The organism is Brevibacterium jeotgali (assembly GCF_900169175.1).
Classification (GTDB): domain Bacteria; phylum Actinomycetota; class Actinomycetes; order Actinomycetales; family Brevibacteriaceae; genus Brevibacterium; species Brevibacterium jeotgali.
In genome coordinates this window covers 57151-114395 of sequence record NZ_FXZM01000012.1, presented here as the reverse complement: position 1 = coordinate 114395, position 57245 = coordinate 57151, and the positions used below count along the sequence as shown (strand labels likewise).

Genomic DNA, 57245 nt, shown 5'->3' with positions numbered 1-57245 from the left:
GGAGATGAGGTCCGCTCCCCCGCGCGGGATCAGCAGGTCCACATAGTCCCGTGCCTGCATGAGCACGGTCGTGCCGTCGCGGCCGAATTCGTCGATCCCGCTCACGCTCGCCGCGGGCAGCCCGACGGACTCCGCAGCCTTGCGGAGGAGTTCGATGAGGAGCGTGTTCGACGAACGGGCTGCGGACCCGCCCCTCAGGACCACCGCGTTGCCGGACTTGAGCGCGAGCGCCGCGATGTCGACCGTGACGTTCGGGCGCGCTTCGTAGATCGCACCGACGACTCCGACCGGTACGCGCTCCTGCGAGACGCGCATCCCATTGGGCATCGTCCTGCCGTGCTCCACCGTTCCCACCGGATCGGGCAGTCGAATGACTTCGCGGACAGCGCCTGCGATGTCCAGGATCCTTGCTTCCGACAGGCTCAGGCGGTCGATGAGCGGCTCGTCGATCCCGCGCTTGCGCGCAGTCTCGATGTCCTCTGCGTTCGCCGCCAGGATGTCCTCGACATTCTCTTCCAGACTCCGCGCGATCGCTTCGAGCGCTTCGTCCTTGAGACGCGTCGATGCCTGGGCAACACCGCTGGACGCCCCCTTCGCCGCCGCCACGACACGCGTGACCCCGCGGACCACCCGTGGGCTGATGTCAGTCGTCATTGTTCCCCTTGCTCGAAAACCGCGTCCGTGAGGACCATGTCGTTCCGGTGGATGACCTCTCTACGGTAGTCCGCCCCGAGAGTGTTGCCCAACTCCTCCGACGACTTCCCGAGCATCGCGGGGAGTTCGTCCTCGGCGAAGTTGACGATGCCGCGCGCCACGAGCGCGCTATCGGGACCGCGGACGTCCACGGGATCGCCCGCGTCGAAGCCGCCGTCCGCACCCGTCACACCGACGGCGAGGAGGGACCGGCCCCTCTCCGACACCGCTCGGGCCGCACCCTCGTCCACGTGCACGGTCCCGTGCTTCTGCGCGAGATGCGCCAACCACAGGAGACGCGTGGATCGTCGGCGGTGGGTCACGCCGAAGGCCGTTCCGACGTCGTCGCCCGCGACGGCCTCCGCCACGCGGTCTGCCGACGTGAGGATGGTGGCGATCCCGGAGTCGGCCGCCATCGTCGCGGCCTGGACCTTGGTCACCATTCCACCGGTCCCGGTCCCTGCCGCACCGGTGCCGCCGATGCTCAGCTCCTCCAGATGCTCGGGGCCCGATACGAACGGCACCCGCTCGCTGCCCGGAGTCCCCGGCGGCGCGGTGCACAGCGCATCGACGTCGGAGAGGAGGACGAGCGCCTCCGCATGGATGAGGTGGGCGACCAGTGCCGAGAGCCGGTCGTTGTCACCGAACCGCACGCCGTGGGAGACGACTGCGTCGTTCTCGTTCACGATGGGGAAGATCCCCAAAGACAGCATGCGCTCGACGGCGCGTTGGGCATTGCGGTACTTCGCGCGGTGGATGAGATCGTCGGCCGTGAGCAGCACCTGCGCGGGGACCAGTCGATGCGCGGCCAGCGCCTGGGTGTAGGCCGCCATCAGAAGACTCTGTCCCACTCCCGCGGCAGCCTGCTTCGTCGCCTGGTCCTTGGGGCGCCGGGAAATGCCCATCGGATCGAGTCCTGCGGCGACAGCTCCGGACGACACCAGGACGACCTCCCGGCCGGCGGCGCGTTCGGCGCCCAGGACGTCTGCGATCCGGCGCAGCCGGTCGTGGTCGAGCCCGTCCGCCATCGTCGTGAGCGACGACGAGCCGATCTTCACGACGATCCGCTTCGCCTCGCTCACCTGGGCCCTGGTCAGGGCCTCAGAGATCACGACCGCCCGTCCTCGCCGCCGTCCTCGTCACGCGCCTGTGCAGAGCGGGCAGCCTGCTCCGCACGAGCCTCGCGCTCCCTGGCCACGTTCTCCGCGACGCGCTCAGCCTCGAACTCCGCGCGGGTCGCCGCCTTCGCATCCATACGGTCGTGGAATGCTTCCTTGCGCTCGCGGCGCGTTGCACGCGTGCGATCCTCGAAGCGTGCGTCCGAACCACGGCCGCCGAGCAGTTCGGCACCTCCGACCATCGTGGGGTCCCAGTCGAAGACGACTCCGTCACCCGCACCGACGACGACCGTCGAACCGGGCACCGCACCGGCACGGAAGAGCTCCGGCTCGATTCCCAGACGATCGAGCCGGTCGCTCAGATAGCCGACAGCCTCGTCATTGGCGAAGTCCGTCTGCAGGATCCATCGCTCGGGCTTGTCGCCCAGGATCCGGTAGACGGGCTCATCATCGGCATGCTCGACGACGACGCGGAAGCCCTTGTCGTCGACCGCGCGAGGTCGCAGGACCACCCGCTCCGGCACTTCGGGATCAGCCTCGCGACGGGCGCGCTCGGCCTCCACGAGGCCAGCCATCGCGAACGACAGCTCGCGCAGGCCCTCGTGCGACACGGCGGAGATCTCGAAGACGCGGTAGCCCGCAGCCTCCAGATCGGGGCGCACCATATCGGCCATCTCCCGACCATCGGTCACGTCGATCTTGTTGAGGGCGACGAGGGTCGGCCGCTCGTCGAGCGGAAGCAGATCACCGCCGTGGGCGATGTCGACTGCGTAGTCGGAGAGCTCCGCCTCGATCGCCCGCAGGTCGTTCACGGGGTCCCGTTCGGGCTCCCACGTCGCGAGGTCGATCACGTGGACCAGGCCTGCACAGCGCTCGACGTGACGCAGGAACTCGAGCCCGAGTCCCCTGCCCTCTGCGGCACCCGGAATGAGGCCGGGGACATCAGCGACGGTGAAGCGGGTCCCGCCCGCCTCCACGACACCGAGGTTGGGCACCAGAGTCGTGAACGGATACTCCGCGATCTTGGGCCGTGCCGCTGACATCGCCGCGATGAGGCTGGACTTCCCCGCAGACGGGAATCCCACGAGGGCGATGTCCGCCACCGACTTGATCTCGAGGACGAGCGAGCGCTCCTCCCCCGGAATCCCGAGCAGAGCGAAGCCTGGAGCCTTGCGCTTCCTCGACGCGAGTGCGGCGTTGCCGAGACCGCCACGTCCGCCCGCAGCGGCGATGTAGCGCGTCCCGTGGCCCACCAGGTCCGCCAGCACCTCACCGGTCTTCGTCTTCACGACGGTGCCCTCTGGAACGGGGAGGACCAGCTCGCCTCCGTCGGCACCGTGGCGCAGATCGCCCTTGCCGATTCCACCGTGAGCTGCCCTGCGGTGCGGGGAGCGGTGGTAGGGCAGGAGCGTCGTGGTCTGCGAGTCGACCTCGAGCACGACGGTTCCTCCGTCGCCGCCGTTCGCACCGTCGGGGCCGCCCAGAGGCTTGAACTTCTCACGTCTGATGGAGACGCAGCCATTTCCGCCGTCGCCGCCTGCGATGTGCAGGGTGACGCGGTCGATGAACTCAGTGGCCATGGGTGCCTCACAGGGATGGAAGGGACGGGATGACGGAGGTGGGGCGCACCCACGATCCTACGGTGGTGGCCGATCCCACGCACCGTACGGGTCGGAGAACGCAGGAGCGGGGCGAGTCGTGATCGACTCGCCCCGCTCGTACTGCGGTTCGCAGAGGTGCTGGTATCAGCCCGCGAGGATGTTGACGACCTTGCGGCCGCCCTTCGCGCCGAACTCGACAGTGCCGGCCGACAGCGCGAACAGCGTGTCGTCCTTGCCGCGCCCCACATTCGCGCCGGGGTGGAAGGCAGTGCCGCGCTGGCGGACGAGGATCTCGCCCGCGCTGACGACCTGGCCGCCGAAGCGCTTCACGCCGAGGCGCTGGGCATTCGAGTCGCGGCCGTTCTTCGTGGAGCTTGCGCCCTTCTTTGTTGCCATGGGTATTCTCCTTCAGATGTCGCTGTCGCTCAGGCGATGCCGGTGATCTTGAGTCGGGTGAGGTCCTGGCGGTGGCCCTGACGCTTCTTGTAACCCGTCTTGTTCTTGTACTTCTGGATGACGATCTTGGGTCCGCGGAGTTCGTTCTGAACCTCTGCGGAGACCGAGATCTTCGACAGCGCATCTGCAGCCGTGGTGACGGTATCGCCATCCACGTGGAGGACTGCGGGGAGCTCGACGGAATCGCCGGCCTCCGCCTTGATCCGATTGACGGTGATGACGTCGCCGACGCTGACCTTCTCCTGATGGCCGCCGACGCGGACGATGGCGTAGACCATGTGCGTACCTCTCGCTTCACTCCTGCGCGCGGCCGTATGCCGCGCGGCTTCTCCATGTGCGGAGCGACCCCTCCTTGGATTCCGGCGCCGGTGGGGACCGGCTGATCCCGGAGGTCCCATTACGAGGGGGGATCTGCTCGTCGGTGCTCAGAGCACCGACGAGCAACCTTAGCGCACGGGTGGATCAGCGGTCAAAGCGAGGGCTCGCCCCCTGGGGCGTCTCCGCCGCCGGCCCCGCGGGCCTCGTCGGCGATCCGCTCGTGGTGGCGGATGACCTCTGCGACGATGAAGGCGAGGAACGTCTCCGCGAACTCAGGGTCGAGGTGCGCCTCCTCAGCGAGCGTCCGCAGCCGCGCCACCTGGCGGGCCTCGCGTCCCGGGTCCGCAGCCGGGAGCTCGTGCTCCGCCTTGAGCCGCCCCACCCGCTCCGTCAGCTTGAACCGCTCCGCCAGAACGTGGATGAGAACCGCATCGAGATTGTCGATGCTGTCGCGCAGAGAGGCGAGCTCTCGGGGGATATCGGCCATTCCGCCTCCTGTGTCCACGGTGTCACGGGTCGCCGTCGACGCCCCTGACGGGCGCCCGACGCTCCTCGAGCCCCCACGATACAGCGCTGCGCGCCCCGGCGTGTGCCGAGGCGCGCAGCGCGTCTGAGAGGAGACCTGATCAGTGACGCGGGTCAGGCATTGCCCTGCTCCTCCCTGATCCTCTGCAGGTGCGCATCGTCTTCGGCGCCCAGCTCGTGGAGCTTGCCGGACTTCCGATCGGCCAGGTACTCCTTCATCTCACGCTTGACGACCGGCATGAGGATGTAGAGGCCGAGGATGTTCACGAATGCACAGCAGAACAGTGCGGCATCGGCGAAGTTCACGATCTGCCCGAAGGAGGCGATGCAGCCGATGATGATGAAGGCGAGCAGGATGCAGCGGAACACGACGTCCGAGGACTTCCGGCGGCCGAAGAGGTAGTGCCACGCCTTCTGGCCGTAGTACGCCCACGTGATGAGGGTCGAGATCGCGAACAGCATGACCGCGAAGGCGAGGAACACCGGCCACCACGGCGAGATGGTCGCGAACCCGGCCGAGACGAGCGACACGCCGTCCGGGGAGAGCCCGGTCTCTGCGAACTCAGCCAGTGCACCGTCGTACGCCGCGCCCGCGGCGATGACGATCGTGAGTGCCGTCATGAGGCAGACGACGATCGTGTCGAGGAACGGCTCCAGGAGGGCGACGAAGCCCTCGGAGACCGGACGACGGGTCTTCACCGCCGAGTGCGCGATCGGCGCGGAGCCGATGCCGGCTTCATTGGAGAATGCCGCCCGCTGGAAGCCCACGACCATGGTGCCGAAGATGCCGCCGGCCACACTGTCCATGGAGAAGGCGCCCGAGACGATCGTGGCGAGTGCCGGGCCGACCTGGTCCAGGTTGCCGAAGATGACGATGAGGCAGGAGATCACGTAGAAGATGCCCATCGCCGGCACGAGCCGACTGGTGACCCTGCCGATCGACTTGATCCCGCCGAGGATCACGAGGCCGACCACGAACGCGATGAGGAGGCCGATGACCAGCCCACCCGTCGGCCCGGCGATGATGCTCTGCTCGCCGCCGGAGACCTCGCGAAGCTGCACATAGGTCTGATTGGCCTGGAACATGCCGCCGCCGGCCACACCGAAGACCAGGATGGCGATGGCGAAGAAGCCGGTCAGTGCGCTGGCCACGGCGCGGGGGAACTTCTTGAAGGCCACGGGGAGGTACTTGAAGGGGCCGCCGTTGACGACTCCGTCGGCGTCGATCTCGCGGTACTTCACGCCGAGGGTGCACTCCACGAACTTCGTGCACATGCCGAGCAGCCCGGCGATGATCATCCAGAACGCCGCGCCGGGGCCGCCCATGGCGAGCGCGGCCCCCACACCGGCGATGTTGCCCAGGCCGACGGTGCCCGAGACTGCCGACGTCAGAGCCTGGAAGTGCGTGACCTCACCGGGGTCGCTGGGGCTGGAGTACCTGCCGGAGACGACTTCGAGTCCGACTTTGAAGCCGCGGATCTGGATGAAGCCGAAGTAGATCGTGAAGACGACGGCGGCGACGATCAGCCAGATCACGACGATGGGGACGGGCCCCACGGCGAAGAAGACGACATTGCCGATGGCCGTGACGACAGGTTCGAGGACGCCGTTGACGGCCTCTTCGATCTTGACGACCTGCTCCTGTCCGGCAGGCTGCGCGCTCACGTGCGCCAGAGTCTGTGTGTTCATGGTCACAGACACTACAAGTGCACATGACTCACGTCACACTCCGGGCCGGACAACACGGCACTGTTTACCTGATTGTTACCTGTGCAGACATGAACAGATCACCGAAAAGGTAAGGACCCGGGCATCGCTGGCGCGATGCCCGGGTCCCTGCCGGACGGAGGATCAGCGGCGGATGCGGGTCAGTCGTCCATGCCGAGCATCAGGATGGGCGCGGCCGGAGCCTGTGACTCCGTCGTCGTGGCAGCCGCTGACTCCGACGCACCTGCGCCCGCCGGCTCGGTGCTGAGCGTCTCTGTGCTCGGAGAGTCCTCCGTCGTGCTCGGGGAGTCCTCCGTGACAGGTCCAGCCGTGGGCCGATCTGCCGTCTTCGCGACCTTCGTCTGCACCGTCGTCGTGGAGTCGGCGCCGATCATGAGCGGCATCGGGCCGGTCGACTCCGGGGCGGACGGTGCCTTCGGCTGAGTGTCCGCCGCGGCGGGTGAGTCCTGATGATCCGCCGCACCTTCTTCCGCGGGACTGCCGTCGGTGCGCTGCGAATCGGTGTTCTTCGCCGACGAGCGCGAACGGCCGCCTCGGCGGCGTGATCTCCGTCCCTCCGACTTCGAGTCATCCGACGTGCTCGGTGACGCGTCGGTCGCCGCTGCAGCCGCCTCCTGGCCGGTCTCCTCGTCGGACTTCTTGAGCGTGGCCTTCGCGATGGCAGCGACTGCAGAGCGCGACTGGCTCGTCTGCTCGTCCACGCCCCGCTCGTCGTCCTGTGCCGCAGGCTGCTCCTTCGACCCGCGCGACGACCCGCCCGAGCCACGTCCGCCGTCGGACCCGCGGCGTGAGTCCGAGCTGCGCGACGATCCTCCGTCGCCGCCCTTCCCCTGGCTGCGGCCGCGCTGGCCGCCGCGCTGTGATCCGCCCGCATCCTTCTCGTCGCTTCCCGGCAGCATGAGTCCGCGACCCGCCAGATCCTCGCCGGCCGCGGAGAGCGATTCCGCGAGGCCGGTGCCGATCCGTTTGCGGGTCATCTGCACGAGCCCCAGCGACGTGACCTCTGCGACCTGGTGACGGGTCCTGTCGCGTGCGAGGCACTCGACGAGCCTGCGTGTCACGAGGTCGCGGTTCGACTCGAGCACCATGTCGATGAAGTCGACGACGATGATCCCGCCGATGTCACGCAGACGCAGCTGTCGGATGACCTCGTCAGCGGCCTCGAGGTTGTTCTTCGTCACCGTCTCCTCGAGATTGCCCCCGGATCCGGTGAACTTCCCCGTGTTGACGTCGACCACGGTCATGGCCTCGGTCCGGTCGATGACCAGCGAACCGCCCGAAGGCAGGTTCACCTTCCGGCTGAGCGCCTTCTCGATCTGTTCGTTCACGCGGAAGTGGTCGAAGATGTCCGTGCCGGCGGCACCGGACTCCGCGGTGGGGGTCCCCTCCGCTCCGTAGCGGCTCACACGGTCCAGGAGATCGGGGGCCACTGCTTCGACGTACTCGTGGATCGTGTCCCATGCGCCCTCGCCGTCGACGACGAGCGCTTCGAAGTCCTCGTTGAACACGTCGCGGATGATGCGGACGATCATGTCGGGCTCGCTGTAGAGCAGCTTGGGTGCCGACGGCTTGGGCGCCTTCGACTTCTTCTGGATCGACTCCCACCGCTTCGTGAGACGGTCCACGTCTCGTCGCAGCTCCTCGTCCGACGCACCTTCGGACGCAGTGCGCACGATGACGCCGGCCTGCTCCGGAAGAATCTCCTTGAGCAGCTTCTTGAGACGTGCGCGCTCGTTGTCCGGCAGCTTCCGGCTGATCCCCGTCATGGAGTTGCCGGGAATGTAGACCAGGAAGCGGCCGGGCAGCGAGATCTGGCTGGTCAGCCGCGCACCCTTGTGGCCCACAGGGTCCTTCGTCACCTGGACGAGGACCGAGTCGCCGGAGCTCAGCGCCTGTTCGATGCGCTGCGGCTTGCCGTTCATGCCGAGGGCGTCCCAGTTCACCTCACCGGCGTAGAGCACCGCATTGCGGCCCTTGCCGATGTCGATGAACGCGGCCTCCATGCTGGGCAGGACGTTCTGGACGCGGCCCATGTAGACGTTCCCGATGAGGGAGGCCTGCGCCTTGTGCTCGCTGAGGTAGTGCTCGACGGTGACGCCGTCTTCGAGGACGACCAGCTGCGTGCGGTCGGTCTGCTCGCGGACGAGCATCGTCCGATCCACGGATTCGCGACGTGCCAGGAACTCCGCTTCGGTGAGCAGCGGACGCCGCCTGCCCGCCTCCCTGCCCTCACGACGGCGCTGGCGCTTCGCCTCGAGCCGCGTCGAGCCCTTGATCGAGGTGACCTGATCGTCGCCCGTCGATCCGGTGTCTCCCCCGCCGCCGTCGCGACGGGATGAGCGCCCACGACGGCGACGGCGACGGCGCGACGAACTGGAGTCGTCGTCGGAATCGTTCTGGGCGTCTCCCGAGTCGTCGGACGACCCGCCATGGCGCTGGTCCGACGAGTCTCCGGACTCACTGCCGCTGTCGCCTGATGACCGTCGACCGGACCGATCGCCGACCGCCTGGCCGCCGTCGGAACGACCGCTGCGAGACGCGTCGTCGTCGGACTCGCCGTGGGCGACCCGCTCGCCCGAGCCGCCGTCCCCGCCGGCACCGGAGTCCGCACCGCTGTCGCCATGCGCGTCGTCGCTGCCGGACGACGTGCGGCGGCGTCCGCGCCGGCTGCCGCGCCGACCGCCGTCCGCGTCTGACGTCGACCCGTCGTCACCACTGCGATCGGCTGCGCTGTGGCCGCCGTCCGACTCGTCGTCGGATCCGTCATCCGAGGAGCGGTCGCGACCGCGGGAGCGACGGCCCCTGCCCCCGCGGCGACGACGAGAACGGCCGCGTCCGTCCCCACCGTCGTCATCCGATCCGGTGCTGTCGCTGTCGGACGACGAGTCTGCGTCGTCGTCCGTGGACTCCTGATCGTCATAGCGGTCCTCGGAGTCGTACTCGTCGTCGGAGTCATCGTCCGTGTACCAGTCGGGGTCCGCCGGCTGTGCGAAGTCCTCCTGCGGCGGCTGGAAGAGCAGGCCGCCCCCGGCGGGCACCGCGGCCGGAGCGAAGGCACCGGTCGCGGCATCGGAGGAGTGGGAGAACGGATTGCGCGGATCCACCGACGGCGACGGTGACGCGCCGTCCGAGTCGTCTCGCGCTCCGGCGCCCGAAGGGGCACCGGAGCGGGAGACGCCCTCGGAACGAGCAGCGGAGGAGCTGTGGGAATCCTCGTCGTCGGAGTCCCGATCCGATGCGTACGACTCGAAGACCAGGCCGCTCGAAGCCCCCGCCGAGCGCTCTGAGCGGGCCGATCGCGCTCTGGACTCCTGGCCCGAGGCCGTCGTCGTCTGCGCCGTGCGGGCTGCGGGGGCGTCGCGGTCGCCGTCCCCGCCCTCAGCGTCGTCGGGGACCGCGTCGTCGTCCTCGTGTTCACGGAGTCGGGCGGCGGCCGCCGCGATCTCATCGAGTGCGGAGAGTCTGTCCGGGTCGGAGTCGGAGGAGTCGTCGGCTGCATCGCGCGAGGCGCGCAGTGATGCCAGATCGGCCAGGATGCCCTCGGTGGGGTCCAGGTCGTCGTCGTGGGTGTTGGACATGGGTCGGATCTCCTGCCCACGATCGGGGCGCCACACCTGCGTCCCGACCGCGGTCGGTCGTCAGCGCCCGGCGATCAGCGGCGGGCATGGAAACCTGCGGTGCGTCGTGTCCGGCTCGCGCGAATGCGCGCGGCGGCCTGACACGTGCCGCTTCTGCTTGGCGTACCGGCGCGAGGGTGCCGCACGACGAGGAATCCGTCGTGCGCTGCTCGGCTCGGTGGAAGCGGGCCTGGCCCGGGTGTGTACGGACCTGCACTTCGATCATTATGTCACAGGCAGACTGCGCATTCTCTGAAGACGGCGCCACAGATCCAGCGCGTATCCGACCGTGGACACCACGCGCACCCCGTCGCGCGCACGTTCCGGCCCGGCGGACGTATGGTCCGGCAGGCGTGTCGTGGACGGAGTACCGGGTGCGACGTCATCGATCGGCACCCACGCCGCGTACTCCGTGCTGCCACCCACTTCCAGTGTGCCGAGCGTGCCGCCGGTCACCACAGCTTCGAAGATGACCGCGGCGCTCTTGAACGGCCTCCCGTCCGGCTCCCCGCTCCCGCGCCGCTGCGGAGTGAACGTCCGAGCGCCGAGCACACCCAGGATCTCCGCGTCGTAGCCGGTCTCCTCCCTGACCTCCCGCAGGGCCGCGCCTTCAAAGCCCTCGTCGTACTCCACTCCCCCACCCGGCAGAGTCCACATGCTCCCCCACCGCGTCCGCTCGGCGCTGAGCATGCTGAGGAGGACGCAGTCGCGCCCGTCCTCCTGGGCGACGATGACGCAATAGGCAGCGAGCCTGGTGTCGTAGTCCCGGAACTCCATGCCAGCAGAGTACCGCCCGATGGAGTACCGTCCGATCGGCGCTGATCCGCCTGACAAGGACTCTCAGCCTTTGCGCACCCGGCCGCCCGCTGGCATCCTTTCGGAGTGAGCACTCTCGACGCGTCCCCCGCACCCGTACAGCCCCGCCGGTGGTTCACCGGGCAGCGCGGGATGGGCGCCTTCCTCATCCTCACCGGGGTCGTGGGACTCCTGTCGTCTTTCGCCCTCACCATCGACAAGCTCAGGCTCCTCGCGAACCCTGACGCTGTGCTCGCCTGCGATCTGAATCCGTTCTTCTCGTGCGGCAGCGTCATGGCCTACCCGCAGTCCGAGATCTTCGGGTTCCCCAATCAGCTCATCGGAGTCGTCGCCTTCGTCGTCCCGATCGTCCTGGGCGTGCTGCTCCTGACACGCGTCGATATTCCGCGCTGGGTCATGAACGGACTCTCAGTCGGCCTGCTGGGCGGGATCGTGCTGGTGACGTTCCTGCAGTACACCTCGATCTTCACGATCGGCGTCGGCTGCCCCTGGTGCATGATCGTGTGGGTCGTGACGATCATGCAGTTCTGCGTGGTCGTCGCTGCGAACGTTCTGCGCGGCACGTTCGGGCGGACCGCGCAGGATTCGACGGTCCTCCGCGTCCTCGCCTCGATGCCACTCCTCATCGCCGGAGTCTGGCTGCTGATCATCGCGACCACCATGGTCACGCAGTTCTGGACGTATTTCGGTTCACTCATCTGAGTTACCTGTTCTGAGTTCCCTCATGTGTGAGTTCGCTCGGCTCTGACTCCACCCAGCGCTCCGACTCCATACACCGCGAGGGCGGGACCGGTCGATGACCCGTCCCGCCCTCGCGGTTCACTCAGCACGGTGCCCTCAGGCGCCTGCGGTTCCCTCAGGCGTCCGCCGCCTGTCGGTGAGCAGCCGGCTCAGGCGCTCTCCGGAAACCAGATGCCGATCTCGCGCTCTGCGGACTCGACGGAATCCGAGCCGTGCACGATGTTCTTCTGGACCTTCTCGCCCCAGTCGCGGGCGAGATCGCCCCGCACGGTTCCGGGAGCGGCCTCCGTGGGGTCCGTGGTTCCCGCGAGCACGCGGAAGCCGCGGATGACGCCCTCACCGGACGCGATGACCGCGACGACGGGGCCGGACTTCATGAAGTCGACGAGGGGCTGGTAGAAGGGCTTGCCCTCGTGCTCCTCGTAGTGCGCGGCCAGCTGCGCGTCCGTCGGGTGCACGAGCTCGAGTCGGTCGAGGCGGTACCCCTTCCGCTCGATGCGGGCGAGCACGTCGCCCACGAGTCCGCGTTCGACGCCGTCGGGCTTCACTAGGATGAGCGTGCGCTCTGACATGGAGTCTCCGTTTCTGAGATGAGCAGCTTCTGGCTGGAGCATGTGGTGATCAGCGGGTCTTTCCGGTGGCCCAGTCTAACGGCGACGGACCTACGCCTCGCGTTCAGCCGCCTCGCGTTCAGCCGCTTCGCGGTCGATCCGGCGGCCCCAGTATGCTCCGACAGCCCACATCGAGCCGAAGATGGCGGCGATGAGGATCAGCGCCGGCATGATGATGCCCAGCGCGAGGATCAGCCCTTGGCCGGTCCAGCCGAGGAGCATGCCGGGACGCTTCTCGAACCTCCTGCGCGGCAGCAGTGCGGCGGCCGTGATGAGGACGAGGGCGGTGAACGTCAGCAGTCCGACGAACACTCCGTACGGGACGAGGTCCGGCCGCAGGCCGTACCCCGTGAGTCCCGCGAAGTAGAGCACCAGCACTTCACTCACGATCACGGTGCCGCACAGGAGCGGCAGCTTCGACTTCGCCTGGACGCTCATGCGATCCCGCCTCGCCCCAGGAGGACCCGCGCCTCCGCCGCCGTGAGGAGTGAACCCGTCACGGCGATCCCGGCGCGGGCACGTTCTCCGGCAGAGGCCTCGGCGGTGTCCGCCAGGTCCAGCGCGGTCATGAGCGCGTCCTTGACGCTGGGGCGGATCATCACATCGTCCTCGTCGAACCATTCCGCCGCCGCGGCCGCGAGCTCCTCGGGATCCATCGCGCGGTCGCTGAGCGTCTGCGTCACGATGACGCGGTCCGCGAAGCGATGCACGTGCTCGAGCACCCCGTGGGGGTCCTTGTCCGCGAACATCCCGAGGACGGCTGTCACGTCGGTGAGGTCGAACGTCTCGTCCATCGCCTCTGCGAGCGCCCGGGCACCATCGGGATTGTGCGCGCCGTCGACCAGGATGGTCGGCTCCGCCTTGAGGACCTCGAGACGGCCGGGGCTCGTCATCGCGGCGAATGCCTCTGTGATCGTGTCCTCGCCCAGGGGACGTTCGCCGCCGGTGAGGAATGCCTCTGTCAGCGCCACTGCGGTCGTCGCGTTGTGCGCCTGATGCGCACCGTGCAGCGGGAGGAACAGCTCCGGGTAGTCGCCGCCGATGCCGCGCAGCGACACCATCTGGCCGTCCACGGCCAGGGTGCGGTCGATCACGCCGTAGCCCTGCCCCTCGGTCCACGCACGGACCTCCCGGCGAGACGCCTCGTCTGCGAGCACGGCGAGCACGCCGTCAGCCGGCTGGTCAGCGATGATGGCGAGAGGCTCCGGCTCCGGAGTGGGATCGACGGAGCGATCCAGGATCCCCGCCTTCGTACGGGCGATCTCCTGCACCGTGTCTCCGAGGTAGGCCTGGTGATCGAGTCCCACAGCGGTGAAGCCGCAGACGCGTGCGTCGACGACATTCGTCGAATCCCATTCGCCGCCCATGCCCACCTCAAGCACCATGACATCGACCGGAGCATCCGCGAACACAGCCAGAGCGAGCACCGTGAGCGCCTCGAAGAACGTCAGTCCCGGTCGACCCTCGTCCGCGAGTGCCGCGTCGATCATCTGCAGGTACGGTTCGATCTCGTCGTAGACACGGGCGAACGTCGCAGCATGGATGTCATTCCCGTCGACGCCGATCCGTTCCGTCACGCGCGTGAGGTGCGGGCTCGTGAACCGACCCACGCGCAGGTTGTGCGCGCCCAGCAGCGTGTCGACCATCCGGACCGTCGACGTCTTCCCGTTCGTCCCGGTCACCATGATCGCCGGAGCCGCGGTGTGGATGTCGCCCAGCAGCTCGCACGCGCGCCGGGTCGCGTCGAGGCGGAGTTCGACCTGGGTCTCCCCCGCGCGTGCCAGCAGTGCCGCGTATACGCGGGCGAGCGCCGCAGTGTCCTCCGCGGTCTCGACCGGCGCGTCGAGGGCCTCCTCCTCCGGTGCTCCGGCCCCATCGGCGAGGGCGTCGCCGGAGTCATCGGCCGAGTCGGCCCAGAACGCGGACCCCGTCACGGCCTCGGCGTCGTCGTCCTCCGGCAGGATCGGCGCGAGCTCGTCGTCGTGGCCGGTCATGCCCGCACCACGCGCACGGAGACGCCCTCACCCAGTTCGCGGACGGTCGTCGCATCGGCTGCCGCTGCGTCCGATCCGGCGACGTCGAGGGCTTCGGCGAGCACTTCGCCGGCCACGAGGTCACGATGAGCGGTCAGTGCCGTCGCGACGGCCTCGGGTGCGTACAGAGTGACCCGGATGCGATCCGACACGTGAAGCGCCAACTGCTTGCGCACGCCCTGGATGGCACGGATCGCATCGCGCGCCGTGCCCTCCGCCTCGAGTTCGTCGTTCAGCGCGGTGTCGAGCGCGATGAAGCCGCCGTCCACCGGCGCGAGCGCCAGGGATTCCGACGCGGACTCCGCGTGCTCCTCGAGTGCGTACTCGCCGTCGACGAGTGCGAATCCGCCCGAGGTGACGACTCCGTCCTCGACCGACCAGTCACCCGTCTTCGACCCGCGTATCGCCTGCTGCACATCCCTGCCCAGGCGGGGACCTGCCGCACGGGCGTTCACGGTCAGCCTGCGTTCGAAGGAGAAGCCCGCATCGCGTGCCTCAGCGGTCCCGAGCACACGCACGGACTTGACGTTGAGCTCGTCCGCGATGATCGTCGTGAACTCCTCGCCCAGCGCAAGATCCGTGACGAGGACCAGGCCCGACAGCGGCAGGCGCACGCGGAGGTTGCGTGCCTTGCGCAGCGCGGAGCCCGCCGAGCACACCTCACGGGTGAAGTCCATCGCGTCGACGAGGTCCTGGTCCGCGGGGAACGCCTGGGCGTCCGGGTAGTCCGCGAGGTGGACCGAACGGCCGCCGGTGAGGCTCTTCCAGATCTCCTCCGTCGCGAACGGCAGGAGCGGGGCGATCGCGCGCAGCAGCGCCTCGAAGCTCGTGGCGAAGACGTCGAAGGTCGGGTGCGTCTCCTCCGTGCCGTCCCAGAAGCGTCGACGGGAACGGCGGACGTACCAGTTCGTCAGCATGTCGAGATGGCTGTCCGCCAGCCCGCATGCCGCCCAGATGTCGTACGCGTCCATCGCGGACTGGAACTCGTCGAGGAACTCCCGCGTCTTCGCAACGAGGTAGCGGTCGAGCACCTGGTCGGACTGCAGCGAGTCCTGCGCCTCGTAGCCGGAGGCGGGACCTGCCGGGCCGTCCGCCGTGTTCGCGTAGGTGGCGAAGAACTGCCAGGTGTTCCACAGCGGCAGCAGTACCTGTCGCACCCCATCGCGGATGCCCTGCTCGGTCACGACGAGGTTGCCGCCGCGCAGGATCGAGCTGGACATGAGGAACCAGCGCATCGCGTCGGAGCCGTCGCGGTCGAAGACCTCGCTGACGTCCGGGTAGTTGCGCAGGCTCTTCGACATCTTCTGCCCGTCGGATCCCAGGACGATCCCGTGGCAGATCACATCGCGGAACGCCGGCTTCTCGAACAGTGCCGCCGCCAGGATGTGCAGCGTGTAGAACCAGCCGCGCGTCTGGCCGATGTACTCGACGATGAAATCCGCCGGGTAGTGGTTCTCGAACCATTCGGCGTTCTCGAACGGGTAGTGCACCTGGCCGTACGGCATCGAGCCGGAGTCGAACCACACGTCGAGGACGTCCTCGACACGGCGCATCGTCGACCTCCCCGTCGGATCGTCGGGATTCGGGCGGGTGAGGTCGTCGACGTAGGGACGGTGGAGGTTCGGCTCCCCGTCGTCGCCCACGGGCAGCCGGCCGAAGTCGCGCTCGATCTCCGCGAACGAGCCGTAGACATCGAGGCGCGGGTACTCCGGATCGTCCGACCGCCAGACCGGGACGGGCGAGCCCCAGAACCGGTTGCGGGTGATCGACCAGTCGCGGGCGTTCTCCAGCCACCTGCCGAACTGCCCGTGCTTGACGTTGTCGGGGACCCAGGTGATCTCCTCATTCGTCGCGAGCATCGTCTCCTTGATCGCCGTGACGGACACGAACCAGGACGACACAGCGCGGTAGATCAGGGGGTTCCGGCAGCGCCAGCAGTGGGGGTACGAGTGGTCGTACGTCTCGTGGCGCAGGAGCAGCGCGGAGCGGCCCTCCATCGGTCCCGTGCGGTTCTTGAGGTCGCGGACGATGTCGCGGTTCGCGTCGAAGACCTGCTGCCCGCGGTAGTCCGGCACCTGGTGGTCGAATCGTCCCGCGTCGTCCACCGGGCGCACCGCCGTGATGCCGTACTCGTCGGTGAGGAGCTTGTCCTCCTCACCGAACGCCGGCGACTGGTGGACGATGCCCGTGCCGTCGTCCGTCGTGACGAAGTCGGCAGACAGGATCGTGTGCATCCGCTCGCCGTACTCGGACTGCTTGCCCTCGAAGTACGGGAAGGGCGGCTCGTAGGTGCGGCCCACGAGGTCGGCGCCCGTGTACTCGCGGATGACCTGAGGCGCCTCCCCCAGTTCGCGCGAGTGCGCGGCGAGGAGGGCGCGGGCGAGCACGAACGTCTTCCCGGCGAACTCCTCCGGCGCGTCCGCAGAGGCCCTGACCGCGACGTAGTCGGTGTCCGGGTGCACGGCGACTGCCTGGTTGCTGGGCACCGTCCACGGGGTCGTCGTCCAGATGAGGACCCATTCGTCATCGCCGTCCGCGCCCGGTTCACTCAGCTTGTAGCCGATCGTCACCGCCGGGTCCTGCCGCATCTTGTAGACGTCGTCGTCCATGCGCAGCTCGTGGTTGGACAACGGAGTCTCATCGGACCAGCAGTAGGGCAGGACGCGGTAGCCCTCGTAGATGAGGCCCTTGTCGAAGAGGGTCTTGAAGACCCACAGGACGGACTCCATGAAGGTGGGGTTGAGGGTCTTGTAGTCGTTCTCGAAATCGACCCAGCGGCCCATCCGATTGACGTATTCCTGCCACTCGTCCGTGTACTTGAGGACGGAGGCGCGCGCGGCCTCGTTGAACGTACCGACCCCCATCTCGAGGATCTCGTCCTTCGTCTTGAGGCCCAGCTGCTTCATCGCCTCGAGTTCGGCGGGCAGTCCGTGGGTGTCCCAGCCGAAGCGGCGCTCGACCTTCTTGCCGCGCATCGTCTGATAGCGGGGCACCACGTCCTTCACATAACTGGTGAGGAGGTGGCCGTAGTGCGGCAGGCCGTTCGCGAACGGCGGTCCGTCATAGAAGACGAACTCGTTCTCGCCGGCGGCTCCCGCATCCCGCGCCTCGACGCTCGCCCGGAACGTGTCGTCGGTGTCCCAGAAGTCGAGGATGCGCTTCTCGAGCGAGGGGAACGAGGGCGAGGCTGACAGGCCGAAGGCCGATCCCTGCTTGGGATAGATGCTTTCGCTCATGAGCGTCCTTTGGTGAGCGGGGCCGCGCACCCGGTGGCACCCGTCCCCTGTTTACGGTTCTTCCCGTGCGAGGACGACTGCACGCGCACGCGCTGCCGCGGTACCACCCCGCTTATCCGCATCCGCGTCCTGTCGGGGACGTACGAGCGGATCGCTCATTCGGCTGTGTCGGGCCGTCCCGTCCGGTTCTAGTGGGCGGCGCCGCTGGCGTCTGCCGTTCTTCCGGATGCTCCCCGGTGATGGCCGGATCGATGCACAGGCGAGTCTAGCGCACCCCGAGGCCTCCGCGCACAGTACGGCTGCATGCCGCTGAGTCCCGAGGAGGCGCCCCGCAGCAGAAGCGCCTCGCAGCAGCCTGAGACGGCACTCCAGCACAGAGCACGGGAGTCTGGCGTGCGCGCGTGACGTCTCGATGCGCTGGAGTGTCGGCTCGCAGCGATGCACGGGAGCGTCGGCTCGCAGCGATGCACTGGAGTGGTCGGCTCGCTGCGACATCGTGTGCGTCCGGGAGAGCCGCTCGTGCGGCGATCTGACTGGGGATTCGGTCCCGGAGATGCGCACATCTTCCCGTGGAGAAGCGGGTGCCCGTCCACAGGCGCCGTGACCACACATGCATCGGGCGCCGTCGCCGTACTGTCCGCTGCATGCCACAGCACTCGGACGAGCACACGATCATCTGGGCGCCGATTCTTGTCACCCAGGGCAACAGCGCGGAACTCGGGCTGCCGCGATCAGCAGCGATGACGAGGCCTCGCCGGAAGCCCATCGTTCCCGGCGTCCACCCTCACCCGTGGAATGTCGAGCCGATCGCCGTCCCCGGCTGGGTCGACGATCGGTGGACCGACATCCGTCAGAGAGCGGAGGCGCTCCAATTGTCACGACCGGACGCCGTCGTCTCACATTCGTCGGCCGCGATCCTTCACGGATGGCCCCTGCCGAACCGGCTCCGCACCGCAGACATCCACGTGACCAGCCGCCGCACGCGAGTTCGACGCCGCGGCTTCCGGGGACATGTCGCCGATCGATTGGGCTTCCTCCACCGATACCGCATCGCCGTCGCGGGTCACCACGACACCCTGCGGCAGCTGGCCGGAATGATGAGCGCCCGTGAACTCATCGACATTCTCGACACCATGTGCGGCTCGTGGCACGGTCCGGCACTCACCACTCCCGATGAGCTCCGAACCATCGCAGCCTCCTGGCCGCGCTTCCGCGGACGAACGGCACTGCAGCACGCATTGCGGATGGTGCGTGCCGGAGTGGGATCGCCGCAGGAGACCGCTCTGAGACTCTCGATCCTCCACGCAGGACTCCCCGAACCCGAGGTGACCGCGCCGATCACGATCGGCGGACGGACATACCGCCCCGATCTCTCCTACCCTCCTCTGCGGATCGCCATCGAGTACGAAGGCGCACACCACCTCACTCACAGGTGGCAGTGGACCAGCGATATCACGCGGGAACGCGACTTCAACGACCACGGGTGGATCTATATCCGCGTCACCGCAGACACCGACCCGGATGATCTCCTCACGTATCTGCGGCAGAGGCTCGTGGAGCGCGCAGGCGCAGGCAGCTGATCAGCCGAAGCTTCGGGTTCACCCGTCCGCCCAGGATCACACCGAGGCAGCAACCCAGCACACACGGCACGCTGGCACTCGCAGGGCAACTCAGCACACACGGCACGCCGGCACTCGCAGGGCAACTCAGCACACTGACTCGTCACTGGCGCACAGCAATCAGACAGATCGTGTGCACCACTGACCGTTCACCGACGAACACAGCGCGCTGGGTGCTGGGTGGTGGGTGGTGGGTGGTGGGTGCTGTGGTCAGGCTGGGTGCTGGGTGCCGTCACCCGCTCAGAGTCCCTGGTTGCGGGCGACCTTGTGCTGGGCCGCCTGCGCGATGGGGCGGATGACCATGAGGTCGACGTTGAAGTGGTGCGGCCGGGTGAGCGTCCACACCACGGCCTCAGCGCAGTCCGCGGCGGTCAGGGGCTTCTCGACGCCCGCGTACACCTTGTCGGCCGCGTCCTGCGAGCCCAGGCGCTTGCGGGAGAACTCCTCCGTGGCGACCATGCCCGGCGCGATCTCGATGACGCGGACGGGACGCCCTGCGAGCTCGAGCCGCAGGGTCGCCGCGACAGAATGCGCGCCGTGCTTCGACGCGACGTACCCGCCGCCGCCCTCATAGGCGATGTGGCCCGCAGTCGACGACATGACCACGATGTCGCCGCGGCCGGACTCCTCCAGCGCGGGCAGCAGCGACTTCACGCAGCGCACGACGCCCAGGACGTTGAGGTCGAACATCCCCGCCCAGTCATCGACGTCGGCGTCTGCCACCTGGTCCTGTCCGTAGGCGGCTCCGGCATTCGCGACCAGTGAGTTCACCGGGCCGCCCGCCAGCACCGTCTCAGCCATCGCGGCGACTGACTCATCACTCGTCATGTCCGCGACGACGACCTCGCAGCCCGTCTCCTGCGCCAGGTCTGCGAGCGCATCCTCCCGTCGAGCGACGGCCACGACGTCCCAGCCCTGTCCCCTCAGCTGTCGAACGGTCTCCCGGCCCATCCCCGAGCTTGCTCCCGTGACGACGGCTCGCAGTGCACTCATGTGTCTCTCCTCTTCGCAGAACGGTCTCTCCGCACGCTCCGCGGCGGTGCGGCAGCGGACTCCTCAGCCAGTCTAGTGAACCTGCTCAGGCGGGAGCAGGACGATCGCGGTCGTCCGGGTCACCTGCATCGGTCGCCTCAGGCGAGGGGACCTCGGGCACGGAGTCCGTCTCCGGCGGTGGAACGGCTGCGGCACCGGCCGGAATCTCACCGAAGGCGATCCGCACGACCGGGGTCCGCAGGGCTGCCTTGGTGACGACTGCGCAGATGAAGGCATAGACCAGCGGCAGCAGCAGGCCGTGCAGCAGGACCGCGCCGACCGTGTCCGGCACCCCGATCACGTCGCGCAGCGAGTACACGAGGAGCGGATGGAGGAGGAACACTCCGAACGAGTAGGGGAAGAGACGACGCAGGCCCATGTACCTGCGCGCATCGTTCGAGAAGAACCGGTGGAGGATGAGGTATCCGGTGAGGCTCATGACCACGACGGTCGGTGCCATGTACTCGTAGACGATCATCCACGGCTGCTCTCCGGGGCCGAAGCCCGCCCACAGCGCGGTGAAGACGATGGAGCCGACGAAGCCCACCCACGCCCACACGAGGCCGGCGCCGCGGACCAGGTAGTCGCGCATGATCCAGCCCAGCAGGTAGTACCCCATGAGCGGGAGGAACCGCGTGGCGATGTTCGGCTCCCCCACCCCCGCGAGCACTGCGGAGAAGTGGTCGATGATGCCGATGGCCAGCAGGACGAGCGCGGTGCCCCACTGGGCCCGCCGCGATCCGTGCACGGTCAGCTGCCGCATGAACGGGGTCAGCAGCGTGAGCAGAGCCAGCACGTAGAGGAAGTAGAGCTGGACGAACGGCGAACCCGTGAGGATCGCAGTCAGGGGGTCCCACCCGGTCTCCCGGCCGGACATCGCGAACAGTCGATAGGGCACGTAGACGGCGGTCCACACCACCAGTGGGACTCCGATGCGCCAGAAGCGCTTGGAGAGGAAGTCCCGGGGTCGGCCGCCCTTCGTCGGGTCCAGTGCGAGCGCGCCGGCGATCATGAGGAAGACCGGGACGGACCAGCGGCTCGCCGAGTCGATGCTGTTCGCGATCCACCAGGAGCCGCTGCCGTGATCGGTGAACCGCAGGCCGACCGTGTCTGCGATCGCGTGGATCGCGACGACGGCGAGGATCGCCAGCGAGCGGGTGGGGTTCATCCACTGGGTGGACCGCGGAGGCGGTCCGTTCTCATCCACTCGGTCGATCAGCGCCATGGGCAACATCATGGCAGGGAGGCGGGGCGGATCCCATCTCCGCCCCGTGCTCGACCGCCTCACCGCGGCAGACGACCGCCTCCACCAGGCAGGGGGCAGTCCCCCGTATGGAACAATCGCACGCATGACGACTTCCGACAGCACACATGACTCGGTGCACCTTCCGGACAAGCCGGCCCTCGAAGGCCTCAGGGACAAGTGGGACGCCGCATGGGGTGAGAGCGGGGTCTACGCGTTCGACCCGGACACCACCCGCGAGGACGTCTACTCGATCGATACGCCCCCGCCCACGGCCTCGGGCTCGCTCCACGTGGGACACGTGTTCTCCTACACGCAGACGGACGTCATCGCCCGCTACCAGCGGATGACGGGCAAGAACGTCTTCTATCCCCTGGGCTGGGACGACAACGGCCTGCCGACCGAACGCCGCGTGCAGAACTACTACGGCGTGACGTGCGATCCCTCACTCCCCTACGACGCGGACTTCACTCCCCCGGCGAAGGCTCCGCGCAGCGCACGGGACTACGTCAAGGTCTCCCGGCAGAACTTCATCGAGCTGTGCCTCACCCTCTCCGCCGAGGACGAGGCGGTCTTCGAGCACCTGTTCCGCTCGGTGGGCCTGTCGGTCGACTGGACGTACACGTACCGGACGATCGAGGACACGGCCCGCGCCGTCTCCCAGCGCGCGTTCCTCGCGGACCTCGCCACCGGGAACGCCTACTCTCAGGACGCCCCGACGATGTGGGACGTGACGTTCGGCACTGCCGTCGCGCAGGCCGAGCTCGAGGATCGTGAGAAGGACGGCGCCTACCACCGCGTCGCCTTCTATCCGACCGCCGCTGACGGCACCGCTGACACGTCTGCAGACCCCGTCGTCATCGTCACGTCGCGTCCGGAGCTCATTCCCGCAGTGGTCGCGCTCGTCGCGCATCCGGACGATGAGCGCTACCAGCCACTCTTCGGCAAGACCGTGGTGTCCCCGCTGTTCGGCGTCGAGGTGGACGTCCGCTCGCACCACCTGGCGAAGGCCGACAAGGGCACGGGCATCGCGATGGTCTGCACCTTCGGCGACCTCACCGACGTCACCTGGTGGCGCGAACTCGACCTCCCGACGCGCGCGGTCGTCGCGCGCGACGGCCGTCTGCAGCGCGAGACGCCCGATTGGATCACCGAATCCGCGACGGCGGGTGCCGCCGAGGCCTACCAGAAGATCGCGGGCAAGACGACGTTCACCGCTCGGAAGGACATCGCAGAGCTGCTCGCCGAGTCCGGCGACCTGCTCGAGGCTCCCGAGGCGATCACGCATCCGGTGCCCTTCTACGAGAAGGGCGACAAGCCGCTCGAGGTCGTCGCCTCGCGCCAGTGGTACATCCGCAACGGCGGCCGGTCCGCTGATCTGCGGGACGACCTCCTCGCCCGCGGCCGTGAGGTCGAGTGGTACCCGGGCTACATGCGCTCGCGGTACGAGAACTGGGTCGACGGGCTGAACGGCGACTGGCTGGTCTCGCGACAGCGCCACTTCGGTGTGGCGATCCCGCTGTGGTATCGACTCGATGCCGACGGCACCCCGGACTACGACACCCCGATCGTCCCCGACGACGCCCGGCTGCCGGTCGATCCGCTCGCATCCGCACCGGACGGCTTCAGTGAGGACCAGCGCGATGTGGCCGGGGGCTTCACGGCCGACCCGGACGTCCTCGACACGTGGGCCACCTCATCGCTCACCCCGCAGCTGGTGAGCGGCTGGTCCCGCGACGAGGAGCTGTTCGCGAACGTGTTCCCGATGGATCTGCGTCCGCAGGGCCACGACATCATCCGCACCTGGCTCTTCTCGACGGTCGTCCGTGCGAACTCGCTCAACGACTCCGTGCCGTGGCGCCGCACCGCGCTGTCCGGGTGGATCCTCGACCCGGACCGGAAGAAGATGTCGAAGTCGAAGGGGAATGTCGTCGTTCCCAGCGACATCCTCGCGGAGCAGAAGCCCGGCTTCGGCCCCGACGCGGTCCGCTACTGGGCCGCCAGCGCCAAGTTCGGCGCGGACACCGCATATGACACCCAGCAGATGCAGATCGGCCGTCGTCTGTCGATGAAGCTGCTGAATGCCTCGAAGTTCGCTCTGGCGCAGGGCGTGCACGCCGACCTCATCGGTCGCGAGGACCTCATCACCCATGAGCTGGACCGGTCCGTGGCCGCAGCACTGCGCACGGTCGTCGCCGACGCGGGCCGCCACATGGCCGCGTACGACAACGCGCAGGCCCTGCGCATCGTCGAGTCGTTCTTCTGGGACTTCACGGACGACTACGTGGAGCTGGTGAAGGATCGGTCGTACGGGGCACAGGGCGCGGAGGCGCAGCAGTCCGCGCACGCGACGCTCGCGACCTCACTCGACACGCTCCTGCGACTGTTCGCACCGTTCCTCCCCTTCGTGACGGAAGAGGTCTGGTCGTGGTGGCGCGAGGGGTCCATCCACCGAGCGGCATGGCCGACCGCAGAGCCGGCGCAGGTCCCCACCGACATGCTCGGGAAGGTGGCATCCGCGCTGTCGAAGCTCCGCCAGACGAAGACGGAGGCGAAGGTCTCGCAGAAGACCCGCATCACCAGCGCGGTCCTCCACGCGCCGACCGACGTCCTCACCGCCGTGACTGCGGCGCGTGGCGACCTGCTCGCCGCCAGCCGGGTCGACGACCTGGACGTGCGGACGAGCTCCCTCACCGCGGCCGAGGTCCCGGCCGGTGCAGAAGGCGCCGACGTCGAGGCGTCCGTCAGCGTCTCGGACGTCGTCTTCGCCGAGTCTCCGGCCTGATCCGCGAGGGATGGTGCTGATCTGCACCATCCCTCGCCGCGTCTCCACGACGCGAGCGCATTACTGTGGGGCGGGGCACCTGCATCGGGTGCCCCGCCCCACAGTCGTTCGTCCGTACCCACGGACGCAGGAAGAACAGGTGAGCCATGAGGTCAGAGCTCTTCGACAAGCGGAATGCGGAGATCCAGTCGACGGAGCGGTGGACGATGCAGTCGCAGAAGATGCTGCGCACGCTCGTCACGCCGCAGTCCCCCATCGTCGCCACCAAGGGGGCCATGGTCGCGTATCAGGGCAGCGTCCAGTTCAAGCACCAGGGATCCGGCTCTGTCGGGAACTTCCTCAAGAAGCAGGTCACGGGCGAGGACACGCCGATGATGCGCGCAGAGGGCACCGGCGAGGTCTTCTTCGCTCGCAATGCGGCGAACATCTTCATGATGCAGCTCGAGGGACCCAACGATGCCCTGAGCGTGAACTCCGCATCCCTGCTCGCATACGACCCGACCCTGAACGAGGACATCCGGCGGGTCAAGGGCCTCGGCTCGATGGCCTCAGGCGCCGGCCTCTTCAACGTGGTCCTGTCCGGCCAGGGCATGGCTGCGCTCGCGTGCCAGGGAGACCCGCTGGTCCTCGACTGCTCGCAGCAGCCCACCTTCGTCGACCCGCAGGCGGCTGTGTGCTGGTCTGCCAACCTGTCGCCGGACATCCACACCGACGTCTCGATCGGATCATTCGTGGGCCGCGGTTCGGGAGAATCAGTCCAGATGAAGTTCCACGGTCCCGGCTTCGTCGTCGTGCAGCCGTCGGAGATGTGAGGCGCACTCCCACCCGCCGTTCTGCCTCCTGCAGCGACTGAGGGGCTCCCTCTCACACAGAGGGAGCCCCTCAGTCGTCGTGGTCGGCGCGTGTCAGGGTGCGGGGATCTCGAACTCCGCCTCGAAGGGATCGATCACCTCGTCCGAGCCGATCACCTCCGCACCTGCGCGGGTGTAGCTCATGTGGTACGAGTCCGCCCGCTCGTCTGCGAAGAATGCGATCCAACCGGTGTGCTCTCCCCCGTCCCGCCGAGGCACGTCTTCGAAGACCGGGTGGTCGGCCGCCTCCAGCTCCTCCTCGACCATCCGCGTCTTGTTGTTCCAGAAGTCCGCACCGTCGTCCCACGAGATCTCGAAGTTGCCCATCGACACGAGACCGCCGTACTCCTCGCCGGGCCTGACCGACACCTCGAGCAGGACGACTTCCCCGCCGTCCGCGATCAGATCGGCCTGCTCCTCGGACGGGAAGTCCCGTACGGCCGCGAGCACCTCGATCGTGTCGCCCATGTCCGGGTCTTCGAGCGTCTCCCCGATCTCCACCTGGGTCGCTTCCCCGGCCGCTCCCGCGGAATCGTCGGAGTCAGACCCTTCGGCGGGATCCTCTGCCCCATCGTCCGCGTCGCCGACCGCATCGAGTTCGTCGTCCGACCCGGCCTCGTCCCCCGACCCGGCCTCGTCGCCCGAGCCCTCGTCAGCATCTCCAGCAGACGCGTCCTGCTGGGACTCCATCGCCGTGTCGTCCGCCGCGCTTCCACCGCCTCCGCACCCACTGGCGGTCAATGCGATGCCGCATGCGGCGGCTGCGGCGAATAAAGGGCGGAGGGTCTTTCCACGGGCGTTCGTCTTCATGATGTCCTCACAGTGCTTCAGGTACGCGCGGGCGATGTCGCCATGATGGAGGCGAACCTCCCGGGGCGATGCCCTTCGGATACCGCCGAGCCTATTCACCCGTACAGGTCGTGAAGGGCATTCGGTGTGGCAGCCCCGGCACACGAGAGTCCGGATGGGAACAGGCGCCGCGCGGAACGCACGAAGGTCCACCGCCGCAGCGATGGACCTTCGGATGACGAGGCCTGGAGCACGGATGGCCGTGCTCCTCGTGTCAGGCGCTCTTGCGCCGGGACTGACCGCGCCCCGATTTCGACGCGTCCTTCGGAATGAGTGTCGGAGCGACGTTGTCTTCGACCACGTCCTTCGTCACGAGGACGCGGTCCACATCGTCGCGGGACGGGATGTCGAACATCACCGGCTGGAGGACTTCCTCCATGATCGAACGCAGTCCGCGCGCACCCGTTCCCCGCAGCAGTGCGAGGTCCGCGATGGCTTCGAGCGCCTCCTGCTCGAACTCCAATTCGACGCCGTCGAACTCGAACATACGCTGGTACTGCTTCATGAGAGCGTTCTTGGGCTCGGTGAGGATCTCCATGAGAGCCGCACGGTCCAAGTTGCCGACAGCGGCGATCACGGGAAGACGACCGATGAACTCCGGGATGAGCCCGAACTTGTGGAGGTCCTCCGGAAGCAGTTCCTGGTAGATGTCCGCGTCGTCATCGTCGGCCGACTGCAGGAGCGCGCCGAACCCGATCCCGTGCTTGCCCCTGCGCGACGAGATGATCTCGTCGAGGCCGGCGAACGCACCCGCCACGATGAAGAGCACATTGGTCGTGTCGATCGTGAGGAATTCCTGGTGAGGATGCTTCCGACCGCCCTGTGGCGGGACCGCCGCCTCCGTGCCCTCGAGGATCTTCAGCAGCGCCTGCTGGACGCCTTCACCGGACACGTCACGGGTGATGGAGGGATTCTCCGACTTCCGGGCGACCTTGTCGATCTCATCGATGTAGATGATGCCGCGCTGGGCTCGCTCGATGTCGAAGTCCGCCGCCTGGATGAGCTTGAGGAGGATGTTCTCCACGTCTTCGCCCACGTAGCCCGCCTCCGTCAGCGCCGTGGCGTCCGCGACGGCGAACGGGACGTCGAGCTTCCGTGCGAGTGTCTGCGCGAGATAGGTCTTGCCGGAGCCCGTGGGCCCGACCATGAGGATGTTCGACTTCGCGATCTCCACATCATCGTCGCGCTGAGCCTCTGACTGCGTCCGGAGGCGCTTGTAGTGGTTGTAGACAGCGACCGCGAGGGCGCGCTTCGCGGGATCCTGCCCGACGACGTACTCGCCCAGGAAGTCGTAGATCTCACGGGGCTTCGGGAGGGCGGTGTCCTCGACGTCCTCTGCGGCGGAGCTCAGCTCCTCCTCGATGATCTCGTTGCACAGGCCGATGCATTCGTCGCAGATGTACACGCCCGGACCTGCAATGAGCTTCCGGACCTGCTTCTGGGACTTCCCGCAGAAATTGCACTTGAGGAGATCAGCTCCCTCTGCACTGCGCGCCACTGTCACCGCCTTCCCCAGGGTGCGCCGACTGCCAGCGCACGCCCCGGTCATGTGTCTGTTCACAGCATCCCATACCGCACGGACACGGCGGTCCAAGACCCGTCAGGCGTGTCACGCCCGACCCTGCCCTGGACCGCCGTCCGGAGTGCGGTGTGCCCGACGTCACGCGGGGCGCGACGCCTTGCGCGACGAGAGGACCTGGTCGACGAGACCGTAGTCCTTCGCCTGCGCCGCAGTGAGGAACAGATCGCGCTCGATGTCGCTGGAGACCTGCTCCGGTGTCTTGTTGGAGTGGTCCGACAGAGTCTGCTCGAGCCACTCGCGCATGCGCAGCACCTCATTCGCCTGGATCTCGATGTCCGAGGCCTGGCCGTGGCCCTGCCCCTGCATCGACGGCTGATGGATGAGCACGCGCGCATTCGGCAGTGCGAGGCGCTTGCCCGGCGCACCGGCCGCCAGCAGCACGGCGGCTGCGGAGGCGGCCTGGCCGAGGCAGACCGTCTGGATCTCCGGCTTCACGTACTGCATCGTGTCGTAGATCGCGGTCAGCGCCGTGAACGAGCCGCCGGGCGAATTGATGTAGAGCGTGATGTCCCGGTCCGGATCCTGCGATTCGAGGACGAGCAGCTGGGCCATCACATCGTCGGCGCTCGTGTCATCGACCTGGACCCCCAGGAAGATCACGCGGTCGTCGAACAGCTTCGTGTAGGGATCCTGGCGCTTGAAGCCGTATGGGGTCCGCTCCTCGAACTGCGGCATGACGTAGCGGGAGGTGGGCATCTGTCCGGCAGAGCCCCACGGAGTCTGGTTCATCATGTGTCCTTCAGTGTTCCCTTCGCTGCCGTGAGTCATTTGCTCGCAGGGCTCGTGACGTCCTTGGCGCTCTGGACGACTCCGTCGATGAAGCCGTAGTCCAGTGCCTCGTCCGCCGTGAACCAGTGGTCGCGATCGTTGTCCTCGAGGATCTGCTCGACGGACTTGCCCGTCTGCTCGGCCGTGAGTTCGGCCATCTGGCGCTTCATGTGCAGGATGAGCTCCGCCTGGATCTTGATGTCCGTGGCGGTGCCGCCGATCCCGCCCAGCGGCTGGTGCATGAGGATACGGGTGTGCGGGGTCGCGAAGCGCTTGCCCTTGGCGCCGGAGGACAGGAGGAACTGCCCCATCGATGCCGCCATGCCCATAGCCACCGTGCCGACGTCGGGCTGCACGTACTGCATCGTGTCGTAGATGGCCATGCCCGCCGTGACGGAGCCGCCCGGCGAGTTGATGTAGAGCCAGATGTCCTTCTCCGGATCCTCGGCAGCCAGCAGCATCAGCTGCGCGCAGATGACGTTCGCGTTGTCGTCGCGGACGTCGGATCCCAACCAGATGATCCGCTCACGGAGAAGTCTGTTGTAGATGTGGTCGTCGAGACCCAGTCCGCCCTGTGTGTCGGCCATGACGGGGCTCGCCGAGGAGTTTCCTCCAGTGCTCACGTCTCACTCCTGTCGTCGGTGTCGGTATGTCTCGAAGCGTAACCCGCACCTCCCCCCGAATAGTCCTCCGGACACCCTCTGTTCGCCCTCAGCGTGAACACCGCTGGATTGCGCTGCTGGAGTGGGCCGGACACAGGTGGGGAGGACAGGCGAGCCGGACACGCGGGCCGGACAGGTGGGCACGAGCACCGGGGCGCACGAGCTCCAGGGCGGCACGGTCCGGCATGAGCAGAGCCCCCGGACAGCGTCCGGGGGCTCTGAGCGTCTGCGCGGTCAAGGACCGGTGACGAGCGCTCTGCTGGAGAGCGTCCGCGTCACTCCTTGTCGGCGGACTCCTCTGCGGCCTCCGCCGCCGAGGCGCCGGTCGTCTCCGACTCGACGGTCTCCTCGGTGCCTGCGGCCTCCTCCTCGGCAGCGGCCTCGGCGGCAGCGCCGCCGGGGGTCGTGAAGGCGGTCATGTCGAGGACGTTGCCGGCGGCATCCTTGACGACGGACTTCGCCAGCGCCTCGGCGAGGCCCTTGCGCCGCGCGACGTCACCCATGAGCGCCTGGACCTGACCCTGCTGGTCGAGCATCTGCGCGAACTGGTTCGGGTCCATGCCGTACTGCTGCGACGCGTTGATGATGTACTCGATGAGCTCCTGCTGCGAGACCTCGATCTCCTCGGCCTTGACGACGGCGTCGAGCACGAACTGCACGCGCAGGTTGCGAGTCGTCTCCTCCGTGACCTCGGCGCGGTGCTCGTCGTCCTCGAGGCGGCTCTCGCCCTCGAGGTGACGGTGCACCTCGGCCTCGACCATCTTCGCCGGGACCGGCGGGTCGATGCGCTCGAGGAGAGCGTCGAGGACCTTGTCGCGCGCCTGGACGCCCTGGTCGAACTCCTTCTTCTCCGCCGCCTGCTTCTGCAGGTCCTCGCGGAGCTCGTCGACGGTGTCGAATTCAGAGGCCAGCTGTGCGAACTCGTCGTCCACCTCGGGCAGCTCGCGGACCTTGACGTTCTTGACGCTCAGCGTGACCACACCGGTCTCGCCGGAGCGCTCACCGCCCGCCATCGTCGTCTCGAAGGTCGTCTCCTCGCCCTCGGACAGGCCGTCCAGCGCCTCGTCCATGCCTTCCAGCATGGTGCCGGAGCCCACCTGGTAGGAGATGTCCGCGGCCTGGTCGATCTCCTCGTCGTCGATCTTCGCGACGAGGTCCAGCGTGACGAAGTCATCCTTCGATGCCGGGCGATCGACCGTCACGAGCGTGCCGAAGCGCTCGCGCAGCTCGTCGAGCTGCGCGGCCACGTCTTCGTCGGTCACCTCGATGTCGTCGACCTCGACCTCGATGGAGTCGAAGGCGGGCAGTTCGATCGTCGGGGCCACGTCGACCTCGATCGTGAACGTCAGGTCGCCCTCGTCCTTGCCGTCCAGTCCGGGGATGTCGGTGACCTCGACCTCGGGCTGGCCCAGAGGAGTGAGGTCGTTCTCTGCGAGCGCCTCCTGGTAGAAGCCGTCCAAGCTGTTGTTGACGGCTTCCTGGATGACGGCCGGGCGGCCGACGCGCTGATCGATGATGCGCGCGGGGGCCTTTCCGCGACGGAACCCGGGGATGTTCACCTGCTTGGCGAGTTCCCGGTATGCCTCGTCGACGCTCGGCTTGAGCTCGGCGAACGGCGCGTCGATGCTGAGCTTGACCCGGGTGGGGTCGATGGTCTCGACGGAGCTCTTCACAGTTTCCCTCTCGTTGTCTGCTGCGCTGTAGCGTGTGCACGGCCGGGCCGTACACGGCGCGATGCGGAGCGGACGGTCACGTGCTGATGTCTGCGGGCGCACACGGGCGTCCGCAGATAATCTGCAATATTACGCACCGTCCGCTTCATTTGCAGAATCAGGCGGTGGCGCGGCGCCTCGGATGCCGCCCGGGGGCGACGGCCCGTGAGACCAGAGCGAGCACGCCATCGAGCGCCAGCGCGACGCCGGCGACGAGGGCTGCACCCACGAGGACCCGCCCGTAGTCGTAGAGCGCGAGGCCGTCGAAGATGAAGCGCCCGAGGCCGCCGAGGTTGACGAACGCAGCGATCGTCGCCGTCGCCACGACCTGCAGGGTCGCGGCGCGGAATCCGCCGACGATGAGCGGCAGCGCGATCGGCAGCTCGACCTGGATGAGCACCTGCCGCTCGGTCATCCCCATCGCCCGAGCGGCGTCGACCGTCGCCGGATCCGCATGGGCGACGCCTGCAGCTGTATTCGCGAGGATGGGCGGGATCGCGAGGAGGACGAGTGCGGTGATCGGCGGCACGATTCCCGCACCGATGAACAGGACGAGCAGCGTCATGAGGCCCAGGCTGGGCAGAGCGCGCAGGGCGTTGGCGACTCCGATGGTCCACGTCCCCCGGCCGGTGTGGCCGATCAGCAGTCCCAGTGGCAGCGCGATCAGCGCCGAGACCCCCACTGCGAGGCCGGTGTACCCGAGGTGCTCGAGCATGCGGAGGAGGATCGTGCTGAGGTCAGTCATGCGGGCCCCCGTCGACCTTCGGTGGCTTCGTCACGTCGACGTTCGGTCTTCTCGTCATGCCGCGGCCCCAGCCGTCCGCCGCCAGCGCGTCAGCGACCATCCGGCGAGCGCGATGAGGCGGTCCAGGAGGAGTGCGAGGACCACGGTTCCGATGATCCCCGCGAAGATCTGGTCGGGATAGCTGCGCTGATAGCCGGCGGTGAAGAGACTGCCGAGGCCCCCGATCCCGATCACCGCGCCGACGGATACGAGCGACACATTGGTGACTGCCACGACGCGCAGAGCAGGCACCAGCACGGGCACGGCGACCGGGAGGTCGACGGCGACGATGCGGCGCAGCGGCGCATAGCCCATCGCGCGAGCTGCATCGCGCACGTCACCCGGCACCGCATCGAGCGCGTCGAGGACGGATCGGACGAGCAGTGCGAGGGAGTACATGCTCAGCGCCAGCACGACGTTCACGGGGTCGAGGATGCGGGTGCCGATGAGGCCGGGGATGACGACGAAGAGGGCCAGGGACGGGATCGTGAAGACGATCCCCGCGACGACGACGGCGATCGTGCGCGCTCGCGGAAGACCGCGCAGCATCGCCCCGAGCGGGACGGCGAGGAGCAGTCCGATGACGGTCGGCAGGAGGGAGAGCACCGTGTGCTCCCCGAGCAGTTCGGTGAACATCCCGCCGTTCGTGAGCATCCAGCTCATGAGCGGTCCTCGGGGACTGAGAGTGCGCGGAGGACTGCGTTCCGGTCCAGCCACCCCACTGCGCGCCCCTCGTCGACGACGACGGCGGCATCCGCAGGTGACGCGAGGACCGCATCGAGTGCGGATCGGAGTCCGGCACCCGCGACGTGCCCCTCACCGGCGGGGATCCGTGACTCCCCGCGCAACCATGCGACCGGACCGCCCTCCTCGTCGAGGAGGAGGCGCCACGGGCCCTCAGCGGAGTGCCCCTCAGACGAGTGAGCCGTCACAGCACCCTGTGCGTCCCTCTCCCCGAGTGGGTGGACGGGCAGGTCGTCGGTCTGGAAGCCCAGTGACCGGAACCCCCGATCGCGGCCGACCATCTGGGCGACGAAGGAGTCGGCCGGACGTTCGAGGATCGTCTGCGGCTTTGCGTACTGGTGGACGGTCCCACCGGGGCCGAAGACGGCGATGCGGTCACCGAGCAGCAGCGCCTCGTCGATGTCATGGGTGACGAAGACGATCGTCTGGGACAGCGTCTTCCGCAGGTGCAGGAGCTCGGCCTGGAGCTCCGCGCGGACGACGGGGTCGACCGCGGAGAACGGCTCGTCCATCAGCAGGACCGGCGGGTCCGCGGCGAGGGCCCGTGCGACACCCACGCGCTGCTGCTGTCCGCCGGAGAGCTGGCTCGGGAACCGATCGTCGAGCTCCGGCCGCAGACGGACCAGGCGCAGCGCGTCGCGTGCCTTCTCCCGGGCCTCGGCTCTGGACATGCCCGTCAGCCGCAGCGTGGTCGCGGCGTTGTCCAGTGCGGTCCGGTGGGGGAACAGGCCCGCGCCCTGGAGCACGTAGCCCATCGATTGGCGCAGTCGCACGGTCGGGACTGCGGCGATGTCCTCCCCATCGACGAGGATTCGACCCGTCGTCGGCTCGACCATGCGGTTGATCATCCGCATGGACGTGGTCTTCCCACAGCCACTGGGGCCGACGAACACCGTGAGGGAACCGGAGGGGACGACCAGATCAAGCTGCTCGATCGCCGTCGTCCCGTCCGGATACGTCTTCGAGACCCCCTCGAACTCGATCATGAGTCGAGGAGTCCCCGCTCCTCGAGCCAGTCGGCGGCCGCTGTGGCGGGTTCGACCTTCTCATCCCCCGACACCCGGAGGTTGAGGGCGACGAGGTCCTCCGTCGTCAGTTCTGCGGAAACGGCATCGAGTGCGGCCTGAGCATCGTCCGTGAGGCGGTCCTGTCGCACCACCGGTACGACGTTCTGCGCGGCGAAGTGTCCTTCGGGGTCCCCCAGCACGACGAGGTCCTCTGCCTCGATCGCCGGATTCGTCGAGAAGATGTTCGCCGCCTGCACGTCGCCGCCCACCAGTGCGTCGACCGTGGCAGGGCCACCCCCGTCGGCGATCGGCTCGAAGCTGTCCACCGTCACGCCGTACGTCTCCTCGAGACCGGGCAGACCGACCGCTCGTTCCGCGAACTCCGGGGGGCCGGCCATCGTGAGGTCGTCGCCATGCTCTGCGAGGTCCCCGATCTGCTCGAGGTCCCAGTCCTCCGCTGTCTCTGCGGTGACGACGACCGAGTCCTTGTTCTCCGCGTCTGCGGGTTCGAGGCCGTCGAGCCCTTCCGCCTCGAGTGCGGCGGGCAGCGCCTCCGCGATCGTGTCAGGGCTCGACACGTCTGCTTCCGGGTCGAGGAAGAGCAGGAGGTTGCCGGTGTATTCGGGGATCACATCGATGGACCCGTCGGAGAGCGCGGGGATGTAGGCCTCGCGCGAACCGATGTTGAACTGCGTCTCCACGTCCACTCCGGCGCTCTCGAGCGCCTGGGAGTAGAGGTTGCCGATGATCTCGGACTCCGTGAAGTTCGCGCTGGAGACCACGATCGGCCCGTCGCCGGCCTCCTCACCGCCGCCGGAGAGCGGATCTGACCCACAACCTCCCAGCGTGACGAGCACTGCTGCGGCCATGGCCGTCGTGAATAGGGGTCTGGATCTCACAGCGGGTCCGCCTCGCCTCAGGTGCCTCGACACTGCGGTACTTCATCACCCGGCGCCTCGACACGTCTGTCCTGGTCTGTGTTCTGAGCGTACAACGGACAACGCCGCTTGTGGCGGAGACTCACGCGGCTTCTGTCACCGATGAGCGCTGGTGGGAGGCTTGGTGAGCGAGGTCCACCGGTCAGCCGGTCCCCCATCGATACGGTCAGGCGATGCGCTCTGACGGGATCGCGAGACCTGGATGGGGTCAGGAGACCTGGATGTGTCAGGAGACCGCGGCGGACGGCACGACCCGGATCTGCGGGTCGAAGAGGTCCATGACCCGCAGTGCGGCGGATCGGGCAGAGCTCCTTCACTGCGGACGTGCGATTCGGGATCGATCCTAGTCGACGAAGCGCCCTTCATCGCGCTTCTGCGATAAAGTCGTGCGGTCCGTCCGCCGCGCGCGGACGCCGACGACGATCCCACGCAGGAGGAGTGGCACGAGGAGGGCCACCGCGACCATCACCCCGGCGAGCGCCACGCGCTGCACCTCGCCGGGGACAGGACTGAGCGCGACGACGAGACCCGTGTTGAGCACGGCGAATCGGGCCCACAGCAGTCGCCCGAATTCCGCGTCCACAGCGGCTCGGACACGCGGCCCACCGCCCAGGACCGTCGGGATGAGCTGCGACAGCGCACCGGTGAGCAGCTGCAGGGTGAAGCCCAGGACTGCGATCAGAGTGATCGGCTGGTAGCCGCCCGCGATCGTGCCCCACGAGCCGGACGTCGCGACATGCACGACGAGGGACACGAGGAGTACCAGACCCCAGACCAGCGCCGCGGCCGCGAAGACCCCGGGCGCACGACGAGGGGGTGCCGTTCGGAAGGGCCCCGCCAGCGCACGCCCCCACCAGATCACTCCCACCAGGTGAACGATCAGACCCGCCACGACCAGCCAGCGCACCGCGGCGAGCGCGCCGATGTCGATGAGGGTGAGGCCCGCGAGCACGATCGGGAGCGCCTGCTGCGCGAGCACCGAGGCCCGCGGATCGACGCGTGTCCGAAGCATCGTGGGCCAGAAGGTCACGAGCGTGCCCATGATCGTCAGGCCCAGCCAGCCCAGCAGCATCGTCAGCGTGTGCGCGACGAGGAGCCTGCCGAACAGCTCACTCGCGGGCCAGCGCGCCAGCAGCACCCCGAGCACCGCTCCCACCGGCAGGCATACGGACGCGGCGAGGTAGTACCGGACGGTGACCGCGAACCTGCTCGGCAGTGCGGCGCGGAGCCTCCGGCCCATGGCGATCCCGTGCCAGACCACCGCAGCGGCGACCACGGTCGCACCGACGAGCACGAGCGGCCACAGCGACGTGGGCACGCCGGTGATCACGCAGCAGACTCCGACGACCATGCCCGCCTGGCGGATCGACTGATGCGCGGCGGGGTCGACGGACTCCGGCGTCTTGAGAAGAGCCTGGGCGAAGAAGGTGCTCCAGACGAGCACCGCGTGGGTCATCGCACCGAGCAGAGCGAGGTGGACCATCACCCACACGGCCTCACGCAGATACGGCTGGAAGACGGCGGCGACGGCCGCGAGCAGCAGCCAGAGGACGACCGGGAGGTCGCGGAGCGGTGACACCCCACGGCGACGCGGGCTTCCCGCGCGCGGCCGGCTCGCCGGTCCTGGTGACAGTCCCATGCTCAGCATTCTACGAACCGCTGAACGCTCAGCCCGTCCCGTCGTCGGGACGGTGATTTGATCTGCTGCTGTGTCTCGCGCTTCCATGTCCTGAGAACGTTCTGCGCCGACGAGGTCAGCGTGGACGCGGACATGTCAGACCGAAAGGGACCCGATGCCAGACGCCACCCCGTTCAGCTCCTACCTCGCCTGCACGCCGACGCAGCGCACACAGCACCTGGGGGAGGCCCGGGCACTCGCCGAGGAACACCCTGAGAACCCGATCGGCCTCACGCTCATCCTCGAGCATCTGGAAGCGATGTGAGGCGCGCGACGCCTCCGGGCTCATCGCACTTCCGGACAGACGAGAGTAGGGGCACCGCCTGTGCGATGCCCCGACCATCCTGCTCGTCGGGATGACAGGATTTGAACCTGCGACCCTCTGCTCCCAAAGCAGATGCGCTACCAAGCTGCGCTACATCCCGCGACCTCGTCATAGTAGCCCAGCAGAGGAGCCTCCTGCTAAACGGCCCATGCAGGCAGCCGATCGGGCCACGATTTTGCACAGCGCTCCCGATTGCTCTAGAGTCAGACGTTGTTCGGGGATGTAGCTCAATGGTAGAGCCTCAGTCTTCCAAACTGATGGTGCGAGTTCGATTCTCGTCATCCCCTCCGACACGAAGGCCGCTGGTGACAGCGGCTTTCGTCATTCACGGCCGTCCGCCCTCCCCGCTCAGCCGCACGCTCGTAGACTGGGAGCATGCACGACGACGGCGACCTCACGCAGACGCCCAGACCCGCCGCCGAGCCGTCACAGCCCGCCCCTCGCCTCGGTCACGCCACTGCCCTCCCCACACTGAGCCTCGGAGGGCTCGGCGCAGCGCTCATCGCGATCGCGGCAGTGCTGATCTTCGGCGTTCTCACTCCGTGGGGCTACCTGCCGCTCGTCGCAGGCGTCGCAGTGGGCTTCGCGGCGTCCCGCCCCCTGGGCCGGGACCTCGGACTCATCGCGCTGGGCCTCGGCATCGTCAGCACGATCTCCGTCGAGGCGAACATCGAGTGGCCGAACTTCTTCCTCATGGGCGCGGTCCTCACCGCCGCCGTCGTCGTCCCGTACGTCGTGCACCGCGATCTGCTGCGAGACGACGCGATCCGCTACCCGCGCCGCCGCGGCCAGCCGTGGTCGAAGCTCGAGTGGGGCTGGCTCGCATTCGTGCTGGTCGCCGGCTGGTTCATCCTGCCGCGCTACTTCATCCATTCCGGCACGTACCAGAACTGGCCCGCGGTCGACTCCCCCAGCGAGGTCGGCCGCCTCTTCGTCGGCGTCAACGCAGTCGGCATCTGGGACGAGCTCTTCTTCATCTGCATGATCTTCACGCTGCTGGCCCGACACTTCCCGTTCTGGACGGCGAACGTCCTGACCTCGATCATCTTCGTGAGCTTCCTGTGGGAGCTGGGCTACCGCTCCTGGGGACCGCTGCTGACGATCCCGTTCGCCCTCGTCCAGGCAGTCATCTTCACGAAGTCGCGGTCTCTGCCGTACACGATCACGGTCCACCTGCTCTTCGACTTCATCGTCTTCTGCTCGATCGTCCACGCGCATCATCCCGAGTGGCTTCCCGTCTTCTGGTACTGAGTCCCGACCTGCGCTCCGACTTCCACTCCGACCCCGTATCCGACTTCCACTCCGCACCCGTACCCGACACCCGTGTCCGAAAACCGCCAGCGCCGCTCCACCGGACCTGCTTGACTGGGCGCATGCAGACGCCGAGAACACACACCGCAGTGTGTGCCGAAGGGGACCCGGGCTTCCCGGAGCGCTACCGCGCGATCAGTGCGCGCGATGCCCGCTTCGACGGCCAGTTCCTGACCGGAGTGAAGACGACGGGCATCTACTGCCGCCCCTCCTGCCCCGCGCTCACCCCCAAGCCGCAGAACGTCGTCTTCCTCCTCACCGCTGCGGCCGCGCACGAAGAGGGGTTCCGCGCGTGTCGCCGTTGCCTGCCCGATGCGGTCCCCGGCACCCCTGCCTGGAATCTCCGACAAGACGTCGCAGCGCGTGCCATGCGACTCATCGAGGATGGAGCCGTCGATCGCGCCGGTGTCCCGGAACTTGCGCGAACCCTGGGCTTCACACCGCGACACCTCACTCGTCTGGTCACCGCGGAGCTTGGTGCCGGTCCCCTGTCACTCGCCCGCGCCCACCGCGCCCAGACCGCCCGCACGCTGGCGACGGAGACGGATCTCTCCTTCGCCGACGTCGCCTTCGCCGCCGGCTTCAGCTCCGTCCGCCAGTTCAACGAGACCGTCCGCGATGTCTTCGCCGCCACCCCGAGTGAGCTGCGAGCCCGCCGTCGGCACCGAGCACCGCCCACGACCGGCACGGCAGCTGGGACGGGCCCTGCGAATGGGCCCGGGGCCGGCACCACAACCACTGCATCCGCAGACATCCGTCTCGCTGTCGACCTTCCCGTCCGCCCCCCGTTCGACGCGACCGGGATGTTCGCTTTCCTCTCCGCCCGCGCGATCAGCGGCGTCGAGACGGCTGACCTCACCGATCCAGGTCGCCTGCGCTACGCCCGCACCCTGGCTCTTCCCCACGGTTCCGCCGTCGCCGAGGTCGTCGCCACCGCCCAGCCCCCGGCACCCGGACCCCGACCTGGGAACGGGTCCGGAACCGCACGCCACCCGTGCGTCGACTGGTCGATCCGCGCGCATCTCACTCTCACCTCGCTCGCGGACGCGCCCACCGCCATAGCGCGGCTGCGACGCATGCTCGATCTGGATGCGGACCCCCACGCAGCGGACGCCGTGCTGTCCGCCGACCCGCTCCTCGAGCCGCTCATCGCCGCCGCGCCCGGCGCGCGACTCCCGGGCGCAGTCGATGCCCATGAACTCGCTGTGCGAGCGGTCATCGGCCAGCAGATCTCCGTTGCCGCCGCCGGCACCCACCTGGGACGGCTCGTCGCTCATGCCGGCACGCCCGTGCAGACCAGCCTCCCCGGCCTCACCGCCCTCTTCCCCACTCCTGAGCGCATCGCAGAAGCAGTGGTGCCCGTCCCCGCGGGGACGCGTCTGGACCCGGGCAGACCGCTGCGTCTCCCCCGTCGCTCGCTCACCGCGATCCATGATCTCGCCACGGACCTCGCCGAGGGGAGCCTCGATCTCCACCTCGGCATGGACCCCTCGGACATGCGGGCGGCACTCGTCAGCAGACGGGGGCTCGGCCCGTGGACGGCCGCCTACATCACCATGCGCGTGCTGGGCGATCCGGACGTCTGGCTGCCGGGGGACGCCGCTCTGCTCACGGCCGCCCGCGCGCTGGGCTGCAAGGACGACCTCGAGGCGCGCTCAGCGCAGTGGGCGCCGTGGCGCTCCTACGCCGTGATCCGGCTCTGGCGGGCGAACGCAGATAGGCCGCCGACTCTGCCTCAGACGAAGATTCGCCCCCAGTCCCCTCAGCTCCAGACCCGCAAGGACGTTCCATGACTCAGCTCCCCGCTCTCGCCACGACGCTCGAGACTCCCGACGGGCCCTTCACCGCCATCGTGGATGCACACGCCGTCCTCGCGTCAGGCTGGACGGCGGATCCGGACGCACTCGTCGCTCTCATCCACACCACGCTGCGCCCCGACTCCGTCACGACCGATCCCGCAGCGACCAGTGCCTCCGTCCGCGATTCCGCCACCACCGCCGCCGAGGCCGTCCGCGCCTACTACGCAGGCGACCTCACGGCGCCCGCCCGAGTGCCGGTCGTCCAGCGGTCAGGCGAGTTCCGCACGCATGCGTGGGAGGTCCTCCGCGAGGTTCCCGCCGGGGCTCCCGTCACGTACACCGAGTACGCGAACGCCGCAGGACGGCCGGCTGCCGTGCGCGCTGCGGCCGGAGCATGCGCACTGAACGCCGCCGCGCTCTTCGTGCCGTGCCACCGCGTCGTGCGCACAGACGGTTCGCTCGGAGGATTCCGCTACGGCCTCACGATCAAGCGCAGCCTGCTGGAGCGGGAGAAGGACGGCTCTTCTCACACGTGAGGCCGGTCGCAGGCCTCACGACTGAGCGCCGCTCGAGCGGCCGCCTTCGACCGCACGGGACCGGGGCTCGCGAGCCGCGGCCCGCTCGAAGCGATCAGTCACGCACTCAGCGCGACTCGTACTGCGCGATCTGTCCGATCCGACGATTGTGACGCGCGTCGTCGCTGTACGGGGTCGCGATGAACGCGTCCACGATCGCGATCGAGTCGGCCTCCTCATGCTGGCGCGCCCCGACGGACACGAGCCACGCATCGTTGTGCTCACGCGCGAGCTTCGCGATCTCCGTGTTCCAGGCGAGCGCGCAGCGGGCGCCCGCGACCTTGTTCGCAGCCATCTGCTCACCGTTCCCGGACCCGCCGATGACGACGCCCAGCGCGTCGGTGCCCTCCGCACGGGCGGCGACCACGGCCTCGGCGGCGGCGATGCAGAACGACGGGTAGTCGTCCAGTGCGTCGTACTCGAGTGCGCCGTGGTCGATGACCTCATGCCCGGAATCGGTGAGGTGCGCCTTCAGCGTCTCCTTGAACTCGAAGCCTGCGTGGTCGGTGCCCAGGTGGATCTGCATGGTGAGCCTTTCAGTCTGAGGCGAAGGTGTGGGCAGCGGACGCGTCGGTCCGCTGTGAGTTCTGTCCGCTGTGAGTGCGTGCCGAACGCGCCGATCAGTCGAAGATCGGACCGGTGGTCCGGGTGCGCTTGAGCTCGTAGAAGCCGGGGATGCTCGCAGCGGCGAACACTCCGTCGAAGAGGCGTCCAGCGTCCTCGCCCTTCGGCGCAGGCGAGACGACAGGGCCGAAGAAGGCGACGTCGCCGACTGCGACGACGGGTGTGCCGACGTCCTCCCCCACCTTGGAGATGCCTTCCTGGTGCGAGGCACGCAGCTGATCGTCGTACGCGTCCGATTCCGCGGCCTCCAGGAGCGAGGACGGCAGACCGACCTCCGCGAGCGCCTCGGCGCACGCCTTCATCCAGTCCTTCTCCTCACCGGGGTGGATCCGCGTGCCGATCGCCGTGTAGAGGTCACGGACGACGCCTTCGCCGTGCTCGACGCGGGCGGCAGTGACGACGCGGGCGGGCTCGATCGCCTTGTCCATCGACTGCCTGTAGTCCTCGGGCAGTTCACGGCCCTCATTGAGGACGGAGAGGCTCATCTGGTGGAAGACGACCTCCACGTCTCGCACCTTCTCCACCTCGAGCGCCCAGCGAGACGTCATCCACGCCCAGGGGCAGATCGGGTCGAACCAGAAATCCAGAGTCGAAGCAGCCAAAGTCCCCTCCCAAGGGATCGAACGGGCATATGCGGCACCAGCCTACGCCGTCTGTCGCACGCCTGTTCCGGTCGCCCGGCGTCCCGCATGTCAGAATGAGGACAGCAACGACACTGACGCAGATCCCCACCGGAGGACCGTATGCCGCAGCACAATCTCACCCGCGCAGAGGCGCAGGACCGCGCGGGGGCCCTGAGTGTGCACTCATACGACGTCACCCTCGTGCTCGACGGCAAAGGCGGCTCCTTCCGCTCGGTCACGACGGTCTCCTTCTCGTCGACGAGCGGGGCCGGCACGTTCATCGACGCGATCTGCGAGAGAGTCGACCGGCTGGTCCTCAACGGCGAGGAGCTCGAGCCGGAGCGCTTCGTCGAGGACGGCCGCATCGTCCTCCCCCATCTGGCGGAGAAGAACGTCCTCACCGTCGACGGGCGCTTCTCCTACATGAACACGGGCGAGGGGATGCACCGCTTCGTCGACCCGGTCGACGATGAGACCTATCTCTACACACAGTTCGAGGTGCCGGACGCGCGCCGCGTCTTCGCGGTGTTCGAGCAGCCGGACCTCAAGGCCTCCTTCACGTTCACCGTGCTGGCGCCCTCGCACTGGACCGTCGTCAGCAACTCACCCACCCCGCAGCCCGATGAGGCTCAGCAGACGGCCGTGGCGCTGGGAATCGACAGCGCCGGCCTGTCCGTGTGGCAGTTCGCGCCGACACCGCGGATCTCCAGCTACATCACCGCGATCATCGCGGGACCGTACTCGTCCATGCACTCATCACTGACGAGGGCGGACGGTGCCGAGGTCCCGCTGGGGGTCTTCTGCCGGGCCTCCCTGGCCGACCATCTCGACGCGGACGACCTCTTCGCTCTGACTCGCGCGGGCTTCGCGTTCTTCGAGCGCCTGTTCGGCGTCCCCTACCCGTTCGAGAAGTACGACCAGCTGTTCGTCCCGGAGTTCAACGCAGGCGCCATGGAGAACGCGGGCGCCGTCACCTTCCTGGAGAACTACGTCTTCCGGTCGCGTCCCACCCGTGCGATGGTCGAGCGCCGGGCGGTCACCATCCTCCATGAGCTCGCCCACATGTGGTTCGGCAACCTCGTGACGATGCGGTGGTGGAACGACCTGTGGCTCAACGAATCGTTCGCAGAGTACATGTCGACGCTCGCCGCCGCCGAGGCGACGGAGTTCACCGACGCCTGGACCACGTTCGCGACTCTGGAGAAGTCGTGGGCGTACCGTCAGGATCAGCTGCCGTCGACGCATCCGATCGTCGCGGAGATCGCCGACCTCGAGGACGTCGAGGTCAACTTCGACGGCATCACGTACGCGAAGGGCGCCGCAGTGCTGGGAGCGCTCGTGGCCTACGTGGGCCGCGAGGCGTTCTTCGCCGGCGTGCAGAAGTACTTCTCGGAGCACGCCTGGTCGAACTCCGTGCTCGACGATCTGCTCCGCCCGCTCGAGGAGGTGTCCGGCCGCGACCTCCGCGCGTGGTCGCGGCTGTGGCTCGAGGAGTCCGGCGTGAACGTGATCCGCGCCCTCCCTTCCAGGGATGACCACGGCGCGCTCACCGCCCTCTCCCTCACCCAGGAGCCCCACATCATCCCGGGCCAGCCGGTTCCCAGCCTGCGCCCCCACCGCGTCGGGGTCGGCTTCTACCGCCTGGGCGACGACGGCCGCTTCGTCCGCCTCGCCAACGTCGACACGGACCTGGACGGAGACTCCGTCGACGTTCCCCTTCCGGAGCGCGCATCCGCCGCCGAGGTCGTCGTCGCCAACGACGGAGACCTCACCTATGCGAAGGTCCGGTTGGACGAGGGTTCCCTGGCTCTGGCATCGAAGCATCTGAACGGATTCGACGACTCGCTGACGCAGCTGATCGTCCTCTCCTCGATCTGGGATTCGGTGCGCGACGGCGAACTGCCCGCCGCCCACTACGTCGAACTGCTCCATCGGCATCTGCCCGCGATCACGCATTCCTCCGGGCTGCTCGTCCAGCTGCGCCAGCTCGCAACCGCTCTGGACGCCTACGTTCCGCATCCGCGCAGGCGCGACCTGCGGGTGCGGATGGCCGACCGCCTGTGGGCACTCACCGGCGGCGCCGACGGGATCCCTGCCGGGTCGGACCAGCAGCTGCAGCTCTTCCAGGCGTTCTGCCGCCAGGCGTCCACGGAAGCGCACATGGATGCGCTCGAATCCGTGCTGACCGGTGATGAGACCGTACCGGGGCTCGTCGTCGACACCGACCTCGAATGGACGATCGTCACCGCGCTGGCCGCCGGCGGACGCTGGACCGATGCCCGCATCACCCAGCACCTCCGCACCGACGACACCGCCGCAGGGCAGCGCGCTGCGGCCACCGCGAAGGCCTCCCGGCCGTCGTCGTCGGCCAAGACGCAGGCATTCCTCGGCCTGGTGGACGACCGCTCCCTGCCGAACGCGATGATCGGTGCGATCGCACAGGGGTACGCCCGCGGGCTCGAGCACGTCGACGGGACGCTCGTCCCTGCGGATGCTCCCCTCACAGATTTCAGTCGGGAGTACTTCGACCGCGTCACGGGCTGGTGGGAGTCGCGAACGCTGGAGATCGCCCAGACACTCACCCTCAGCCTCTTCCCACCCGCGTCGGAGCGCACGGCGAAGGCGACCGAGGCGTGGATCGAGTCACATCCGAAGGCGCCCAAGGGACTCCTCCGACTGATGCGGGAGAACCTCGACACGACACTCCGCGCACTGCGCGCCCAGGCTGTCGGCATGGAGGGCTGACCGAGCCCGCAGAGTGCGGACGTGCAGGTCATCGGGGCCCCGCCTGCGCGGCGGATGCCTCGAACCCCAGCGTGCGGTGACCGGCAGCGGGACCGCAGCGGCGCCGCCCGCGGACGCTGCCGGCCCGGAGCCGTCACGCGGCAGTTGAGCGTCCTCTCAGACAGTGCACGGAACGTGAGTGCGTCGTCCAGGAACCGGCGTTAGTGTCAGTCCAGTATGGCAATCCTCCCTCACCTCCACGCAGTCCCGTCGCTGCTGACAGGCACCGCTTCCAGCGTGCTCGCAGCACCGCAGACGGCAGACGCCTCCGCCGAGCCGTCGACCCCGGCGAGTTCGGCGCCCACCCAGACGCCGTCCCCTCCGTCGGTGGAGGAGATGCAGCGCAGCGTCGAGGAGTCAGCATCCTCCGGACTCGAGTTCATCACCGGCACCGGCCTGCGAGTCGCCGTGATCATCGCCGTCGCGATCATCCTCACGTTCGTCTCCAGGCGCCTCATCCACCGCTTCGCCCAGTCGATCGCCGAGGGCCACACCAAACGGGGAATCATCTCCAAGGGCGAGCGGAAGCAGTCGGGCGCTGCGGACGCCGCAGCGCGGACGCGACGCGCACAGAGATCCGCCACGGTGGGCTCGCTCCTGAAGTCGATCGCCGCGATCATCATCTGGCTCCTGGCCGTTCTCATGGTGCTCACCGAACTCGGCTTCGATCTCGCACCCATCCTGGCGTCGGCCGGCATAGCCGGCATCGCCTTGGGCTTCGGTGCACAGACGCTCGTGAAGGACTACCTCGCGGGCTTCTTCATCGTCATCGAGGACCAGTACGGGATCGGCGACGTCATCGATGTGGGCGAAGCGATCGGCACCGTTGAAGAGGTGGGTCTGCGGACCACGAAGGTCCGTGCACTCGACGGCACGCTCTGGCATGTGCGCAACGGCGAGATCCTCCGCGTCGGCAACTTCTCCCAGGGATTCGGCAATGCTCTGCTCGACCTGCCCTTCCCGTACGACGCAGACGAGGAGACCGTCACGACGATCATCAACGATGCGGCTACCGCTCTGCGCAAGCACCCGCAGTACGACGACGTCATGCTGGAGGCGCCGGAGATCATGGGCGTGCAGGAGATCAGCGGCGAGGCCGTCACCATCCGCGTCACCATCAAGACGAAGCCGGGCGAGCAGTTCGCGGTCGGCCGCGCATTCCGGGGCGAGTTCAAGCAGCAGATGACAGCACACGACATGACAGTCCCCTGGAGCCAGGCCGTCATCCGCACGATGCCGAATCCGTCAGCGGCCTCCGCGACGCGCAGGGCGGCCGACCACGCGGCGGAGAAGGCGGACGGCGAGTCTGCTGGGAGCAGCTCGGAGGCGACCGCCGCGCCCAAGGAGTAGCGACTCCTGCGACCCAGCGACGCCCAAGGAGCAGCGACGCCCAAGGACCAAACGCCCTCCGGTACGGTGTCGAGCAGGACCGCGGAACATCCCCATGCCTGCAGACGAGGAGCCCCATCCATGACCACGCCCCGCACGACGATCCCCGTCGGACGACCGTCGAGCGTCTTCGAGTCCGTCGGCGGACATGAGACATTCACCGCCCTGGTGGACGCGTTCTACGCGGGGGTGGCCGAGGATGAGCAGCTCATCGCGATGTACCCCGACGGGCTGGAGCTCGACGGGGCGAAGTGGCGACTGCAGGCCTTCCTCGAGCAGTACTTCGGAGGCCCGACGACCTACTCCGAGGAGAGGGGCCACCCGCGGCTGCGCATGCGGCACATGCCGTTCCCCGTCACGTTCGATGCCCGCGACAGGTGGCTGCATCACATGCGGGGCGCTCTTGATGCGATCGCGCTGCCGCCCCTGTACGACGAGCTCATGTGGGACTACTTCCAGCGCGCCGCCACCGCGATGGTCAACACCGGGGACGCCGACCGGCAGCCCCCGGGCCCACTGATCTGAGACGTCACCGGACCAGCACGTGACCTCCGGGCATGCTCAGTCGCGTCCACACCCCTGACCGCAGGACGTGGGCGACGTCTGCGCCCGCGAGGAATCCCAGCACGAAGGCGCCGAATGCCGCGCCGGCGGGGATCGGCTGGGAATGCTCCACATCCGACGACTCCGGTGTGTAGCCCACCTCCAGCGCCGTGCGCGACCAGACCTGCTTCCGCAGGGAATCGACAGCGAGAGAGCCCGCCTTCTCCGGCGTTCCCTGAGCGACTTCTTCGATCCCGGCTTCCGCCACGCCCGTGAGCGACCCGACGCTCACGGTGCCGAGCGGCTCCCACGGCCCGCGCGGAGGCGAGATGCCCGCCCACGGAGCCCGGACCTCGGCGGGGGGAATCGGGATTCCCAGCACCGGCTGGTCTGCTGCCGATGCTTCATCGCGATCACCTGCGGCCTCGAGCCGGGCGAAGCGATCGAGCAGCGCTCGAGCATCGACCACGACGTCGAGTCCGTCCATCGCCGGAGACCTGAGCCGCAGCATGCGCATGCCCAGCACCAGTGGCATGCTGTCGCCCAAGCCGTGCGGGTGCAGCGGGGCGACGGTGAGGACGAGCACGTCATTGGCGACGGCCATGCGCACCGCCGCGTCCTCATCAGCATGGGCTGCCCTCGCGATGAGCGTCTTCCAGTCCTGCAGGGCCGTCGGATCGACGGGGATGAGCAGATCGTCAGACATGGCGGAGCCTCACAGCTGCCGTCACTGCGGCTTCGAGCTCTTCACGCTCGTGGTCGCGGATGCGACGGGCACGACCGCTGGCGGTGTCCACGAAGACGACCTCCGTCTCTGCGACGGTGTATGCCTTCGCCCCATCCGCTTCTGCGATGACGTAGCCGACCGTCATCGAAACGGGTGACACGGCGGAGATCACGCAGTCCACTGCGACCGGGCCTTCGCGGTACGGGACGGGTTCTCGGTACTCGATCCTGTGGGAGAGCACGAGGAGGTCGGTGTCCGCACTCGCCCGGCCCAGCACGTCCGGCAGCCCGGAGCCCAGCACGACCCGGCCGGCTCCCGGCACCTCCGTGTTCGCGGCGTCGCGCGCAGCGGTCGGCGACCCGAAGGCCCGCACGCGGGCCTCCTCCAGCACCCGCAGCTGGGTCACGTTGTTGACGTGACCATAGGCGTCCATATCGCCCCAGCGAAGCTCGATGAGCACGCGGGTGAAGGAGCCGGGGATGAGCGGGTTCGTGAGAGCCGAGGACGTCTGGTGCATGGCCTCCATCCTGCCATCGACGACGCGCCCTGCCTGCATCCTGCTCCGTCGGGCGGGATCCCTGAACGATCGATAAGACAGGGCGGTAGGATCAGGACATCACGCGCGCGGACCCACGCTGGACTGCGCGCCTTCACGACCGACGAGAACCGAGCGGCTGGGCCGCGAGGAGGAGACCATGGACGCGACAGCCGACATCGATGAATTGCAGCGGGTGCTCGACCTGCGCCGACTCGACACACCGGGGATCGGCGGTGAGGAGCACAACTTCCGGGGGTGGAACCAGCCCAAGCCGGGAGACGTCCTGTTCGGCGGACAGGTCCTGTCGCAGTGCGTGGTCGCCACATCCGCCACAGTGGCCGATGACCGCCCGATCCATTCGTTCCACGGGTACTTCCTGAGGGCCGGCTCAGTCTTCTCCGACCTGACGTTCGGCGTCGACGTGCTCCGCGACGGGGGCTCGTTCTCCGCCCGACGCGTGCAGGCCTACCAGGACGGGCAGCCGATCTTCACCGGCATGGCATCGTTCCAGCGCGACGAGGAGGGCCTCGACTATCAGGACACGATGCCCACCGACGTGCCTCCGCCGGAGGAGCTCCCGTCACTCTCAGAGCAGCTTGCCGACATCGATCATCCCCTGCTCGAGGGCTGGATCTTCAAGCGCCCGTTCGAGATCCGGGGCGTGGAGCCCGCTATCCAGGCGCGGTTCCAGGGTGAGCAGAAGGCGTCAGAGATGTTCTGGGTCAAGACCGTCGCACCCTTCGGCCACGACCGTGTCCTCAACGCCGCAGCCCTGGCGTACGTGAGCGACTACAACCTGCTCGAGCCGACGCTGCGGGTCCACGGGATCCCCTGGTACACGCCGCAGCTGCGGATGGCGAGCCTCGACCACGCGATGTGGTGGCACTCCCCCTTCGACTTCGACGACTGGCTGCTGTTCGACCTCACGGGGCCGAGGTCCAACAACGGTCGCGCGCTGGGCACCGGCCGAGTGTTCTCCCGCGACGGGCGTCTCATCGCGACCATGTCGCAGCAGGGGATGCTTCGCCTCAAACAGCGCTGAGTAAGCGCGCGGAGCACTGAGAGTGCGCGGGTGAATGTGTGGAGGGCCCCTCGCGAGGGGCCCTCCACACATTCATAGCAGCTGTTCCGATCACACTCGCCGACGGCCGACCGGACGAACCGAGCTGCCCTGCAGCGATGCGCTGCGGGGCATGCGGCTCAGTGCGCTGCGGGGCGTGCGGGTCAGTCGCGGGTCAGACGGCGGTGCGTGACGCGGTGCGGACGTGCTGCGTCCTCGCCCAGTCGCTCCACCTTGTTCTTCTCGTAGGACTCGAAGTTGCCCTCGAACCAGTGCCACGCGCCCGGGTTCTCCTCCGTGCCCTCCCACGCGAGGATGTGCGTGGCGACGCGGTCCAGGAACCAGCGGTCGTGGGACACGACCACGGCGCAGCCGGGGAACTCCAGCAGAGCATTCTCCAGTGAGCCCAGGGTCTCGACGTCGAGGTCGTTGGTCGGCTCATCGAGCAGGAGCAGGTTGCCGCCCTGCTTCAGCGTGAGCGCGAGGTTCAGCCGGTTGCGCTCACCGCCGGACAGGACGCCGGCCTTCTTCTGCTGGTCCGGGCCCTTGAAGCCGAATGCGGACACGTAGGCGCGCGACGGCATCTCGACGTTGCCGACCTGGATGAAGTCGAGTCCGTCGGACACGACCTCCCAGAGGTTCTTGTTCGGGTCGATGCCGCCACGGGACTGGTCGACGTAGGAGATCTTCACGGAATCGCCGATCTTGAGATCCCCGCCGTCCAGCTCCTCCATACCGACGATCGTCTTGAACAGCGTCGACTTGCCCACGCCGTTCGGGCCGATGACGCCGACGATGCCGTTGGGCGGCAGCGAGAAGGACAGCCCGTCGATGAGCGTGCGCCCGTCGAAGCCCTTCTGCAGCGCGTCCGCTTCGATGACGAGATTGCCGAGGCGGGGCCCCGGTGGGATCTGGATCTCTTCGAAGTCCAGCTTCCTGGTCTTCTCCGCCTCTGCCGCCATCTCTTCGTAGCGTGCGAGGCGGGCCTTGGACTTCGTCTGACGCGCCTTGGCGTTGGAGCGCACCCATTCGAGCTCGTCCTTGAGGCGCTTCTGCAGCTTCTGGTCCTTCTTGCCCTGCACCGAGAGACGTTCCTGCTTCTTCTCCAGGTACGTCGAGTAGTTGCCCTCGTACGGGTACAGGTGTCCACGGTCGACCTCTGCGATCCACTGCGCGACGTGATCCAGGAAGTACCTGTCGTGCGTGATCGCGATGACTGCGCCGTGGTAGCTCGACAGGTGCTGCTCGAGCCACAGCACCGATTCTGCGTCCAGGTGGTTGGTGGGCTCATCGAGGAGGAGCAGATCGGGCTTCTCCAGGAGGAGCTTGCACAGTGCCACGCGACGGCGCTCACCGCCGGACAGGTGGGTGACGGCCATGTCGCCGGGCGGGCAGCGCAGTGCGTCCATCGCCTGCTCGAGCTGCGAATCCAGATCCCACGCGTCCGCGTTGTCGATGGCCTCCTGCAGCTTGCCCATCTCTTCCATCAGGGCGTCGAAGTCTGCGTCCGGATTCGCCATCTCCTCGGAGATCGCGTTGAACCGATCCACCTTGCCCTTGATCTCGCCGACCGCCTCTTCGACGTTCCCCCGCACGGTCTTCTCCTCGTTGAGGGGAGGCTCCTGCAGGAGGATGCCGACGGAGTATCCGGGGCTCAGGCGGGCTTCGCCGTTGGAGGGCTGCTCCAGGCCCGCCATGATCTTGAGGATCGTCGACTTGCCGGCGCCGTTCGGGCCGACCATGCCGATCTTCGCTCCGGGATAGAACGACATCGAGACATCATCGAGGATGACCTTGTCACCGTGCGCCTTGCGCGCCTTGTGCATGGTGTAAATGAATTCTGCCATAGTGCCTTCCAGCCTATAGCTCGGGCGCGCCTACGACCATTCTCGACGCGGCGTCACGCGTCACCCTTTCTGGACTGCGTCAGTTGCCGCCGAGGCCCGCCCCGCCGGAATCGTCGTCGGAGCCGCCCGACTCACCATCCGCTCCGCTGCCGGAGCCGTCTTCGGCTCCCCCATCGCTGGAGTTCCCGCCGGAATCTCCTTCGCCGCCGTCAGAACCGTCATCCGCACCGTCGCCGGAGTCATCGTCCTCGGACTCCCCGGAGAAGTCCTCACCCGGGATATGGCCGGCACCGTTGTCCCCGGCGCCCTCCTCACGTGGTTCACCGCTGGGTTCGGGCGCGTCCTCGGGCCGATCGATCGCGCCGTAGAGGCATGTCCCCGTCGACTCCGAAGGCGGCATGAGGCTCGCGAAGATATCGCCTTCTCGGATCTCTCCGACCACGCAGCCCTCGTCGAGCAGCACCGCGAACATCTTCGAGGAGACGCCGGTGGCCAACGGTGTGTCGTCCTGGGTGGCCTCCAGCTGATCGGCGTCGTAGCCGGCCTCCATGAGGGTGTCGAAGAGGGATGCGGACGTCGGCAGCGCCCCTTCCTCGTCGACGAGCGGCGCGAGCACCGCCGTGACGTCGTCGACGATCGCCGGTTCTTCGGATTCCACGACATTCGGCTCGGCGGGTTCGCGTTCGAACACGGAGCATCCGGTCAGCAGGAGCGCGACGGTGCCCGTGAGGGCGGCGAGTCGACGAGTCGTGACCATGCGAGTCCTTCCGGAGGGCGATTGCGCGGATCCCACTCTAGCGCCGCATGCGCTCGTCCACGACTCGCCGCTCCCGGATGTGCTGGGAGCGCCGTGCCGCGGCACGGTCCTCTCAGAACGGAGCGCCCGCCGGCGCTCGCTCCTCCTCACTCGGGGCTCCACCCGCTTCCACGTCCGCCGCAGCACTGGCACCGTCTGCTCGCGACGTGCCGGTGCCGTCGCCCTCACCGTCGTCGTCTGCCGGGTCCGGGGAGGGGGTGAGTGTGCTGGAGCTGACGAACTTCGCGACGCCGAACAGCAGGTTGGGTCCCACGACATCAGCCACGATCGTGCCACTGGTGCCGGTGCGACCTTCCTTCTCCCAGTCCCGCAGTCGCAGCTCGCCCACGACGATGATGCTGTCGCCCTTGTGCACGCAGTACGCCATATTCTTCGCCAGTGCGCCATAGGCGTTCACGTCGAACCAGCTGACTCCGCGATTCACGACCTCGCCGGTCGCCCCGTTGAAGTAGTCGTGGTTGACGGCGATCCGGACGTTCGCCCAGGCACGACCGTCCTCGAAGGCGCCGGAACGCGGCTCGTGGCCCACCGTCCCGACGAAGACATTCGTGATCTTCATGTGACTCCCCTTCCACCCATCGACAGGGAACCTCCCTGTCCGGCAGTGGAACGAGCACATCGTGCGCATGTGTTCTGTACAACGGGGCGACGAGGCCTGTGGATACGCCGCAGGTGCGCACACATCGTGTGTGCGCACCTGCGTGCTAGGTGGGCTTCGACGTGTGACGCGGAGTCCGCGCACGTCGTCGTGGAGAGGTCAGCGCAGCCCGTCGTGGATGCGGCGGTGGTCGTCGACGACGGCGGTGATCGGCTCGAGGAATGCGCTCTCCGCAGTGGAACGGACCGCTGCCTGGAGCCGCTCGGTGATGGAGTCCGCAGCCTCGACTGCGCCCGCCCTCCGCGCTCGTGATGCCCAGGCGGACACGACGAAGGATCCGATCACCCCTCCGACGAACAGGACGACCGGCACGATCCACAGGAACAGTCCCGGTTCGAAGCCGACTCCGAGCATAGCGATGATCTGGAAGATCAGCCACCCCAGTCCCAGGACGGTTGCCGTGAAGAAGAGCACCTGCAGGATGCCCGCCAGTGTCCACCATCCCGGTTGCCGGCGGGGGACCTCGACTGCGGTGATCGCCTCGTCGAGGTTCTCGGAGAGTGCCTCCGAGCTGGCACGCTCCTCCTTCGCGACACGATTGCGCCACACGGACGGCATCCCGGACACAGCGGCATCGACCAGGTCGTGCGCAGCCAGGCTCACGCGTGCACGCTGAGCCCGCGTCACCTCGGGCGATCCAGCGCGGATGAGATCGTCGCGGTCCGCTCCGTGCTTCGCCCCCAGCGGATCCGCCTGCGAACGCTGCATCCAGGCGAAGACCGGGTAAGCGGTCCGCTTGTACGCACGTCGGAGATAGTCGTCATGCACCGTCTGCGAGATCGCGTCGACTCCGGCCGCATCCGTCATCGCGTCCACGAGCTCCTGTGCTCCGCGGATGTCTGCGATGCCGTGGGGCGGCTCGCCGATCTCGTCGAGGACGCGGCCGTTGACGGTCCGCACATCCGCCAGAAGCCGTTCTGTGACGGCCCGCTTCTGCGCGACTGTCTCCGACAGGATCCGGCGTAGGTCGTCGACTCCGTAGTGGGTGACGGCCGATGCTGTGCGGACACGCGCATCCACCAGACCATCGGCCTGCAGGAGCGATGAGAAGTGATCGGAGGCGTCCTGGCGCTCAGCCGGTGCGATCCTGTCGATCTGATTGAGCACGAACACCATGGCCGTGCTGTGCTCAGCGAACGCCGCCAGGTAGCCCGTGTGCAGGGAGTAGTCGGCATACTTCTGCGGGTCGACGACCCAGAACACCACGTCGACCAGGCCGACCATGCGGTCGGACTCCAGGCGGTGTGCGCTCGCGGTCGAATCATGGTCGGGCAGGTCGATGAGGATGAGCCCGTGCAGCGCGGACTGGTCGTCACCATCCAGCGCGGATTCGCGCCACGTGCGATTCTCGACCGGGACGTCGAGCCAGTCGAGGAGCTCTTCTCCCCCGGCCCCCCACACGCAGGCGGTGGGCTTCGACGTGGTGGGACGTCGAACGCCGACCTGGGCGATCTCCAGCCCTGCAACAGCGTTGAACAGGGAGGACTTCCCCGATCCGGTCGAACCTGCGAACGCGACGACGGTATGGTCCTCGCCCAGACGCATGCGCTCGTCGACGCGCGCCAAGAGGTCCCTCGCGTCAGTGACGAGCTCGGGGCGGAGGGTGTCCTCCCCGCGTTCGAGCGCATATCGCAGACCCTCCGTGAGACGGCCCAGCTCGTCGCGCGACGGATCGGATCCCGCCGCAGCGTCTGAGCGCGCCGACGTGTCGGTGGCCGGCGCCGTGCCGGGACGTGTCGACTGGTCGATCATCACAGTGCCTCCTCGAGTCTCGTGCCGCTCCCGCGCAGCGTGCCCGCCTGCCGGGGCGGGACCTCGGCCGCGGCCAGTGCGTCGTCGAACGGCGTGCGGCACGACGTCACGAGTTCCTGCGCGGAGTCGAGCAGGCGTGTGCGGACCGTGTCCGCCAGGTCACGCGTCACCTGGTCGCCGAAGATCGTGTCCAGAAGCTTCCCCGCCACCACAGCCGTACCGCCTGCGATGCCGACCTCTGTACCTGTCAGACCGCCGGTTCCTGCGAACGCAGCGAGCATGAGGACCGCTCCCACGCCGTTGACGCCGAACGACAGGATGCGAGCCTTGGCGCGCTTCGACTGGCCGACGTCACGGACGAGGTCGTTGACGCTCTCGGACCACTGAGTGATCGCCCGGTTCACGCGCGCGTCGAAATCTGCGGGGACGCGGAAGCGGGCGAAGCCCTCGTCGCCGTGCGCGGCGATGAGCGCCGCACCTGCCGGGGTCTCCTCCCAACTCATGCGAGCACCCGTGACCGCCTGGACCGCCTGCTCGCGGATCAGCAGGCTCACGCTCTGCTCGATCGCCAGCTCCAGGGGTTCGGATGTGTCCCGCTTACCGGTGACGGCGGCGGTGATCCGGTCGCGCAGTCGCGCGACAGTGGGTTCGATGCCGCGGAAGAACTGCCCGGCACCCACGAAGTCCTGCCACCTGGCCAGCACCTCGCCGCGCAGCACGCGGCCATCGGCCAGGGATGCGGCGAGCTCGCCCATCGCGGAGCTGAAGCTGTCGTCGACTGCCGAACTCAGGCGCGCGTGCTGCTCCTCCTGCTCCACGATGTGAGTGGCGAGCTCCTCTGCGCGCGGAGGCACGGTGGCCAGCGCGCCGACGAGGGTCTTCTCCACGACTCGCGACCGAGCCGCTTCGCTGCGCCCCAGGTTGAGGATCCACGAGGTGAGGGTGAAGACCGCGGCCTCGGGGATCAGCCCGTCCTCGAGCGGGACCTCCGGCACGGTGAAGACCGGCGAGGAACCCAGCCCCGCGTCACTCAGCAGTTCGGTGAGGTGACGGCGCACCTCACGGTTGGCCTCGGACGGGACCCGATCCAGCACGAGCGCGACGGTCGTGCCGCGGGCCTGCGCCTCGGTGAGCAGTGCCCACGGGACGGCGTCCGCGTAGCGGGCCGCGGTCGTGACGAAGAGCCAGAGGTCGGCAGCCGCGAGCAGCTGGCGGGCGATGCGGCGGTTCGACTCCATGACGGAGTCGATGTCCGGCGAATCGAGCAGCGCGAGGCCGGGAGGGATCGACGCGTCGGCCACGAGCCGCAGCTGCGGCTTGTCCAACTCAGTCTCCTCACGCGTCACCCGAGCGAATCCTGCGAGGACACGGTCGGACTGGAAGTGCTCAGCATCATCCGGGTGGTGGACGAGAACGGGAGAACGAGTCGTCGGGCGGATCACCCCGGACTGCGTGACGGACTTGCGGAGGATCGAGTTCACGAGTGTCGACTTGCCTGCGCCCGTCGAACCACCGATCACCACGAGCAGCGGTGCGTCCGGATTCTGGACACGCGGCAGCAGGTAGTCCTCGAGCTGATTGCCGAGCGAGTGCTGGAGGGCCCGGGCATCGGGGGCCGACGCGGTCTCCAGGGGCAGTCGGGCGTCCTGCACACGTCGCAGCAGATCCGCCAGCGCGGAAGCGGCGTCTGCGCCGACGGATTGGGTCATTGAGCGGGCATCCACGCGTCAATCATGGGCGCAAGCGGCTCCGACCTCCACTCACCACGCCGGGACCCTGCGGTTTCACTGAGAGTCGTGACCCTCCGAGTGCGCGCACCTGCTGGGTGCCGGGTGCTGGGTGCTGGCACCTGTTGAGAATCCCGCATCGGCCCATCCGTCTGGCGATCGGCGGATCCGTCGCCGGCAGACTCGCATCCTCGCAGCCCGCACTATCCTCACAGCTCGTCCCATCACTGTCAGCGGCGTTGAAAGTGCCCCCAGCAGGATTCGAACCTGCAACCTACGGATTAGAAGGCCGTTGCTCTATCCATTGAGCTATGGGGGCGTGTCACCGGGTGGCGACCACGCAGTATCCTACCGCCGCCGAGGCGCCGGGCACACACCAGCAGGACTCAGCTGGACGTGTGCTCCGACTCCCCCGGCGCAGCAGGCATGCGTGTCGGTCGTGAGCGCTCCGCGCACTACTCGGAGGTGCGGTCGATCGCCTGTTCCAGCCGTTCCAGCTTGCCGTCCAGCTCATCGGTGCGGCCCGAGCGGATGTCGGCCTTCATGACCAGCGAGACACGGGGGCCGAAGGCGGCCACGGCGTCGGTCGCGGCCTTCACGACGGCGAACACCTCGTCCCACTCTCCTTCGAGAGTGGTGAACATCGAATCCGTACGGTGCGGGAGTCCGGATTCCCGCACCACCTTCACCGCGGCGGCGACGGCGTCATGGACGCCGCCGTCACCGTCGGGATCGGCACCACCGGACGGTGCGACGGAGAACGCGAGCAGCATGATCGATCAGCCCTTCGGAACAGTGATGATGAGAGCGTCGCCCTGACCGCCGCCGCCGCAGAGCGCCGCAACACCGGTGCCGCCGCCGCGACGCTTGAGCTCGAGTGCGAGGTCCAGGGTGATGCGAGCACCGGACGCACCGATCGGGTGGCCCAGCGCGATCGCCCCGCCGTTGACGTTGACCTTCTCCGCATCGACGCCCAGGTCTGCGGTCGATGCGAGGCCGACCGCGGCGAACGCCTCATTGATCTCATAGAGGTCGAACGAATCGGCTGCGACCCCCGCCCGCTCCGCCGCGGCCCGGATGGACTGCGACGGCTGATGCTGCAGCGACGAATCCGGGCCGGCAGTCCACGCGTGAGCGCCGATCTCCGCGAGGATCGGCAGGCCGAGCTCCTCAGCCTTCGCCTTGGACATGACGACGACTGCCACGGCCCCGTCGGAGATCTGCGACGCGTTGCCCGCGGTGATCGTGCCGTCCTTGCGGAAGGCGGGACGCAGCTTGCCCATCGACTCACCGGTGGAGTCGGCACGCACACCCTCGTCGAGCTCGACGGTGACCTCGCCTCTGCGGGACTTCAGCGTGACCGGGGTGATCTCCTCGGCGAGGCGACCCGAATCCTGCGCGGCTGCAGCTCGCTGGTGCGACGTCGCAGCGAACTCGTCCTGCTGCTCACGGGTGAAGGAGCGCTTCGGATCATCATCGTCGTTCGCCGCCTCGGTGAGACCGCCCATCGCCTCATCGGTGAAGGCGTCCCACAGTCCGTCGTAGTCCATGTGGTCACGAACCTGCACAGTGCCGAACTTGTAGCCGGCACGGGACTTCTCGAGCATGTGAGGTGCGTTGGTCATCGATTCCTGACCACCGGCGACGACAACGTCGTACTCACCCGCGCGCACGAGCATCGCGGCCTGTGTGATCGCGTTGATCCCGGACAGGCAGAGCTTGTTGATCGTGATCGCGTTGACGGACATCGGGATGCCCGCCTTCACCGCGGCCTGGCGTGCGGGCCCCTGCCCACAACCGGCCTGGAGCACCTGCCCCATGATCACGTGCTGGACCTGATCGGGGCTCACGCCGGCACGGGAGAGAGCCCCGCTGATGGCTTCCGCCCCCAGATCCACAGCGCTGAGTGAACCCAGCGCACCGGACATCTTCCCGAACGGCGTACGCGATCCCGCGACGATGACGGCTTCGGTCATTGTTCCTCCTCATGAAAGTGCCCCTGAGCCGCCGATCGATGTGATCGGGTCGGCCTGCTCAGCACCAGACGAAAGTGTTCTGCATCGCACGTCGCCTACAGCCTATCGAAGCCCACGGACTCCCCCGACACCTCGGGTGTCCTCGCTCAGCGCACACCCGAATCTTCTGCCCGCCCTCATAGGTACCTGGGACAGTCGGCTCATAGGCCGATACGGGTGCCGCCGGAAGCCGCCCACGCACTAGAGTGGGTTCCGAAGCGCGGCAGGACCGCGACCATGCGGGCAGACGCTCAGCAGAGTCACTGTCCGGTGTGGGAAGACTCCGACCGGCCGCCATACAGCCATCGAGCATGATCTGAAGAGGATGGGAGCCTCAGTGACGCCTCCAGAAGAGTTCCGCACCGCGATGCGCGGCTACGAGAA

At 68.0% G+C, this 57245-nt stretch carries 49 protein-coding genes and 3 tRNA genes (2 of these 52 only partly in view); 14 read left to right on the top strand and 38 right to left on the bottom strand.

The window, feature by feature from the left end:
- The 9 genes from BJEO58_RS12235 to BJEO58_RS12195 all read right to left on the bottom strand — a co-directional run.
- Positions 1-654: the 5' portion of a glutamate-5-semialdehyde dehydrogenase gene (locus BJEO58_RS12235; RefSeq protein ID WP_101589749.1), read on the bottom strand. The gene continues 630 nt to the left of window position 1, outside the view; the window shows 654 of its 1284 coding nt (coding positions 1-654); the start codon lies at positions 652-654; its stop codon lies off the left edge, out of view.
- On the bottom strand, positions 651-1805 hold the full coding sequence (proB, locus tag BJEO58_RS12230) for a glutamate 5-kinase (protein WP_101589748.1): 1155 nt from the start codon (positions 1803-1805) through the stop codon (positions 651-653). The genes BJEO58_RS12235 and proB overlap by 4 nt, the downstream gene beginning before the upstream one ends.
- On the bottom strand, positions 1802-3391 hold the full coding sequence (gene obgE, locus BJEO58_RS12225) for a GTPase ObgE (protein ID WP_101589747.1): 1590 nt from the start codon (positions 3389-3391) through the stop codon (positions 1802-1804). Before obgE ends, proB begins: the two co-directional genes overlap by 4 nt.
- Before the next feature lie 165 nt (positions 3392-3556).
- A complete protein-coding gene (gene rpmA, locus BJEO58_RS12220; protein ID WP_101589746.1) occupies positions 3557-3808 on the bottom strand; it encodes a 50S ribosomal protein L27 in 252 nt (83 codons plus the stop codon).
- A 29-nt stretch (positions 3809-3837) separates the two neighbouring features.
- The gene (gene rplU / locus BJEO58_RS12215; RefSeq protein ID WP_087006058.1) at positions 3838-4146 is read right to left on the bottom strand and encodes a 50S ribosomal protein L21; all 309 of its coding nucleotides are present in this window, start codon (positions 4144-4146) and stop codon (positions 3838-3840) included.
- A gap of 191 nt (positions 4147-4337) precedes the next feature.
- Positions 4338-4673: a chorismate mutase gene (locus tag BJEO58_RS12210; protein ID WP_101589745.1), complete on the bottom strand. Its 336-nt coding sequence runs from the start codon at positions 4671-4673 to the stop codon at positions 4338-4340.
- A 152-nt stretch (positions 4674-4825) separates the two neighbouring features.
- A complete protein-coding gene (locus BJEO58_RS12205; protein ID WP_101589771.1) occupies positions 4826-6400 on the bottom strand; it encodes an alanine/glycine:cation symporter family protein in 1575 nt (524 codons plus the stop codon).
- A 179-nt stretch (positions 6401-6579) separates the two neighbouring features.
- Entirely contained in the window at positions 6580-10017 is a 3438-nt protein-coding gene (locus BJEO58_RS15090) for an Rne/Rng family ribonuclease (protein WP_219617111.1), read from the bottom strand.
- Between the two features lie 264 nt (positions 10018-10281).
- On the bottom strand, positions 10282-10833 hold the full coding sequence (locus tag BJEO58_RS12195) for an NUDIX hydrolase (RefSeq protein ID WP_101589744.1): 552 nt from the start codon (positions 10831-10833) through the stop codon (positions 10282-10284).
- A 105-nt stretch (positions 10834-10938) separates the two neighbouring features.
- Between BJEO58_RS12195 and BJEO58_RS12190 the strand changes: the two genes are divergently transcribed.
- Positions 10939-11574 carry a vitamin K epoxide reductase family protein gene (locus tag BJEO58_RS12190; protein ID WP_246076021.1) on the top strand — a complete coding sequence of 212 codons (636 nt, stop codon included), beginning with the start codon at positions 10939-10941 and terminating at the stop codon, positions 11572-11574.
- A gap of 188 nt (positions 11575-11762) precedes the next feature.
- On the opposite strand, the gene ndk is transcribed toward BJEO58_RS12190, so the two are convergent.
- The 4 genes from ndk to ileS all read right to left on the bottom strand — a co-directional run bounded on the left by ndk (position 11763) and on the right by ileS (position 17493).
- Positions 11763-12185, bottom strand: coding sequence for a nucleoside-diphosphate kinase (ndk, locus tag BJEO58_RS12185; protein WP_101589742.1), 423 nt, complete (start codon positions 12183-12185; stop codon positions 11763-11765).
- Between the two features lie 90 nt (positions 12186-12275).
- Complete coding sequence (locus tag BJEO58_RS12180; RefSeq protein ID WP_101589741.1) at positions 12276-12662, bottom strand: DUF4233 domain-containing protein; 387 nt, start codon at positions 12660-12662, stop codon at positions 12276-12278.
- The gene (locus tag BJEO58_RS12175) at positions 12659-14218 is read right to left on the bottom strand and encodes a bifunctional folylpolyglutamate synthase/dihydrofolate synthase (protein WP_101589740.1); all 1560 of its coding nucleotides are present in this window, start codon (positions 14216-14218) and stop codon (positions 12659-12661) included. The genes BJEO58_RS12180 and BJEO58_RS12175 overlap by 4 nt, the downstream gene beginning before the upstream one ends.
- The gene (gene ileS / locus BJEO58_RS12170; RefSeq protein ID WP_101589739.1) at positions 14215-17493 is read right to left on the bottom strand and encodes an isoleucine--tRNA ligase; all 3279 of its coding nucleotides are present in this window, start codon (positions 17491-17493) and stop codon (positions 14215-14217) included. Before ileS ends, BJEO58_RS12175 begins: the two co-directional genes overlap by 4 nt.
- 644 nt (positions 17494-18137) lie before the next feature.
- On the opposite strand from ileS, the gene BJEO58_RS12165 reads away from it, so the two are divergent.
- Positions 18138-19073, top strand: a complete 936-nt coding sequence (locus BJEO58_RS12165; protein ID WP_101589738.1) for a putative endonuclease domain-containing protein — start codon at positions 18138-18140, stop codon at positions 19071-19073.
- Between the two features lie 279 nt (positions 19074-19352).
- Here the strand turns inward: BJEO58_RS12165 and BJEO58_RS12160 are convergent, their stop codons facing one another.
- Together BJEO58_RS12160 and BJEO58_RS12155 are read right to left on the bottom strand one after the other, a co-directional pair.
- Positions 19353-20105 carry an SDR family oxidoreductase gene (locus tag BJEO58_RS12160; RefSeq protein ID WP_101589737.1) on the bottom strand — a complete coding sequence of 251 codons (753 nt, stop codon included), beginning with the start codon at positions 20103-20105 and terminating at the stop codon, positions 19353-19355.
- A gap of 85 nt (positions 20106-20190) precedes the next feature.
- On the bottom strand, positions 20191-21369 hold the full coding sequence (locus BJEO58_RS12155; RefSeq protein ID WP_101589736.1) for an acyltransferase: 1179 nt from the start codon (positions 21367-21369) through the stop codon (positions 20191-20193).
- 124 nt (positions 21370-21493) lie between these two features.
- Here BJEO58_RS12155 and valS point away from each other — a divergent pair, with 124 nt between their 5' ends.
- Positions 21494-24172: a valine--tRNA ligase gene (gene valS, locus BJEO58_RS12150; protein ID WP_101589770.1), complete on the top strand. Its 2679-nt coding sequence runs from the start codon at positions 21494-21496 to the stop codon at positions 24170-24172.
- A gap of 146 nt (positions 24173-24318) precedes the next feature.
- Positions 24319-24984: an AIM24 family protein gene (locus tag BJEO58_RS12145; protein WP_101589735.1), complete on the top strand. Its 666-nt coding sequence runs from the start codon at positions 24319-24321 to the stop codon at positions 24982-24984.
- Positions 24985-25077: 93 nt separating this feature from the next.
- Here BJEO58_RS12145 and BJEO58_RS12140 read toward each other — a convergent pair whose 3' ends face one another.
- The 10 genes from BJEO58_RS12140 to BJEO58_RS12095 form a co-directional block, all read right to left on the bottom strand.
- Entirely contained in the window at positions 25078-25833 is a 756-nt protein-coding gene (locus BJEO58_RS12140) for a transcriptional regulator (protein ID WP_101589734.1), read from the bottom strand.
- Positions 25834-26086: 253 nt separating this feature from the next.
- Complete coding sequence (gene clpX, locus BJEO58_RS12135) at positions 26087-27370, bottom strand: ATP-dependent Clp protease ATP-binding subunit ClpX (protein ID WP_101589769.1); 1284 nt, start codon at positions 27368-27370, stop codon at positions 26087-26089.
- A 162-nt stretch (positions 27371-27532) separates the two neighbouring features.
- Positions 27533-28183: an ATP-dependent Clp protease proteolytic subunit gene (locus tag BJEO58_RS12130; RefSeq protein WP_101589768.1), complete on the bottom strand. Its 651-nt coding sequence runs from the start codon at positions 28181-28183 to the stop codon at positions 27533-27535.
- 35 nt (positions 28184-28218) lie between these two features.
- Positions 28219-28809 carry an ATP-dependent Clp protease proteolytic subunit gene (locus tag BJEO58_RS12125; RefSeq protein WP_101589733.1) on the bottom strand — a complete coding sequence of 197 codons (591 nt, stop codon included), beginning with the start codon at positions 28807-28809 and terminating at the stop codon, positions 28219-28221.
- Between the two features lie 350 nt (positions 28810-29159).
- Positions 29160-30557: a trigger factor gene (tig, locus tag BJEO58_RS12120; RefSeq protein ID WP_101589732.1), complete on the bottom strand. Its 1398-nt coding sequence runs from the start codon at positions 30555-30557 to the stop codon at positions 29160-29162.
- A gap of 157 nt (positions 30558-30714) precedes the next feature.
- Complete coding sequence (locus tag BJEO58_RS12115) at positions 30715-31341, bottom strand: ABC transporter permease (RefSeq protein WP_101589731.1); 627 nt, start codon at positions 31339-31341, stop codon at positions 30715-30717.
- A gap of 54 nt (positions 31342-31395) precedes the next feature.
- The gene (locus tag BJEO58_RS12110) at positions 31396-32043 is read right to left on the bottom strand and encodes an ABC transporter permease (RefSeq protein WP_101589730.1); all 648 of its coding nucleotides are present in this window, start codon (positions 32041-32043) and stop codon (positions 31396-31398) included.
- A complete protein-coding gene (locus tag BJEO58_RS12105) occupies positions 32040-33110 on the bottom strand; it encodes an ABC transporter ATP-binding protein (RefSeq protein WP_101589729.1) in 1071 nt (356 codons plus the stop codon). The genes BJEO58_RS12110 and BJEO58_RS12105 overlap by 4 nt, the downstream gene beginning before the upstream one ends.
- On the bottom strand, positions 33107-34000 hold the full coding sequence (locus tag BJEO58_RS12100; RefSeq protein WP_101589728.1) for an ABC transporter substrate-binding protein: 894 nt from the start codon (positions 33998-34000) through the stop codon (positions 33107-33109). Before BJEO58_RS12100 ends, BJEO58_RS12105 begins: the two co-directional genes overlap by 4 nt.
- 412 nt (positions 34001-34412) lie before the next feature.
- Positions 34413-35708, bottom strand: a complete 1296-nt coding sequence (locus BJEO58_RS12095; RefSeq protein WP_144573834.1) for a heme-copper oxidase family protein — start codon at positions 35706-35708, stop codon at positions 34413-34415.
- Between the two features lie 154 nt (positions 35709-35862).
- On the opposite strand from BJEO58_RS12095, the gene BJEO58_RS15010 reads away from it, so the two are divergent.
- Positions 35863-36012, top strand: a complete 150-nt coding sequence (locus tag BJEO58_RS15010) for a hypothetical protein (protein WP_180951942.1) — start codon at positions 35863-35865, stop codon at positions 36010-36012.
- Positions 36013-36098: 86 nt separating this feature from the next.
- On the opposite strand, the gene BJEO58_RS12090 is transcribed toward BJEO58_RS15010, so the two are convergent.
- A tRNA-Pro gene (locus BJEO58_RS12090) sits at positions 36099-36172 on the bottom strand.
- Between the two features lie 116 nt (positions 36173-36288).
- On the opposite strand from BJEO58_RS12090, the gene BJEO58_RS12085 reads away from it, so the two are divergent.
- The 4 genes from BJEO58_RS12085 to BJEO58_RS12070 all read left to right on the top strand — a co-directional run bounded on the left by BJEO58_RS12085 (position 36289) and on the right by BJEO58_RS12070 (position 39718).
- Positions 36289-36359 (top strand) — tRNA-Gly (locus BJEO58_RS12085).
- 88 nt (positions 36360-36447) lie between these two features.
- Positions 36448-37323: a CPBP family intramembrane glutamic endopeptidase gene (locus BJEO58_RS12080; RefSeq protein WP_144573835.1), complete on the top strand. Its 876-nt coding sequence runs from the start codon at positions 36448-36450 to the stop codon at positions 37321-37323.
- A gap of 122 nt (positions 37324-37445) precedes the next feature.
- The gene (locus tag BJEO58_RS12075) at positions 37446-39176 is read left to right on the top strand and encodes a DNA-3-methyladenine glycosylase 2 family protein (RefSeq protein ID WP_101589726.1); all 1731 of its coding nucleotides are present in this window, start codon (positions 37446-37448) and stop codon (positions 39174-39176) included.
- The gene (locus BJEO58_RS12070) at positions 39173-39718 is read left to right on the top strand and encodes a methylated-DNA--[protein]-cysteine S-methyltransferase (protein ID WP_101589725.1); all 546 of its coding nucleotides are present in this window, start codon (positions 39173-39175) and stop codon (positions 39716-39718) included. The genes BJEO58_RS12075 and BJEO58_RS12070 overlap by 4 nt, the downstream gene beginning before the upstream one ends.
- 106 nt (positions 39719-39824) lie before the next feature.
- Here BJEO58_RS12070 and BJEO58_RS12065 read toward each other — a convergent pair whose 3' ends face one another.
- Both BJEO58_RS12065 and BJEO58_RS12060 read right to left on the bottom strand, forming a co-directional pair.
- Positions 39825-40283: a ribose-5-phosphate isomerase gene (locus tag BJEO58_RS12065; protein ID WP_101589724.1), complete on the bottom strand. Its 459-nt coding sequence runs from the start codon at positions 40281-40283 to the stop codon at positions 39825-39827.
- Between the two features lie 94 nt (positions 40284-40377).
- Complete coding sequence (locus BJEO58_RS12060) at positions 40378-40983, bottom strand: mycothiol-dependent nitroreductase Rv2466c family protein (protein ID WP_180951941.1); 606 nt, start codon at positions 40981-40983, stop codon at positions 40378-40380.
- Between the two features lie 141 nt (positions 40984-41124).
- On the opposite strand from BJEO58_RS12060, the gene pepN reads away from it, so the two are divergent.
- The 3 genes from pepN to BJEO58_RS12045 all read left to right on the top strand — a co-directional run bounded on the left by pepN (position 41125) and on the right by BJEO58_RS12045 (position 45702).
- Entirely contained in the window at positions 41125-43749 is a 2625-nt protein-coding gene (pepN, locus tag BJEO58_RS12055) for an aminopeptidase N (RefSeq protein WP_101589722.1), read from the top strand.
- Between the two features lie 216 nt (positions 43750-43965).
- Entirely contained in the window at positions 43966-45138 is a 1173-nt protein-coding gene (locus tag BJEO58_RS12050; protein WP_101589721.1) for a mechanosensitive ion channel family protein, read from the top strand.
- A gap of 120 nt (positions 45139-45258) precedes the next feature.
- The gene (locus BJEO58_RS12045) at positions 45259-45702 is read left to right on the top strand and encodes a globin (RefSeq protein ID WP_101589720.1); all 444 of its coding nucleotides are present in this window, start codon (positions 45259-45261) and stop codon (positions 45700-45702) included.
- A gap of 4 nt (positions 45703-45706) precedes the next feature.
- On the opposite strand, the gene BJEO58_RS12040 is transcribed toward BJEO58_RS12045, so the two are convergent.
- Both BJEO58_RS12040 and BJEO58_RS12035 read right to left on the bottom strand, forming a co-directional pair.
- Positions 45707-46426: a DUF8185 domain-containing protein gene (locus tag BJEO58_RS12040; RefSeq protein WP_101589719.1), complete on the bottom strand. Its 720-nt coding sequence runs from the start codon at positions 46424-46426 to the stop codon at positions 45707-45709.
- On the bottom strand, positions 46419-46964 hold the full coding sequence (locus tag BJEO58_RS12035) for an acyl-CoA thioesterase (RefSeq protein ID WP_101589766.1): 546 nt from the start codon (positions 46962-46964) through the stop codon (positions 46419-46421). The genes BJEO58_RS12040 and BJEO58_RS12035 overlap by 8 nt, the downstream gene beginning before the upstream one ends.
- A 178-nt stretch (positions 46965-47142) precedes the next feature.
- Between BJEO58_RS12035 and BJEO58_RS12030 the strand changes: the two genes are divergently transcribed.
- On the top strand, positions 47143-48027 hold the full coding sequence (locus BJEO58_RS12030; RefSeq protein WP_101589718.1) for an acyl-CoA thioesterase: 885 nt from the start codon (positions 47143-47145) through the stop codon (positions 48025-48027).
- A gap of 182 nt (positions 48028-48209) precedes the next feature.
- Here the strand turns inward: BJEO58_RS12030 and ettA are convergent, their stop codons facing one another.
- From ettA to BJEO58_RS11990, 8 genes are all read right to left on the bottom strand, one after another.
- Positions 48210-49892 carry an energy-dependent translational throttle protein EttA gene (ettA, locus tag BJEO58_RS12025; protein ID WP_101589717.1) on the bottom strand — a complete coding sequence of 561 codons (1683 nt, stop codon included), beginning with the start codon at positions 49890-49892 and terminating at the stop codon, positions 48210-48212.
- A 79-nt stretch (positions 49893-49971) separates the two neighbouring features.
- Positions 49972-50649, bottom strand: coding sequence for a DUF6993 domain-containing protein (locus BJEO58_RS12020; protein ID WP_101589716.1), 678 nt, complete (start codon positions 50647-50649; stop codon positions 49972-49974).
- A 112-nt stretch (positions 50650-50761) separates the two neighbouring features.
- Positions 50762-51268, bottom strand: coding sequence for a single-stranded DNA-binding protein (gene ssb / locus BJEO58_RS12015; RefSeq protein WP_180951940.1), 507 nt, complete (start codon positions 51266-51268; stop codon positions 50762-50764).
- A 198-nt stretch (positions 51269-51466) separates the two neighbouring features.
- Positions 51467-53119 (bottom strand): GTPase, encoded by a 1653-nt coding sequence (locus BJEO58_RS12010; RefSeq protein WP_101589714.1) that lies wholly within the window; start codon positions 53117-53119, stop codon positions 51467-51469.
- On the bottom strand, positions 53119-54828 hold the full coding sequence (locus tag BJEO58_RS12005) for a dynamin family protein (protein WP_101589713.1): 1710 nt from the start codon (positions 54826-54828) through the stop codon (positions 53119-53121). The genes BJEO58_RS12010 and BJEO58_RS12005 overlap by 1 nt, the downstream gene beginning before the upstream one ends.
- Positions 54829-55092: 264 nt before the next feature.
- Positions 55093-55165, bottom strand: a tRNA-Arg gene (locus BJEO58_RS12000).
- A gap of 136 nt (positions 55166-55301) precedes the next feature.
- Positions 55302-55619, bottom strand: a complete 318-nt coding sequence (locus BJEO58_RS11995; RefSeq protein WP_101589712.1) for a thiamine-binding protein — start codon at positions 55617-55619, stop codon at positions 55302-55304.
- 6 nt (positions 55620-55625) lie between these two features.
- Positions 55626-56822 carry an acetyl-CoA C-acetyltransferase gene (locus tag BJEO58_RS11990; protein ID WP_101589711.1) on the bottom strand — a complete coding sequence of 399 codons (1197 nt, stop codon included), beginning with the start codon at positions 56820-56822 and terminating at the stop codon, positions 55626-55628.
- A gap of 376 nt (positions 56823-57198) precedes the next feature.
- On the opposite strand from BJEO58_RS11990, the gene BJEO58_RS11985 reads away from it, so the two are divergent.
- On the top strand, positions 57199-57245 hold the start of the coding sequence (locus BJEO58_RS11985; protein WP_180951939.1) for a cell division protein. The gene runs 1564 nt beyond the window's last position; only the first 47 of its 1611 coding nucleotides appear in the window; it begins with the start codon at positions 57199-57201; its stop codon lies off the right edge, out of view.

What these genes read in the sequence shown, in the direction of transcription:
- obgE (WP_101589747.1), bottom strand. Translation starts at nt 3,391, where the DNA reads ATGGCCACTGAGTTCATCGACCGCGTCACCCTGCACATCGCAGGCGGC.
- rpmA (WP_101589746.1), bottom strand. Translation starts at nt 3,808, where the DNA reads ATGGCAACAAAGAAGGGCGCAAGCTCCACGAAGAACGGCCGCGACTCG.
- rplU (WP_087006058.1), bottom strand. Translation starts at nt 4,146, where the DNA reads ATGGTCTACGCCATCGTCCGCGTCGGCGGCCATCAGGAGAAGGTCAGC.
- BJEO58_RS12210 (WP_101589745.1), bottom strand. Translation starts at nt 4,673, where the DNA reads ATGGCCGATATCCCCCGAGAGCTCGCCTCTCTGCGCGACAGCATCGAC.
- BJEO58_RS12205 (WP_101589771.1), bottom strand. Translation starts at nt 6,400, where the DNA reads ATGAACACACAGACTCTGGCGCACGTGAGCGCGCAGCCTGCCGGACAG.
- BJEO58_RS15090 (WP_219617111.1), bottom strand. Translation starts at nt 10,017, where the DNA reads ATGTCCAACACCCACGACGACGACCTGGACCCCACCGAGGGCATCCTG.
- BJEO58_RS12195 (WP_101589744.1), bottom strand. Translation starts at nt 10,833, where the DNA reads ATGGAGTTCCGGGACTACGACACCAGGCTCGCTGCCTATTGCGTCATC.
- ndk (WP_101589742.1), bottom strand. Translation starts at nt 12,185, where the DNA reads ATGTCAGAGCGCACGCTCATCCTAGTGAAGCCCGACGGCGTCGAACGC.
- BJEO58_RS12180 (WP_101589741.1), bottom strand. Translation starts at nt 12,662, where the DNA reads ATGAGCGTCCAGGCGAAGTCGAAGCTGCCGCTCCTGTGCGGCACCGTG.
- BJEO58_RS12175 (WP_101589740.1), bottom strand. Translation starts at nt 14,218, where the DNA reads ATGACCGGCCACGACGACGAGCTCGCGCCGATCCTGCCGGAGGACGAC.
- ileS (WP_101589739.1), bottom strand. Translation starts at nt 17,493, where the DNA reads ATGAGCGAAAGCATCTATCCCAAGCAGGGATCGGCCTTCGGCCTGTCA.
- BJEO58_RS12165 (WP_101589738.1), top strand. Translation starts at nt 18,138, where the DNA reads ATGCCACAGCACTCGGACGAGCACACGATCATCTGGGCGCCGATTCTT.
- BJEO58_RS12160 (WP_101589737.1), bottom strand. Translation starts at nt 20,105, where the DNA reads ATGAGTGCACTGCGAGCCGTCGTCACGGGAGCAAGCTCGGGGATGGGC.
- BJEO58_RS12155 (WP_101589736.1), bottom strand. Translation starts at nt 21,369, where the DNA reads ATGGCGCTGATCGACCGAGTGGATGAGAACGGACCGCCTCCGCGGTCC.
- valS (WP_101589770.1), top strand. Translation starts at nt 21,494, where the DNA reads ATGACGACTTCCGACAGCACACATGACTCGGTGCACCTTCCGGACAAG.
- BJEO58_RS12145 (WP_101589735.1), top strand. Translation starts at nt 24,319, where the DNA reads ATGAGGTCAGAGCTCTTCGACAAGCGGAATGCGGAGATCCAGTCGACG.
- BJEO58_RS12140 (WP_101589734.1), bottom strand. Translation starts at nt 25,833, where the DNA reads ATGAAGACGAACGCCCGTGGAAAGACCCTCCGCCCTTTATTCGCCGCA.
- BJEO58_RS12130 (WP_101589768.1), bottom strand. Translation starts at nt 28,183, where the DNA reads ATGAACCAGACTCCGTGGGGCTCTGCCGGACAGATGCCCACCTCCCGC.
- BJEO58_RS12125 (WP_101589733.1), bottom strand. Translation starts at nt 28,809, where the DNA reads ATGGCCGACACACAGGGCGGACTGGGTCTCGACGACCACATCTACAAC.
- BJEO58_RS12115 (WP_101589731.1), bottom strand. Translation starts at nt 31,341, where the DNA reads ATGACTGACCTCAGCACGATCCTCCTCCGCATGCTCGAGCACCTCGGG.
- BJEO58_RS12110 (WP_101589730.1), bottom strand. Translation starts at nt 32,043, where the DNA reads ATGAGCTGGATGCTCACGAACGGCGGGATGTTCACCGAACTGCTCGGG.
- BJEO58_RS12105 (WP_101589729.1), bottom strand. Translation starts at nt 33,110, where the DNA reads ATGATCGAGTTCGAGGGGGTCTCGAAGACGTATCCGGACGGGACGACG.
- BJEO58_RS12100 (WP_101589728.1), bottom strand. Translation starts at nt 34,000, where the DNA reads ATGGCCGCAGCAGTGCTCGTCACGCTGGGAGGTTGTGGGTCAGATCCG.
- BJEO58_RS12095 (WP_144573834.1), bottom strand. Translation starts at nt 35,708, where the DNA reads ATGGGACTGTCACCAGGACCGGCGAGCCGGCCGCGCGCGGGAAGCCCG.
- BJEO58_RS15010 (WP_180951942.1), top strand. Translation starts at nt 35,863, where the DNA reads ATGCCAGACGCCACCCCGTTCAGCTCCTACCTCGCCTGCACGCCGACG.
- BJEO58_RS12080 (WP_144573835.1), top strand. Translation starts at nt 36,448, where the DNA reads ATGCACGACGACGGCGACCTCACGCAGACGCCCAGACCCGCCGCCGAG.
- BJEO58_RS12075 (WP_101589726.1), top strand. Translation starts at nt 37,446, where the DNA reads ATGCAGACGCCGAGAACACACACCGCAGTGTGTGCCGAAGGGGACCCG.
- BJEO58_RS12070 (WP_101589725.1), top strand. Translation starts at nt 39,173, where the DNA reads ATGACTCAGCTCCCCGCTCTCGCCACGACGCTCGAGACTCCCGACGGG.
- BJEO58_RS12065 (WP_101589724.1), bottom strand. Translation starts at nt 40,283, where the DNA reads ATGCAGATCCACCTGGGCACCGACCACGCAGGCTTCGAGTTCAAGGAG.
- pepN (WP_101589722.1), top strand. Translation starts at nt 41,125, where the DNA reads ATGCCGCAGCACAATCTCACCCGCGCAGAGGCGCAGGACCGCGCGGGG.
- BJEO58_RS12050 (WP_101589721.1), top strand. Translation starts at nt 43,966, where the DNA reads ATGGCAATCCTCCCTCACCTCCACGCAGTCCCGTCGCTGCTGACAGGC.
- BJEO58_RS12045 (WP_101589720.1), top strand. Translation starts at nt 45,259, where the DNA reads ATGACCACGCCCCGCACGACGATCCCCGTCGGACGACCGTCGAGCGTC.
- BJEO58_RS12040 (WP_101589719.1), bottom strand. Translation starts at nt 46,426, where the DNA reads ATGTCTGACGATCTGCTCATCCCCGTCGATCCGACGGCCCTGCAGGAC.
- BJEO58_RS12035 (WP_101589766.1), bottom strand. Translation starts at nt 46,964, where the DNA reads ATGCACCAGACGTCCTCGGCTCTCACGAACCCGCTCATCCCCGGCTCC.
- BJEO58_RS12030 (WP_101589718.1), top strand. Translation starts at nt 47,143, where the DNA reads ATGGACGCGACAGCCGACATCGATGAATTGCAGCGGGTGCTCGACCTG.
- ettA (WP_101589717.1), bottom strand. Translation starts at nt 49,892, where the DNA reads ATGGCAGAATTCATTTACACCATGCACAAGGCGCGCAAGGCGCACGGT.
- BJEO58_RS12020 (WP_101589716.1), bottom strand. Translation starts at nt 50,649, where the DNA reads ATGGTCACGACTCGTCGACTCGCCGCCCTCACGGGCACCGTCGCGCTC.
- ssb (WP_180951940.1), bottom strand. Translation starts at nt 51,268, where the DNA reads ATGAAGATCACGAATGTCTTCGTCGGGACGGTGGGCCACGAGCCGCGT.
- BJEO58_RS12010 (WP_101589714.1), bottom strand. Translation starts at nt 53,119, where the DNA reads ATGATCGACCAGTCGACACGTCCCGGCACGGCGCCGGCCACCGACACG.
- BJEO58_RS12005 (WP_101589713.1), bottom strand. Translation starts at nt 54,828, where the DNA reads ATGACCCAATCCGTCGGCGCAGACGCCGCTTCCGCGCTGGCGGATCTG.
- BJEO58_RS11995 (WP_101589712.1), bottom strand. Translation starts at nt 55,619, where the DNA reads ATGCTGCTCGCGTTCTCCGTCGCACCGTCCGGTGGTGCCGATCCCGAC.
- BJEO58_RS11990 (WP_101589711.1), bottom strand. Translation starts at nt 56,822, where the DNA reads ATGACCGAAGCCGTCATCGTCGCGGGATCGCGTACGCCGTTCGGGAAG.